Raw genomic sequence first — 57,671 nt, 5'->3', positions numbered from 1 at the left:
ATTTTTCGAAAGGAAAATGATTTTCAATAAAATTAATTCTGATTTTTTTTCAAAACCGATAAAGCTTCGGGCATATGCCTCTTCGCATTCATGCTATTGAATTTATGAAGTAGCTTGCCTTCCTTATCAAAAATAAAGGTTTCTCTACCTGGCAAAAGGCCTAGCAAATTAGGCTTTACACCGAATGCCTCTCGTGCTTTTTTATTTATATCTGAGAGAAAGATATATGGCAGATTGTATCTCTTTACAAATTTAGCATGGGATTTTGGTGAATCGGCACTTATGCCAATCACTTCAGCCCCCAGATCTTTAAATTCTTCATAGCTATCACGAAAACTACATGCCTCTTTGGTACAACCCGGGGTGAAATCCTTAGGATAAAAGTAAACGATAAATGGTTTATGTCCTTTTAAATCCTCAAACCTGAATTCTTCACCATTCTGATCCTTTAATTCCAGGTTTGGAACAGTATCTCCAATTTTCATATTACTCTCCTTTGTAGCTCACAAAATTTCTTGGAGTCTCGTATAAAGTAACTTCAAGGTCATGATCTTCCTGAATTTTAGTACGTAACTTATTCCAGATAACTACCGCAATATTTTCTGCAGTAGGAATTAGTTCTTTAAATTCAGGTACTTCAACATTCAGGTTCTTATGATCAAAGGCTTCTTCAACTTCATCATAAATAAGTTCCTTTAGAATTTTAAGGTCCATTACAAAACCAGTTTCAAGATTTGGCTCGCCGGTAACCGACACTATTAGTTCATAGTTGTGGCCATGATAATGGGGATTACTACATTTTCCGAAGACTTCAAAGTTGCGATCATCATCCCAGTCTTTTCTATAAAGACGGTGTGCAGCATTAAAATGAGCCTTTCTATGTACCGTTATTCTCATTGTTTTATACTTGAGTAATATTTATCGAAGATGATCTTAAACCATTCGGTATAAATATGCGGATTTTTCTTCATGTCTACCTTAAGATCATCTAAAGAAACCCATTTCCATGCAGCTACCTCATCTGGATTGAGATCTGGCTGACCTTCAAAATCACCTACCAGAATATGATCAAATTCATGTTCGGTCAGGCCATTATCAAAAGGAGCCTTATAGATAAAAGAAATTGTGTCTTTAAGGTTAGTCGTAAAACCCATTTCTTCCTGCAACCTTCTTTTACCAGCAGCAATATTAGATTCTCCCTCTCTTTGATGACTGCAGCAGGTATTTGTCCAGAGTCCAGGAGAATGGTATTTTGAAAGGGCTCTCTGCTGGATCATCAACTCATTTTTATCATTGAAAACGAATACCGAAAATGCACGGTGTAGCAAAGCTTTTTCATGGGCTTCAATTTTCTCCATCAGCCCAATCTGCTCATCCTTTTCGTTCACTAAAATTACTTTTTCTTCTGCCATTTTTTTTATTGAAGCCCAAATGTACAAAAACGGCTATTTTTATCATAAGGAAGCTGATTAAGCAATTCCTAAAGTTTTAGGTTGCCTGTATAAATATCGCAGTTAATGGAAAGAATAAATTCAGATCTCCGGTTCTTTTCATGAGATGCTTCAGAACAAGGTATCCCATTTCTACAATTATTAACGAGTTCGGTTTCCCCGTAACCCCTTCCTGAAATTCTATCTTCGCTTACCCCCATATTTACCAGATATTCCCTGGTTACCTGTACCCTGTTTTGGGATAGTTTGACATTATAAGTATCATCTGCCCTGCTATCTGTATGAGACCTAATATCTATAAGCAACTCTGGATATTCTATCATATAAGCTGCAATTTCGTCAAGTTGTTTCGCTGCCTGTGGTTTAATTTCGGCTTTATCCAGATCAAATATAATAGGATCAAGTTTCAGCATTTTAGCAAGATCATCCCCTACTCTTGCCGCAAAGATCTTATCACCTCCAGAATTTTGAAATTGAATAATGTTTTCTTCACGCTTAACTTCCGTAGCATAGAAACTCCAGTTAAAAAAAGCTCTGATTGCCGCGATATTTTCTGGAGAATCACCAGAAAAGTCATGAGAAGCCTGATACATTACCAGACCATTTTTTTCATTCCCGAAGCCATTCCCATATAGCATCACACTTCCAGGACCGTTGGATAATGAAGGAACATCTGGAGCGGTAGGATCAATAATTATCATCTTAGAACTTGCGCGCCACACATTGGCTTTTTTAGGATAGAAAATTCTTTCAGAACCATTGATCAATGCCTTATCACTTCTACCTAAATATTGAGAAACAGGATCTGAGGGTAATTGATGTTGGTAAGGGGGAGTAGCAAATCTATGCTCATAAAAAGGAATTAATCCTGTAGTTCGTGCTCCCGCAGCTCCTTCAGACAGAAAATTCAGCTGGATCATGGTAGTATCCTTTTCTTGAATTACATTTCCGTAAAGATTTTCTAACTGACTCCCGGCATGACAACCGGCCCAGATGGCTCCCTTGAAATTTTTATTCCAGAAATAAAGATTCTTATGAGTATCAAATTTTGGTTCTGCATGAGGCATTACAAAAATGTCATCGCAAACCCCTAATTCTTCAGGAGTTTTCCAATTATCAGGATTGTAACCGCCATGAGCACTACCAGGAATTCCTGCAGCTCTAAAGTAAGTCAAAGCGATATTTCCATTTTGTTTGTCGAGTGTCCATTTAGGGGCGACCGAAAGATCTGTAAAAACTGGTAATGCTTTTTCCTTATCCAGGTAATTACCTACCATTCCCTTTTCCTCCCAGCTTTTAATTTCACTTCTAATATCTTCAGATATATAAGAAACAGGGATCACAAAAGACCCAGACCGGAAGTCTTCCTCTTCAAGCCCGAAATCGACTCCGTCTTTTTCCTTTTCAGGATTTATCACCCATTTAATTACCACGGGATATTCGGCTAGTAGCTTATAGATAAAACCATACGGCTTTAAAGCATTTGAATTGGTTTGCGGAGTAATTCCAAGATTAATAGCATAAGAGTCTTTCGCTATAATTTCAGTTCTGGTTTGAGAATGGACAGAGAAGCTGAAAAGTGCGTTTACAGCAAAAAGGATTAATATCAACCTTAGGCCCTGTAGGGTGAAAACCATAATCTCAGATAGGTTTAGTTAAAGGTCGTATAAAAAGACGAAAAAGTCAATGATATCATTCCATCTAATGATTTTAAAACCGGCTTAGTGAAAACGACGTATGTATCTTCAAGTAATAATCCGGGGATTATTGCTATGAAAAAGCAGGTGAGATGATGGGGCATCTCACCTTTTTTTATCTACCAACCAATCAGGTTTATAAATAATGTGCAAAGGCTGAAATGCAATATAGAGATTCGTGAAAATAATAGTATTTTTGCCGCTCCAATATCAGCATCATGAAGCACTATCAGAAAGAGATAAATAAAAGAAGGACATTTGGGATCATATCTCACCCCGATGCCGGTAAAACTACGTTAACCGAGAAGCTTTTACTTTTTGGTGGAGCTATCCAAGAAGCCGGTGCAGTGAAATCTAATAAAATAAAAAAGGGTGCGACCAGTGACTTTATGGAGATAGAACGCCAGAGAGGAATCTCTGTTGCTACCTCTGTACTTGCTTTTGAATATCGTGATATTAAGATCAATATTCTGGATACTCCGGGGCACAAGGATTTTGCTGAAGATACTTTTAGAACTCTTACTGCTGTAGATAGTGTTATTGTGGTGATAGATGTCGCCAAGGGTGTAGAGGAACAAACCGAAAAGCTGGTTGAAGTTTGTAGAATGCGTAACATTCCCATGATCGTATTCATTAACAAACTTGACCGTGAAGGTAAGGATGCTTTTGAGCTGCTGGATGAAATAGAACAAAAATTAAATCTTACTGTTACTCCTTTGAGCTTCCCGATCGGGATGGGCTATGATTTCAAAGGAATTTATAATATCTGGGAAAAGAATGTAAACCTTTTCACCGGTGATCCACGAAAAGATATAGAGGAGACCGTAGAGATCAGTGATCTAAAATCTGAAGAGCTTGACGAACTAATTGGTGATACCGCTGCAGATACATTAAGAGAAGAACTTGAACTTGCTCAGGGTGTTTATCCGGAATTCGACAGAGAGGCTTATCTCGAAGGAAGATTACAACCGGTATTCTTTGGTTCTGCTTTGAATAATTTTGGAGTTCGTGAATTGTTAGATTGCTTTATCAAGATCGCTCCACCTCCAAGGCCAAAAGAAAGTGATACCAGGCTTGTAAAGCCAGATGAAAAAGATTTCACAGGTTTTGTTTTCAAGATCCATGCGAATATGGATCCTAAACACCGTGACAGACTTGCTTTTATTAAGATCGTCTCTGGTAAGTTCGAAAGAAACAAGAATTACCTGCATGTTAGAAATAACAAGAATATGAAGTTCTCTTCTCCAAATGCCTTTTTTGCTGAAAAGAAAGAGATCGTGGATGTTTCTTACCCTGGAGATATTGTTGGTCTGCACGATACTGGTAATTTCAAAATTGGAGATACACTTACTGAAGGTGAAAACCTTATGTATAAAGGGATTCCAAGTTTCTCTCCAGAACACTTCAGATACATCAATAATGCAGATCCTATGAAATCCAAGCAACTGGAAAAAGGGATCGATCAGTTAATGGATGAAGGTGTTGCCCAGTTATTCACCCTGGATATGAACGGAAGAAAGATCATAGGTACGGTAGGGGCACTTCAGTTTGAAGTAATTCAATATAGATTGGAGCATGAATACGGTGCTAAATGTACTTACGAGAATCTCAATGTACACAAGGCTACCTGGATCGAACCTGAAAATGAAAAAAGCGATGAATTCAAAGAATTCAAAAGGGTGAAATCTAAATACCTGGCTAAAGATAAATCAGGACAAATGGTGTTTCTGGCAGATTCCCAGTTTTCATTACAAATGACCCAGCAAAAATACCCTTCTATTAAATTCCATTATACTTCTGAGTTTTAAGACGCCGTCACCCTGAACTTGTTTCAGGCTCTTTAATAAGATGCTGAAACAAGTTTAGCATGACGAGATTATTTATTGAAGTTTGAAAAGAGGATTTTAAAAAGATAGATACACCCACAAATTTTACTATTTTCGGGTCAAAGTATATCTATGACCCAAATTGATCAGTTTATCTCAGATTTTGCCTCATTCGTTTGGGGAATTCCATTAGTGATCCTTTTAATTGGTGGTGGTATATTCCTCCTGATATATTCCCGATTTTTACCATTTAGGTACTTAGGACATTCTATTGAAGTTCTACGTGGAAAATACAATAATCCCAATGATCCAGGGGACATTAATCACTTCCAGGCACTTTCAACAGCATTATCTTCTACAGTTGGAATGGGAAATATTGCTGGTGTTGCTGTTGCGATCGCCTTAGGGGGACCCGGAGCAATTTTCTGGTTATGGGTTAGTGCTGTCGTTGGAATGGCAACGAAATTCTTTACAAATAGTCTCGCGGTGATGTACCGTGGAAAAGACACTGAAGGTAAAATACAGGGTGGGGTGATGTATTTTATCGTAGAAGGACTTGGAAAAAAGTGGAAACCATTAGCTGTGTTTTTTGCTGTAGCCGGCCTAGTTGGGGCTCTACCCGTATTCAATGTAAACCAGCTTACCCAGGCCATTAATTATATACTCCTTGAACCTAATAATATTGAAACTGGTTTTACCACTAGTCTAATTATAGGGATTATTCTAACGTTAATTACTACTGTCGTAATAATTGGAGGTTTAGATCGTATAAGTAAAACAGTTTCGAAACTTGTACCGGCAATGGTGGCCTTATACTTCGTTTCTGTTTTAATTATTTTATTCGTCAATTATGATGTGGTTTTTCATTACTTCGGAATGATCTTCACAGATGCTTTCGCTGCCAATAACTATAAAGGCGATCCACTTCTGGGTGGAGTTTTAGGCGGTCTAATTCTCCTTGGGATACGTCGTGGTGCATTTTCTAACGAAGCAGGTATCGGAACAGCAACAATGGCCCATGGAGCCAGCAAAACCTCTGAGCCAATTCGTGAAGGTTTAATTGCAATGCTTGGTCCTGCAATAGATACCCTGGTAGTTTGTACCTTAACCGCAATGGCAATTCTAGTTACCGATGTATGGCAGACTGAGGATGTAAATGGAGTTAGCCTTACCGCTGCTGCTTTTGAACAGGCGATTCCGTATGTTGGAAATTATCTTCTATTGCTTTGTATCCTAGCTTTTAGTATCTCTTCTCTCTTTAGTTACTCTTACTACGGAACTAAATGTTTATCATTCCTTTTAGGAGCAAAGAATAAGAAATATTATAATTATGTATACATCTTAAGTATTATTGTTGGAGCAACAACATCCTTAAGCTTTATTCTCAACCTTATCGATGGCTTCTTCGCTTTAATGGCAATTCCAACTATGATATCAACTCTTATTATGGCTCCAAGAGTAATGAAAGCTGCTAAGATCTATTTTAAGAAGTACACAACCTGAGAATTGAGAATTGAGAATTGAGAATTGAATTTCAAAAATTACGCTGAAATAAGAAAGAGATTTCTCAGTCGCTTCTCTCCTTCGAAATGACAAATTCTTGAGAATGTCATTTCGAGCTAAGCGAGAAATCTCTTTTTAATTATTCTGTATCAATAGCCTACTAACGGCAAAATTAATTAAGCCTGTCCGGTAGGGCCAAAATTTAATGGTAATGGAGCTTTATCATAGTCTCTGATCTCTCCGTGGGCCTGTTCAAATTTATTGATGTTATCACCGAGCGCCTTCAACAACCTCTTTGCATGTTGAGGCGTAAGAATAATTCTTGACTTTACTTTACTCTTCGGTCTTCCCGGCATGATATTCACGAAGTCTACCACAAATTCTGAAACAGAATGATTTATAATTGCAAGGTTAGAATAGGTTCCTTCAGCAACTGCTTCATCAAGCTCTATATTGATCTTCCCTTTCTGGTTTTTATTTTTTTTCTCTTCGTCCATGATTTAAATTTTCTTCAATTTAATATTTATTTTCAAACTCGCTATTTATCAAGTTTGTAATATACAAAGTCTGATACTATTGGATCTATCCCCTGTTTCCTGAATTCGGTAGCTATCTGCCCGCGGTGATATGTAGAGTGGTTGATCACATGAAAGATAATATCCCGAACAGAATTCTGATAGCTTTCACCCCTGGAATTTCTGAACTCCACTATTCTATCAAGATCTTCCTTTTCTAATACCCCGATAGTTTCTTCGAAATTTGCATTTTCAGCATGCTCCATTTCATCCACTTCAACATTTCCCCAGACATCTACTTTATCTTCTTCTCCTGCCAGTCTATTATTCCAGATCTTCTGTGCATTAAGAGTATGAGAAAGAAGCAATATAGCTCTCTCTGGAATCATAAATTCTAAATCCCCATCTTGAAATTTCTTAATGATCTCAAGATTATAATAATGGGAATATTCCATTAACTGCTTAAAGTAATCCTTCATATTTCAAATATCGTTATAAATAAAAAAAGGCCCCGCTTGAGCAGGGCCTTTTTTCTAATTAATATCAGGATCTAGTTATAATTAACTTCCTGTTTTTTCTCAAGCATCTCGTCGAATTCTTCTTTAGAACCAACAATAATGCTATCGTATTTTCTCATACCTGTACCTGCAGGAATTCTATGTCCTACAATTACATTTTCCTTCAATCCTTCAAGCTGATCGATTTTACCGCTTACTGCAGCTTCGTTCAACACCTTAGTGGTTTCCTGGAAGGAAGCAGCCGAGATGAACGACTTAGTCTGTAGCGATGCTCTCGTAATACCCTGAAGTACTGGATTAGCAGTTGCCGTGATAACGTCTCTAGCTGTAGCAAGATTCTTATCTTCTCTTCTAAGAATAGAGTTCTCGTCTCTAAGATCTCTAGGAGTGATAATTTGTCCTGGTTTCAGATTTTCAGAATCACCTGCATCTTCGATCACTTTCATTCCGAATAACTTGTTGTTCTCTTCGATGAAATCATCTTTATGTACTAGTTGATTCTCTAAGAAAATAGTATCACCCGGATCAACGATTCTTACCTTACGCATCATCTGTCTTACAACAACCTCGAAATGCTTATCGTTAATCTTCACACCCTGTAAACGGTATACTTCCTGAACTTCGTTCACAAGATACTGCTGTACAGCGTTTGGTCCTTTGATATTCAGGATATCCTCTGGAGTGATAGAACCATCTGAAAGTGGCATACCAGCTCTCACATAATCATTCTCCTGAACAAGGATCTGGTTAGATAACTTAACTAAGTATTTCTTAACCTCTCCAAGTTTAGACTCTACGATGATCTCACGGTTACCTCTTTTGATCTTACCAAAAGAAACAACACCATCAATCTCAGATACAACAGCCGGGTTAGACGGGTTACGTGCTTCGAAAAGCTCTGTTACCCTTGGAAGACCACCTGTAATATCCCCTGCTTTAGAAGATTTACGAGGAATCTTAACCAAAATCTTACCAACACCGATCTTCTCTGAATTATCCACCATAAGGTGAGCTCCCACCGGAAGGTTATAAGAACGAATTACTTCGTCTTTCTTACCTAGAATATGAAGTGTCGGGATCAACTTTTTGTTACGAGATTCAGAAATACCTTTTTCCTGGAATCCTGTCTGCTCATCGATCTCAACCTGATAAGTAACACCCTGTTCAACGTTCTCGTACTTGATCTTCCCGGCGAATTCAGAAATAATTACACCGTTATATGGATCCCAGGTACAAATCACGTCTCCCTTGCTTACTTTCGCTCCATCATTAATATTGATCTGAGCACCGTAAGGAATGTTGTTGTTACTTAAAACAACCCCTGTTTTCTTATCTTTTATCTTAAGTTCAGCAGTACGAGAGATCACGATGTCTGCAGTTCCACCGTCAGGGGCTTCACCTTTAACAACTTTAAGATCTTCGATCTCAGCAATACCGTCAAACCTTGCTTCAAGCTTGTTATCCTCAGAAATGTTACCAGCAATACCACCCACGTGGAACGTACGTAGTGTAAGCTGTGTACCAGGCTCTCCAATAGACTGTGCAGCAACAACACCAACAGCTTCACCTGTTTGAACGATCTTGTTAGTTGCAAGGTTTCTACCGTAACACTTGATACAGATCCCTTTCTTCGCCTCACAGGTAAGTGGTGAACGTACTTCAACACTTTCTATTGGCGCAGCCTCGATCTTAGCAACAATTTCTTCGGTTATTTCTTCGTTACCAGCAACAATTAATTCATCTGTTGATGGATTTATAACATTATTAAGAGCAATACGTCCAAGTATTCTTTCTCCTAATGATTCTACTATTTCTTCGTTTTTCTTAAGTGGCTTAACTTCTACACCTCTTAATGTTCCACAGTCATCTTCATTTACAATAACATCCTGAGAAACATCTACCAGACGACGGGTTAAATAACCAGCATCGGCCGTTTTAAGTGCTGTATCGGCAAGACCTTTACGAGCACCGTGAGTAGAGATAAAGTATTCAAGAATCGAAAGACCTTCCTTAAAGTTAGAAAGAATTGGGTTTTCAATAATTTCACCTCCACCAGAGTTAGATTTCTTCGGCTTAGCCATAAGACCACGCATACCAGTAAGCTGACGAATCTGCTCTTTCGAACCACGCGCACCAGAATCAAGCATCATATATACAGAGTTGAATCCTTGCTTGTCTTCGCGAATTCGCTTCATAGCCAATTCAGTAAGACCTGCGTTAGTTGAAGTCCAGATATCAATTACCTGGTTGTAACGTTCGTTATTGGTAATAAGACCCATGTTATAGTTACCAATAATACCTTCAACCTGCTCGTTAGCTTCATCGATCATGGCTTGCTTTTCTTCAGGGATGATAATATCACCTAAACTGAAGGAAAGTCCACCACGGAATGCGAATCCGTAACCAAGTTCCTTAATCTGATCAAGGAATTCAGAAGTTTCTGGTACACTAGTAATTTTAAGGATCTTACCAATGATCTCACGAAGTGATTTCTTAGTAAGTACTTCGTTAATATAACCTGCCTTCTCTGGCACAGCTTCATTAAACAATACTCTACCTACCGTGGTATCCTTGATCATATAAACCAATTCACCTTCTTCGTTGTAATCTTTAGTTCTGATCTTGATTCCCGCGTTAAGATCTACTCTCTTCTGGTTATAAGCTATAACAAGCTCTTCAGCAGAATAGAAAGTAAGTCCTTCACCAATCACTTTCTCTTCATCAGTAGATTTCTTGTGCTTGGTCATATAGTAAAGACCAAGTACCATATCCTGAGAAGGTACTGTAATTGGAGAACCGTTTGCAGGGTTCAGAATATTATGAGAAGCAAGCATTAATAACTGTGCTTCTAGAATAGCTTCAGGCCCAAGTGGTAAGTGAACTGCCATCTGGTCACCATCGAAATCGGCGTTGAATGCAGTACACGCAAGTGGGTGAAGCTGAATTGCTTTTCCTTCAATAAGTTTAGGCTGGAAAGCCTGGATTCCCAGACGGTGAAGCGTAGGAGCACGGTTTAATAATACCGGATGCCCTTTAAGAACGTTCTCCAATATATCCCAAACTACAGGTTCTTTTTTATCGATAATCTTCTTAGCAGACTTCACTGTTTTTACGATACCTCTCTCGATCAGTTTTCTGATGATGAAAGGCTTGTAAAGTTCAGCTGCCATATTCTTTGGAAGACCACATTCGAACATCTTCAATTCTGGTCCTACAACGATTACCGAACGTGCTGAATAATCCACACGTTTACCAAGTAAGTTCTGACGGAAACGTCCCTGCTTACCTTTCAATGAATCTGAAAGTGATTTAAGCGGACGGTTTGAGTCAGTTTTTACTGCTGATGATTTTCTTGTATTATCGAATAATGAATCTACAGATTCCTGAAGCATACGTTTTTCATTACGTAGGATCACTTCAGGAGCTTTGATCTCCATTAATCTTTTCAGACGGTTGTTACGAATAATTACACGACGGTAAAGATCGTTCAAATCTGAAGTTGCGAAACGACCACCATCTAGAGGAACAAGAGGTCTAAGTTCCGGTGGAATAACCGGTACCACCTTCATGATCATCCATTCTGGATTGTTTTCACGATTCTTGTTTGCATCACGAAGTGCTTCCACAACCTGAAGTCTCTTAAGAGCCTCAGTTTTACGTTGCTTAGAAGTTTCGTTGTTTGCTTTGTGTCTTAATTCATAAGAAAGTTCATCAAGATCTATTCTCTTAAGAATTTCGATAAGACATTCAGCCCCCATTTTAGCGATAAACTTATTTGGGTCGCTGTCTTCTAAATATTGATTTTCCTGAGGAAGTTCATCTAAAATATTCAGATACTCTTCTTCAGTTAAGAAATCCATTTTCTTTAATGGTTCTCCTTCTTCATTCTTCGCGTTACCTGGCTGGATCACTACATATCTTTCGTAGTAGATGATCATGTCAAGTTTCTTTGAAGGAAGTCCTAGCAAATAACCAATTTTGTTAGGCAAAGAACGGAAATACCAGATATGAGCTACAGGTACAACAAGGTTAATGTGACCAACACGATCTCTACGCACCTTCTTCTCGGTAACTTCTACACCACAACGATCACAAACGATCCCTTTGTAACGAATTCTCTTATATTTTCCGCAGGCACACTCATAATCCTTTACAGGACCAAAAATACGCTCACAGAACAATCCGTCACGCTCTGGTTTGTGCGTACGGTAATTGATCGTTTCAGGTTTAAGGACTTCACCACGAGATTCCGCGAGGATAGACTCTGGAGAAGCTAAACCTATAGAGATCTGGTTGAACCTCTGTACTGTATTTTTATCATTATTTCTAGCCATAATAAATGCTGCTAATTATTGTGAATATTCCGTTTAATTGGGGCCGAATATACAGCCCCGATCAACAGAATGTTATTCTTCAAGTTTTATATCCAATCCAAGACCTTTCAATTCGTGCATAAGTACGTTGAAAGATTCCGGTAATCCTGGTTCTGGCATTGGCTCTCCTTTTACAATAGCTTCGTAAGTCTTAGCTCTACCGATAACGTCATCTGACTTCACCGTTAGAATTTCTCTAAGAGTACTAGAAGCACCGTAAGCTTCAAGAGCCCAAACCTCCATCTCTCCAAATCTCTGACCACCAAATTGTGCCTTACCACCAAGCGGCTGCTGAGTAATAAGTGAGTATGGTCCAATAGATCTAGCGTGCATCTTATCGTCAATCATGTGACCAAGCTTAAGCATGTAGATCACACCAACTGTTGCACGTTGGTCAAATCTCATTCCCGTTCCACCATCATACAGGTAAGTATGACCGTATCTTGGAATACCAGCTTTATCTGTAAGATCATTGATCTCATCTATCGTTGCACCGTCGAAAATTGGAGTCGCATATTTGGTTCCGTTTTTCTGTCCAGCCCAACCAAGCACAGTTTCGTAGATCTGACCGATGTTCATACGTGATGGTACCCCAAGTGGGTTCAACACGATATCAACCGGAGTTCCGTCTTCAAGGAATGGCATATCTTCCTGACGAACGATTCTTGCAACAATACCTTTGTTACCGTGACGTCCTGCCATCTTATCTCCAACCTTCAGTTTACGTTTCTTAGCGATGTAAACTTTAGCCAGTTTAAGAATTCCTGATGGAAGTTCATCTCCAACAGAAATGGTGAATTTCTCTCTTCTTAGGTTACCCTGAAGATCGTTTTCCTTGATTTTATAATTATGTATAAGATCTGCAACAAGTTCATTAAGGTGATCGTCTGTAGTCCATGTACCACTAGTTAAGTGAGTATAATCGTCTACAGCGTTCAACATCTTAAGAGTGTACTTCTTACCTTTTGGCATTACTTCTTCACCAAGGTCATTCATCACTCCCTGAGCAGTTTTTCCACCTATGATAGCGAATAATTTCTCAACAAGTTCAGCCTTTAGATTAGCGAATTTAGCATCGTACTTTTTCTCTAATGCTGCAACATCTTCTTTATCCTGAGCTCTCTTACGCTTGTCTTTAATTGCTCTTGCGAACAACTTCTTATTGATAACAACACCACTTAATGATGGAGAAGCTTTTAAAGAAGCATCTTTAACATCACCGGCTTTGTCACCAAAGATCGCACGTAGAAGTTTTTCTTCCGGAGTTGGATCGCTTTCTCCTTTAGGAGTGATCTTACCGATAAGGATATCACCAGGCTTCACTTCAGCACCAACTCTAATCATTCCGTGCTCATCAAGGTCTTTAGTAGCCTCTTCTGAAACGTTTGGAATATCATTAGTCAATTCTTCGTTACCTAGTTTTGTATCTCTAACTTCAAGAGAGTACTCATCTATATGAATAGAGGTGAAAATATCATCTCTAACCACTTTTTCTGAAATTACAATCGCATCCTCAAAGTTGTAACCTTTCCAAGGCATGAAGGCAACCTTCATGTTTCTACCCAGAGCAAGTTCCCCAGCTTCGGTAGCATAACCCTGGCAAAGTACCTGTCCTTTAGTAACTCTGTCACCTACACTTACGATTGGCTTCAGGTTGATACAGGTTCCCTGGTTAGTCTTACGGAATTTAATAAGGTTGTAAGATTTTGAATCATCATCAAAACTTACCATTCTTTCCTCATCTGTACGATCGTACTTAATTACAATCTTATTAGCGTCTACATATTCTACTTCTCCCTCTCCTTCTGCATTAATCAATACTCGGGAATCTGTAGCTACCTGTCTTTCAAGACCAGTTCCAACGATAGGAGAATCTGTTCTTAAAAGTGGTACTGCCTGACGCATCATGTTTGATCCCATTAGTGCACGGTTGGCATCATCATGTTCCAGAAATGGAATTAATGAAGCCGAAATAGATGAGATCTGGTTGGGAGCAACATCGGTATAATGAACCTCTTTAGGATCAACAACCGGGAAGTCACCTTCCATTCTTGCAATTACACGATCTGTATCTATTGTACCATCCTCTTTTAATGGAATATTGGCCTGAGCGATCTTTTTACCTTCCTCTTCTTCAGCACTTAAATAAATAGGCTCTTCAGAAATATTAATTTTTCCTTCAGAAACGCTACGATAAGGAGTTTCAATGAATCCCATTCCGTTTACTTTAGCGTAAACAGAAAGTGAAGAAATAAGACCAATATTCGGACCTTCAGGAGTTTCAATAGGACAAAGTCTTCCGTAGTGAGTATAGTGAACATCACGTACCTCGAACCCTGCTCTTTCTCTTGACAGACCACCTGGTCCTAATGCCGAAAGTCTACGCTTGTGCGTAATCTCTGCAAGAGGGTTAGTCTGGTCCATGAACTGAGATAACTGGTTTGTTCCGAAGAAAGAGTTGATCACAGAAGACAATGTCTTCGCGTTGATCAAGTCGATTGGAGTAAACACTTCGTTATCACGAACATTCATTCTCTCACGGATCGTTCTTGCCATACGTGCAAGACCAACACCGAACTGCTGAGATAACTGTTCACCTACAGTTCTAACACGACGGTTAGATAAGTGATCAATATCATCAATCTCAGCTTTAGAGTTGATAAGCTCAATTAAATATTTAACGATGGTAATGATATCGATCTTGGTAAGCACCTGCTTATCCATCTCAACATCAAGACCAAGTTTTTTATTCATTCTATATCTACCAACTTCACCAAGGCTGTAACGCTGATCTGAGAAGAAAAGCTTGTCGATAATTCCACGAGCAGTTTCCTCATCTGGCGGTTCAGCATTACGAAGCTGACGATAGATATGTTCTACCGCTTCTTTTTCAGAGTTGGTAGGATCTTTTTGTAGTGTATTATGAATAATCGCATAGTCACCGGTTTGGTTATCCTCTTTATGAAGAAGAATAGTCTTACTTCCGGTTTCAAGAATTTCTTCTATGTGATCTTTTTCAAGTTCTGTATCACGATCAAGAACGATCTCGTTACGCTCGATAGAAACAACTTCACCAGTATCTTCATCTACGAAATCTTCATACCATGTATTAAGTACCCTTGCCGCAAGTTTACGACCAAGATATTTTTTAAGTCCTGTCTTAGAAACTTTAACCTCTTCTGCAAGGTCAAATATCTCCAGGATATCCTTATCACGCTCAAATCCGATAGCACGGAAAAGAGTAGTAACAGGTAATTTTTTCTTACGATCGATATAAGCGTACATAACGCTGTTGATATCGGTAGCAAATTCAATCCATGATCCTTTAAAAGGAATTACACGGGCTGAATATAATTTAGTTCCATTTGCATGGAAAGACTGTCCAAAGAAAACCCCAGGTGAACGGTGTAGCTGAGATACTACTACTCGCTCGGCACCGTTGATGCAGAAAGTTCCGCTAGGTGTCATATATGGGATAGTACCCAAGTATACGTCCTGTACGATGGTTTCAAAATCTTCGTGTTCAGGGTCGGTACAGTATAACTTAAGTCTAGCTTTAAGAGGTACACTGTAGGTCAATCCACGTTCGATACATTCCTGGATGGAGTATCTTGGTGGGTCCACAAAATAATCTAAGAATTCTAGTACAAATTGATTACGGGTGTCCGTAATGGGGAAGTTTTCTAGGAAGGTGTTGTAAAGACCTTCATTTCCCCGCTCTTCTGATTTTGTCTCTAATTGAAAGAAGTCCTGAAAAGACTTAATCTGCAGATCCAGAAAGTCCGGATAAGCAGGCTTGTTCTTAACAGAAGAGAAACTCAATCTTTCAGTTTGCTTTGCTAACATCAATGGACGGGATTATAATTTATATAAAAAAAACTGCGCTTTTAAACCATTAAGTTTTATATACGCAAAATGGTTTAGACCTCCAGGAGTGAATCCTGAGGTCTAAACCTAAATAATATTGCTTGTGTTAAGCTTATTTAAGCTCAACCTCAGCTCCTGCTTCTTCTAATTGTGCTTTAAGAGCTTCTGCTTCGTCTTTAGCTACTCCTTCTTTTACTGCTTTTGGAGCACCATCTACTAATTCTTTAGCATCCTTAAGACCTAATCCTGTAAGTTCTTTTACAAGTTTAACTACAGCTAATTTAGATCCACCTGGAGCAGTAAGAATTACGTCGAATTCAGTTTGCTCTTCAGCTTCTTCACCACCAGCAGCACCGCCACCAGCAACAGCTACTGCAGCAGCAGCAGGCTCGATACCATATTCTTCTTTTAAAATATCTGCTAACTCATTTACTTCTTTTACAGTAAGGTTAACTAGTTGTTCTGCGAAATCTTTTAAATCTGCCATTTTCTATCGTTTTTAAAAAGTTCTTTAATTTATAATTGTTAAAAAGTGCGTACTATTTTAATCCTCTTTTTCTGAAAGAGTCTTAAGGATTCCTGCGATCTTTCCGCCACCTGATTTAAGGGCAGAAACAACGTTTTTAGCAGGAGATTGAAGCAATCCAATGATATCCCCGATAACTTCTTCTTTAGACTTGATATTAACAAGTGTGTCAAGATAGTCATCACCTACATAAATAGCTTCTTCTACAAAAGCTCCTTTAAGTAAAGGTTTCTCAGATTTCTTTCTAAATTCCTTAATAACTTTCGCCGGAGCATTTCCGGTTTCAGAAAGCATTATTGAGGTATTGCCTTTTAAAACTGTTGGAAGGTCACCGAAATCTTTATCAGCTGCTTCCATAGCTTTTGCAAGCAATGTGTTCTTAACTACCGATAACGTTACGTCTGCTTTAAAACAAGCTCTACGTAAGTTAGAAGTACTTCCAGCATCCAGGCCAGAAATGTCAGCCAAATAGATAGTTGGGTTTTCGGCTAACTGGGCAGTTAAAGCTTCTATAACTTGTGCTTTTTCTTCTCTTGTCATAATCTTAAATTATTGCTCAGTAAACCTTTTAGTATCTATTGCTACACTCGGGCTCATAGTAGTGGTCATATAAATACTCTTTATATAAACACCCTTAGCTGCCTGAGGTTTCAATTTTACCAGCGTAGTTAATAATTCTTTCGCGTTACCTGCAATTTTCTCAGCATCAAAAGATGCTTTTCCAACTGCTGCATGCACGATACCAGTTTTGTCAACTTTGAAGTCGATCTTACCAGCTTTCACATCTGAAACCGCTTTAGCGATATCCATAGTTACAGTACCGGTCTTTGGGTTAGGCATTAAACCTCTTGGTCCTAGAACACGTCCTAGTGGTCCAAGTTTACCCATAACGCTTGGCATAGTGATGATAACATCAACATCTGTCCAACCGCCTTTGATCTTATCAAGGTATTCATCCAATCCAACGTAGTCGGCACCAGCTTCTTTAGCTTCTTCTTCCTTATCTGGAGTTACAAGAGCCAAAACCTTAACGTCTTTACCAGTTCCATGAGGAAGTGTTACAACACCTCTTACCATCTGGTTTGCTTTACGTGGATCTACGTTCAAACGAACTGCAAGATCTACAGAAGCGTCAAAGTTCTCGTTGGAAACTTCTTTTATCAAAGCTGAAGCTTCGGCAACTGTATAAGTCTTGCCGTTCTCAATCTTAGACTGAGCTTCTTTTTGCTTTTTAGTTAATTTTGCCATTTTCTAATTTCTTTTTGGATTAAAACGGTGCATCACCTTTTACAGTTATTCCCATCGAACGAGCTGTTCCGGCAACCATTTTCATTGCAGATTCTACAGTAAATGCATTAAGATCCTGCATCTTGTCTTCTGCAATCGCTTTAACCTGATCCCAAGAAACACTAGCTACTTTTTTTCTGTTCGGCTCACCAGAACCTTTTTTAGTCTTAGCAGCTTCCATCAATTGTACTGCAGCCGGAGGAGTTTTGATCACAAAATCAAAAGACTTATCCTTATAAACAGTAATTGCAACTGGAAGTACCTTTCCTTGCTTATCCTGAGTACGACCATTGAATTGCTTACAGAATTCCATGATGTTTACTCCGGCAGCACCTAAAGCAGGTCCAACTGGTGGTGATGGGTTAGCAGCACCTCCGCGAACTTGTAGTTTTACAACTTTACTTACTTCTTTTGCCATTTTTCAAATTTTTAAATGATCGTTTATTGAGTGGAAGCTTAAAAAACAATCAAAAAATATATGTAACAGTTATTTTATACTTTTTCAACCTGCATATAACTTAACTCTAATGGTGTCTTTCTTCCGAAGATCTTAACCATTACCTCAAGTTTACGCTTCTCTTCATTAATCTTTTCTACTGTACCATTAAAACCATTGAACGGTCCGTCAATTACTTTAATAGTCTCTCCTATAGTAAATGGTATGGCAACATTATCAGCTTTTACTGAAAGCTCATCAACCTTACCTAACATTCTATTCACTTCAGATTTCCTAAGCGGCACAGGATCTCCTCCTTTTGTTTCGCCTAAAAATCCAATAACGCCATTTATACCTTTGATAATGTGAGGAATCTCACCTGCGATATTAGCCTGAATCATTACATAACCAGGAAAGTAAACACGTTCTTTATTTACTTTCTTACCGTTACGAATTTGTATAACCTTCTCGGTAGGAACCAGAACCTGATCTATCGCATCCTGAAGCCCCAGGTATTCGATCTCTTTTTCAATATAATCTTTAACCTTATTCTCCTGTCCGCTAACGGCACGAACCACATACCATTTTTTTTCCTTTGCTTCTGCCATCGCTATCTAAATTATGATTTAACCCATTCGAAGTACTGCTCAATCGCTCCACTAAAAAGCGTATCAACACCCCAAATAGCTAATGAAAAAATAATCGAGAACACAGCTACAAGCACTGTAAGCCTTTGCGCTTCAGTCCAACTTGTCCAGGTAACGTGGTTTCTTAACTCGTTATATGATTCTGATATGTAATTAACAATTCCTGCCATTTTTCAAAAAAAATATTTGCACGGGTTGAGAGGCTCGAACTCCCGACACCTGGTTTTGGAGACCAGTGCTCTACCAACTGAGCTAAACCCGTAAATATAAGTGAAGGTATCCCGCTCTTCACGGGATACCTTTTTATATTAGAATAATTCTTAGTCTAGAATTTCAGTTACCTGTCCAGCACCTACAGTTCTACCACCTTCACGGATAGCGAAACGTAGACCAACGTTCATTGCAATTGGCTGAATAAGGTCAACATGGATAGTCAAGTTATCACCTGGCATTACCATTTCTACACCATCAGGAAGGTTAATTGTTCCTGTTACATCAGTTGTACGTACGTAGAACTGTGGACGGTAGTTGTTATGGAATGGAGTGTGACGTCCACCTTCTTCTTTCTTAAGGATATAAACCTCAGCTTTAAATTTAGCGTGTGGAGTTACAGATCCAGGCTTAGTAATTACCATACCTCTAGAGATCTGAGTTTTCTCGATACCTCTTAATAGGATACCTACGTTATCTCCAGCTTCACCTCTATCAAGGATCTTACGGAACATCTCAACTCCAGTAATAGTAGAAGTAAGTTTTCCAGCACCCATACCAATGATCTCTACAGGATCTCCAGTGTTAGCAACACCAGTCTCGATACGACCAGTTGCAACAGTACCACGACCTGTAATAGAGAATACATCTTCGATAGGCATCAAGAATGGCTTATCTACATCACGTTCTGGAAGTTCAATCCAGCTATCTACAGCTTCCATAAGATCAAGAACAGTCTTAGACCATTTCTCATCTCCTTCTAAAGCTCCAAGTGCAGAACCTGAAATTACAGGACCATTATCACCATCATATTCGTAGAAAGAAAGAAGATCTCTAACTTCCATCTCAACTAGCTCAAGAAGCTCCTCATCATCAACAAGGTCAACTTTATTTAAGAATACAACGATTCTTGGAATACCTACCTGGCGTCCAAGAAGGATGTGCTCACGAGTTTGAGGCATTGGACCATCAGTCGCAGCCACAACAAGAATAGCACCGTCCATTTGAGCAGCACCAGTTACCATGTTCTTTACGTAATCGGCGTGACCAGGACAGTCAACGTGAGCGTAGTGACGGTTTGCAGTTGAATACTCAACGTGAGAAGAGTTAATTGTAATACCTCTTTCCTTTTCTTCCGGAGCGTTATCAATTTGATCAAACGCACTAGCTTCTGAAAATCCAGCATCAGCCATTACTTTAGTAATAGCTGCAGTTAATGTAGTTTTTCCGTGATCTACGTGTCCAATTGTACCAATATTTAGGTGCGGTTTGGAACGATCATAAGTTTCCTTTGCCATAATTAATACTTATTTAATCTTAGTTATATATTAGTGTTCAATTTTATACAAAACTAGAGCCAACGACGGGAATTGAACCCGTGACCTCTTCCTTACCAAGGAAACGCTCTACCCCTGAGCTACGTCGGCCAGACAATTGACTGTTTTAAACAGCGATATCCATAAACCTAATTAGGGTTTATGGAAAAGATCAGGATTGAGGTAACAAGGCCGATATAACCCACTCAATGGATAATCTAACGAATAGCTTTGAAACACGAAAGGCAGGAAAACCTTTAAATTTCACCTATTCACGACCGGGGAATATCCTGATTCAATTTATTTAGAGCGGGAGACCGGGTTCGAACCGGCGACATTCAGCTTGGAAGGCTGACGCTCTACCAACTGAGCTACTCCCGCATTACCATTTCAGACTTTCATCTTTAGGATTATCTCGCTTTGCTCGATGATCCTGTTCGGGTGGCCCCGAACATATATTTTAAATTCTCTGTTTTAGAAAAGCAAGCTTTTAACAACAGCTTCATTTAAAATCTTTGTGGGGAGAGCAGGATTCGAACCTGCGAAGACGTAGTCAGCAGATTTACAGTCTGCCCTCGTTGGCCGCTTGAGTATCTCCCCAATTTAATTACCACTATTTCATAGAACCGTAGCCGAAACAGCTAAGCTTCTGATGGTTTTTAAAACGGCTGCAAATTAAAGCAAATTTGAAGCACCATCCAAAGCATTTTTTAAAATTTCTGAATATTCTTTTTTAAGTGGTTAAATCTGAATGATTTATTCTTAAAAAAAATTCCGAAACTTCGGTATTTTCAGTATTTCAAGAGCCGATGGAGGGACTCGAACCCACGACCTGCTGATTACAAATCAGCTGCTCTAGCCAGCTGAGCTACATCGGCATTTATGCTTGCTTTTTCAGCATAAAAAAGTCCGCTATTTCTAACGGACTGCAAATGTATATAAATTATTCCTTTATCAAAAAATAATTTGAAAAAAAATCACTTAAACATGCGCGCTCATTTTTTCCTTCTTTTTAATTAGCTGTCTTTGCAATGAACTAACACATTCATCTACACAGGCTTCAAACTTACTACAAGTCTTCTTCACCATTAAATCCCCTCCTGGAATACTTATTAAAATTTCAGTTATTTTATTTTCCTTACCACTAGTGTTCTGCACTTTGAAAAATACATCAGCATGAATAATCTTATCAAAGTAGTTTTCTAATTTATCAAGTTTTTTTTGAGTGAAATCAATCAGTTTTTGATCGGCATTGAAGTTAACGGACTGCAGATTCATTTTCATATCCAGTAGAATTTAATTAAACAAAATGATTAAATTATTCTTTATTGTTCCGGGGATGAGCTTTTTGGTGAACTTTACTCAATTCGGCAATACTATTGTGAGTGTAGACTTGAGTCGCTGCAAGACTGGAGTGACCCAATAATTCTTTTACCGCATTTAGATTAGCTCCCTGGTTCAATAAATGAGTGGCGAACGAATGCCGCAGGATATGCGGACTCTTTTTTAATTTGCCAGACACTCTACTAAAATAATTATTTATAATTCTATAAACAAAACTTTCATAGGTTTTATCTCCTTTGGAAGTCAAAAAAAGATGATCATTTTCTAACAATCCTTCGGTATCCTTTCTATACTCGAGATAAACACGTCCCGTCGCAATCACAGATTTAATCAACGGGATAAACCTCTCCTTATTTCTTTTTCCCAGAACCTTTAAAACACCAGTATCCAGATCCAGGTCCTGCAACTTTATATTTATCAACTCTATCCTTCTAATTCCTGTGGAATAAAACAATTCAACTATAAAGCGATCCCGAACTCCTTCATAAGTAGAATTATCTATATTTTCAATCACCTGCACGATCTCATCTTCTGAAAAAGGGATCTGAACCTTTCTGGGAGTTTTTAAGGCTTTATGCTTCACCATTGGGGAAGCCTCAATTTGATTTGTCTTCAAAAGAAATCTATAAAAGGATTTTAAGGAGGATAATTTCCGGTTAATTGTTCTATTGGAAATTCCTGATTCAGAAAGCTCAACAATCCAGCTACGTACCTGGGAATAATTGACCTCATCTACCCTATCCTGATCATAGGTATGTGATATGAATTCCTGAAAATCCCGCAGATCTGCAGCATATGCAGTTATAGTATGTGTAGAGTATTTTTTTTCAAGCTGAAGATAATCGAGGAAGTGAGAAAAGGGCATAAAAAAACTGTTGATACACAAAGTTAACAAACTTTAGAGTACCAACAGTTCTTTATATTGTCGACTGTTTTACAATCGCCTAATATCTATTTACTAGATATCTTCTGCGTCTCTCAAATGCTGGATGTATTCAGCTTTTTGAATCTGAGCTCTACGCTCTACAGATGGCTTTGTAAAATGCTGACGATCTCTTAGCTGACGCATAGTTCCTGTCTTATCGAACTTTCGCTTAAAACGCTTAAGAGCTCTATCTATATTTTCTCCGTCTTTAACTGGTATAATTAACATAGTGTCATAACCTCCTCTCTTTTGGAATCGGCTGCAAAGATAATGTATTTATATAAATCGCCAATAGATTTATTATTTATTTGCTATCCCTCAATTAATTATCAAAAATTAAGTTCCGGGTATTCTGTAAATTACAGAATAAATAATTCTACTGCAATGAGAAATTCTATAAAAACCCTGTTAGCGTTCCTTTTAATTAATCACTCACTTTTTGCATTTCAGGACATGTCTGAAGTTGAAATTGAAATTATTCCTGTGAACGAAAATGTTTTTATGCTTAAAGGTGCCGGGGGAAACATTGGAGTTTTAACCGGAGAAGATGGTGTATTTATGATTGATGACCAGTTTGCGGCATTAAGCACAAAAATTAAGGCAAAATTAAAAACCATTGATGATCAACCAATAAAATACCTGGTTAATACTCACCATCACGGAGACCATACCGGCGGAAATTCAAATTTTAAGAAAGATGGAACTCTAATCTTTGCTCATGAAAATGTTAGAAAAAGACTGAGAGCAGATTCAACAAAAGTCAATGGATTACCAATTATAACCTTCAATGAAAAAATAAACCTTTATATAAATGGTAATGATATTGTGGCCACTCATGTACATAATGCCCATACAGATGGCGACGTTTTGATCTATTTTCCGCAGAGTAATGTATTACATACTGGAGACACTTTCTTCAACGGAATGTTTCCTTACATAGATCTTAAAAGCGGAGGAAGTGTAGATGGCGATATAGCTGCCGCCAGGAAGGGGCTTTCATTAATTAATGACAACACGAAAATAATTCCCGGACATGGTAAAATAGCCACAAAATCAGATTACCAGGATTATTTAAAAATGCTTGAAACTATCAGGGATAAAATTAACGCCGCCATTAAAGAAGGAAGAACTGAAACTGAAGTGGTAGAAAATGAATCTATTACTAATGAATTCTATTCTGACGAGAAGGCAAAAGATTTCTTCATTAACGGTCAGAAAATAAGAAAGACGTTCTATGATAGTTTAAAAAAATAACCCCGGGTAAAAACCCAGGGTTATTTGAAATATAATTTAAGAACAGCCTTTACTTTGCAGCTGGCTTGTATTCTTTCTGGTCGATCACCATTTTGGCAATGATCTCTTTTAAGATTTCCGAAGTACCACCTCCAATAGGACCTAATCTACTATCTCTAAGCATTCTTGCTAAAGGATAGTCTTCCATATATCCATAACCTCCAAGGAACTGCAAACATTTATACATCACCTCATCCGCGATCTTTGTCGCAAGCAACTTAGACATACTTGCCTCTTTAACTACATAATCACCATCATTCAGTCTTTTAGCGGTAGCGTAATTGAACTCTTTTATAACTTCAACTTCACTAACCATTTCAGCAATAGAATGTCTTAGCGCCTGGAACTTATCTAAAGTCTTCCCGAAAGCTTCACGCTCTTTCATATACCCCATAGTGTACTCCAGGGCAAATTCAGACCGCGCATGTGCATTTATACCCATGATCAAACGTTCCATAGCGAAATGCTGCATAATATAACTAAAGCCTTTTCCTTCTTCTCCCATCAGGTATTCAGAAGGCACTTCCACATTATCAAATGCAAGTTCAGCAGTATCTGAGGCCCTCCACCCTAACTTATTAAGTTTTGTAGCAGATATACCTTTAAACTCTTTATCTACAAGGAAAATACTCATTCCTTTATTTCCTTTGTCCGGATCTGTCTTCGCAGCAACCACATAAAAATCGGCATAAACACCATTAGTAATAAAGGTCTTTGAACCGTTAATTACATATTTATCCCCTTTCTTTACAGCTGTAGTTTTCATCCCTGCAACATCTGACCCTCCAAACGGCTCAGAAACACAAAGACAGCCTATCTTCTCCCCATCAATAGCCGGAGTAAGATATTTTACCTTTAGTTCGTGGCTTGCCTCAACTTTTACGTGAGTCATTGCCAAATAAGCATGTGCCCACATTGCGGCAGCAAAACCACCTGAATTTACTTTTTGTAATTCTTCCAGAAAAATAACAGTGTAAAAAAGGTCAAGTCCCATTCCGCCATATTCCTCTGGTTGATTTAAACCAAAATATCCCATCTCTCCGAACTTCTTCCATATAAATCTTTCAATGGTTCCGGTCTCTTCCCACTTATCTATATGAGGCACTACTTCTTTCTGCAAAAATTCCTGAAAACTTTTCCTGAATAGTTCGTGTTCCTCGCTAAAATATCTACTCATCTATCAATTATATTTTATGGATCTTTCGAAAAAGATCAATTTCCCTGATTATGTAATTATTAATTTGAGTGGTGTTTTATTTCGAATTTCACTCTATGGCCAAATATAATTTAATTCTATCGATTTTATCGGAAGGAAATCGGTTGATTTTTGCTAATTCTTCAAAAGAGCTTATACCTTCATTTAAATTTCGATAGCTAATTATATCCCTGGCCAGAACTTCATTAATATATGGTATTTCAGCTAATTCTAAAGCAGTTATGGAATTGATATTCCTGATAGTTACATCAGGTTTTGTGAGAATCTTGAATTTAAGGTTTATCCTATCTATCACTTCAGGAGATAGTCCATAAACGTCATTAAGCTGAATAGGGTTTAAAAAACCTCCTATACTTAACCTGTACTTCACGATTCTTTCAGACAGCACCTCTCCTACTCCATTGATACTTATTAAATCGTTAGCTGAAGCAGAGTTAAGATCCAGAATGATCATTTCTGAAGGTTTAGATTCAACTGCGGTAATAGTAGAATTTCGCGTTTTAGTCCATTCGGGAAAACGGAAGGAAGGACTGATCTTATTAAGTAAGCTATCGGAAATTCCCGTCACCTTTTGAAAATCATTTGAAGAATTCACCCATTTATTCTGAGCACGGTAAGCCAGTAGTTTATCTATTTCTTCCAAGCTCATCCCAAGCTGATATCCTTTGAAGTCGGTAATGTAATTTGGATTGAAAGGGTATACTGTATCCTTTTTATTTACAGATATTCGATTAATTGAATCAAGTTGGTTCTGGAAAGCCTGTACTTCGGTTTTTTGGATATCGGAGTGATCTTCAGAATCTGAAAAGTCAATAAATAAGATCACCTGAAATATAATAATGAGTACTACCAATACAAAAATCCCATTTTGCTGACTTCTAGAAAGTGCAAAATGGGATTTTAGAAATTTCATCTTATATAGACCTAAGAGGTCGCTTTTGCTTTTTTCTTTTCGGTTTTGTGAAATAATTCACCAGCTTTTAGTCTATGAGTATACTCTTTAAGGTCATCACTAACCTCACCGATCATAAAGTACAGACCAATAATATTAGGGAACGACATTGCAAGAATCATCATATCTGAAAAGTCTAATACCGCACCTAAACTTACAGATGCTCCTATTACCACAAATACAAGGAAAAGAAATTTATATACCATTTCGTTCTTCTTACTCTTACCAAATAAGTATGTCCAGGCTCTCATCCCATAGTAGGACCATGAGATCATAGTTGAAAATGCGAATAAGAAAACCGCAGTTGCCAGTACATATGGGAACCATGAGATAACACTTCCAAATGCAGTAGAATTAAGTTCTACTCCACCAATACCTTCAACTTCGTGCATTCCTGTAAAAATAAGTACAAGTGCTGTTAGAGTACAAACCACAACCGTATCAATAAATGGCTCTAAAAGAGCTACAAATCCTTCAGAAGGCGGATGGTTAGTTTTAGCTGCAGAGTGAGCAATCGCTGCGGAACCTACCCCGGCTTCATTCGAGAAGGCTGCTCGTTGGAAACCAACGATCAGAACCCCTATGACTCCACCTTTAAGCGCACTTGGACTGAATGCTCCATCCCAGATCGCCGCAAAAGCAGGCCCAATATTTTCAAAATTAACCCCAATAACTACAAAGGCTCCTATAACATAAACAGCTGCCATGATCGGGACGATCTTTCCGGTAACCTTGGCAATACTACTAATACCTCCAATAATAACAATTCCAACAAGAACAGCTACTACGATACCAAACCAGAATCCGTTTCCTACTAGCACTGGGAATTCTCCCGCCAAAATAGAAAAGGATTGGTTCGCCTGGAACATGTTACCTCCACCAAAGGAAGCTCCAATTGCCAGAATTGCAAAGAAAGCGGCAAGGAACTTACCTAAGCCTCTTTTATTTCTTTTCTCAAGACCATATCTAAGGTAGTTCATTGGCCCACCAAATACACGACCTTCAGAATTGATAAATCTATATTTAACCCCAAGAGTACATTCAACAAATTTAGAAGACATCCCAAGTAAACCCGCGAGTATCATCCACATAGTTGCTCCTGCACCACCTAAGGATATTGCTACAGCAACACCTGCAATATTACCAAGACCTACGGTACCAGATACGGCAGTAGCTAATGCCTGGAAGTGGGTTACCTGTCCTGGTGCATTGGGATCATCAAACTTACCTCTGGCAAGTTGAAGTGCATGTTTAAAACCTCTAATATTTATAAACCCTAAACGAATTGTGAAGAATAAAGCTCCAAGAACCAACCACACCACGATAAAAGGAATATTCTTTTGTTGAGGATCTCCGTTTGGATGAACTAGAGCTATAGGCTCATCGTATGATATAGACGCGAAATATTGAGCTCCCTGCTCAATTACATCTTCCTGATTATTTGAATCGTAAATTACTTCACCTTCTTCCAGAAAATGCTGCAGGACACCATCTGCATTCGCATAGCTATTAATGTTCTGACCATTTTTAGATACTACTGCAACTAGATCCCCTTCTTCTACATGTTTTCCTTCTTCAACTTTCCATTCCTCAAGAATGAATTTCGCATCTTCATTAGCATCCCATTCCGGAGCCTCTACTCTCTTGCGGTCTGCGTAAACTACAGGGTCATATATTCCAATAGCAGAAAATGGATCCCAGAATAGCACACTTCCCATACTTGCAACTATAGGAGCGAAAGTTCCGTTAAAATGTTCTGTTATCGCTTCTGCATCTACAGTGTAGGATTTTTCAACCGATTTTCCTTTACTATCTGTCACCACAACATCATAGGGAATCCCTTCAGTCAATTCTTCAGCTCTGTTAGATTCCAGACTAGTAGACTGGTTAGACCATTTGTACTCATAAGGAGGGGTTCCTCCTGTTACCTCCAACTCGATAAACCCATTATTAATAACATTAGAGGGATTACCAACTTTGGCCTTTACGTCTAGTTCTTGTGCAGACAATCCAAAAATTGAAAATAAAAAGAACATTGAAAGTAAGTACTTTCTCATATAGATTTTCGTTTGTTATATAAAGTTAAATTTTCAGCCGGTGAATATGCTAAAAAAATAGGCTAAATCAAATTTTTGGGAGTTAAATTGTGAAAATACTGTTAAATAAAAATTTATTCCTTAAATCACTATTGAGAGGCGTTCTGGCCTAAACCGAATAGTATTTTTTCAGACTTTCTATCTGATCTGGTCTACCAATCATTATAAGTTTGGACTCCTTTTCAAGCTTTAGTGAGGGTTCAGGATTAACAACATAGGAACCCGAAGGAGATTTGTAACCAATAATAGAACAACCTGTTTTTTTCCTAATATCGGTCTCGGCTATGGTCTTTTCAAGTCCATCTGAACATACCTTCGAGAAAGGAATTTGCTCTACATTGATACTGTCATGCCTTCCTGAAACTGAAAGATTATCAAGAAATTCTACCAGATCTGGCACCACTACTAATGAGGCCATATGGCTTCCACCAATTCTATCTGGCATAATCACATTATCTGCGCCAGCAAGTTTCAATTTTTTATAGCTATTCTCCTCTGTCGCCCGACTAATGATCTTTAGATCATTTTTTAATTGCCTTGCCGAAAGAACAATAAATAAATTATCGGCATCTCGAGGTAAGGCACATATCAAAGTAGAAGCCCTCTCTATGCCTGCAGTTATTAAGACTTCATCTTCAGTCGCATTACCTACTATATAATTTAACTGATCATCTTCTATCCCATGCAAAATTTCTTCATTTCGATCTATTATTACGAAATCCTTACGATAATCTATAAGTTTCTGTACGGCTTCTTTTCCATTCTGCCCATAACCACAAACAATAACATGATCCTTAAAAGAATCTATTTTCTTTTTCATTTTATTACGTTTAAGATTACCAATATTGTTCTTATTCAGAATATGTTCTGTGATAGTAGATAGACCAAATCCGAAGATAAAAAGTCCTGAAATTATAAATACTGAAGTAAAGATCTTACCATAAGCCCCCATGGGCTGAACCTCTCCATACCCCACAGTACTCACAGTAATTATGGTCATGTAAAGTGCATCTACCCAGGTATAATCATATAGAAAATGAAAACCTACAACTCCGGTTATAAAAACCATAATAATAAGTACTATGGCCAGTTTTAAATTAGAATCTATCAGTTTTCTCATAGATCGAATACCGAGGTTCGTTTTGTATAAATTAGATCTTTAAGCTTTAGCCAGAAGGCAAGAGTGAGATAAACTATAAAACCAACTCCCATTGTGAAGAATGAAGCATAAATAAAGAACAGCCTTACATTCTTTGCGCGCATCCCCAATTTATCTGCCATTCGGCTGGAAACATAGAATCCGTGTTTTTCCAGATAATATCTAATATTAGATACAAAAGTTGTCATGTCACAAATTTAAATGTATTTGGGAGATTTTTTCAACAAAGAAGCACCCAATTCACACTGCAAACATTTATTTAAATCACAATATTCGTTTTTTAATTGCAATAAGGCCTGAGAGTCCATAGCATTATTTGCAGTTTTTGGCCTTAGCTCGTTGAAGATTTGAATTATGGAATTCTTTTCTAATTTAATACCAGATATTAATTCCTGAATATATTGCTCATTTTCCTCCCCTATAAAACCTGAATAACAATGATTAATAGGGATAATACAGTTTATTAATAGTAGATCGATAAAATTAGAGGAGAGCTTTTTATTTCTTCTGGTATGCGTTTTCCCGAAGTTGTAATGGGTTCTCCAGTATTCAGAAATTTCCAGATCAAATAAGTTTTTCAAATCCCTGACAGTATTCGCTTCTATCAGGTCATAAAATATACTTTTCTTTTTTCCATACAAAGCAGCTAGTTGAGCCAGCCTTATAGTTGGAAAATTATCTGGTCTTAACCTGAAAAATTGCGGAGATTCTAAATACTTATTATCTAAAGAATATTTATTCCTTAGAAATTCATATTCTTTCATTAGTTCTAACGAGTATTTATCTTCGTGCTTTATAAGCCCGGCCTGCCCTAATAAAAGCGCTTCCATTGAGAATTGACTGTTACTTATTTTCTGAATGATCTTAAAATCTATGCTTCGTGCAATATTCAGAAAAGATTCAGAATTAACATTTAACCCAAAGCTTTTGAACAGGATTGCGAACAATACTGCTTCCCAATTATTTCCTGTTTCGGCAAGTAACTGAAGAATTAGTTTCGATTTCTCTTCCAACCGCTCAAAGTAAAGTCTCTCCAGCCAGTGTTCAACTTGAAAATCTGAAAAGTTCCTGAAATCATTTTCACAGTTTATTTTTAAATGATCCTTAAGAAGTAGCTTTTCATAAGCTTCCAGAATGCCTTTCTCAATCCTGTCCTTGAGTTCCAGGGTTGGTATTATAGAATCATTTTTTCTGAAGATTTCTACATCATGATCCCAAACCACATGCAGAATTACATTATCATAATTGGGATTCTCCTCATGTCTATGAAAGTACCAGTCTGAAGATCTTAAATGCATCTCTACATTTCCGGCCCATAACTGCTCCCCTATTTGTATTTTAGCATTAAAGAAATCTGGACCAGACAACTCATTCTGAAAGCCCGGATGAACAATATTTATTGTATCACCTGCAGACGTAATAAGCCCTTCAGAATTAAACTTCTGATACTTCCAGATATGATATAAAAAATCTTCTCTCACCTCTCAAATGTATCAAAATAAACAATTGAAAATGAGAGTGATAATTAATTATTCCGGAAGTTTTTCAGCTACCATATTTACAAACTGATTTACCCAATACTCATACATTAAACCACTAGGATGTAATCCATCACTGGCTACTAGCTCAGGATTTTCTTCAGCATCCCTGGAGATTGGAGTAATATTATAAAAAGGCACATTAAATTCAGCCGCAACTCTTTTGAAGATAGCATTAAACCTATCTATCTCAGCACTTATCTCTTCCTGCCTGGCAGAACCAAATGGAGTGTATCCATAATCTGGAATACTTACGGCAAACACCCCCTGCTCCCTGGTTTTAGAATGATTAATTGCTTTACGGAAAATTGTTCGCAGATCTTCTTCATATTCGGTGATCAATTTCCCCTGGTATTGATTATTTACTCCTATTAGAATAGACACCAGATCAAAATCTCTTTGAACACCTAATTCATTCTCCATCCCTTTTAATAGATCTTCTGTAGTCCACCCAGTTTTAGCTATGATCTTAGGTGGTGCCATTTTATAATTACGATCTCTAAGTTGTTCTGCAAGTTGAACGGGCCATCCTTCAGTTTCTACCACACTTTCTCCAATAGTATAGGAATCACCAAGAGCGAGATAAGTATAATCTGGATTTTCTGGTTCCTGATTATTTTTAACATCTAAAGTAGAATTGCAGGAAAGCAGAATTAAGCTTAAAAATAAAAAGTAGATCTTCTTCATAATAAATTTTTACGCCCTGAAAATAGGGCATTTGAAAATAATTAAAAATAATCCAGAGCGGTTTAGCCTTTTCTTAGCATAAAAAAACCCCGCTGAAAAAAGCGAGGTTTTAATATATCTATTTTCAAACTAATTTTATGCTGCCTTCTTGAACTTAGGATTTATAAATAGTTCCCCATTTTTCAATTTATTCCAGTAGATTTCCATATCTCCTCTTACTTCTGAAGACATGATGTAAAGACCTATAATATTAGGAAATGACATGGCGAGGATCATCATATCTGAAAAACTTAAAACCGCTCCCAGGCTTACTGATGCCCCAACTACAACAAATAATAAAAATAGAACCTTGTAAATAATTTCAGATTTCTTGCTCTGCCCAAATAGGTAGGTCCAGGATCTCATTCCGTAGTAAGACCAGGAAACCATCGTGGAAAAGGCAAAAAGAAATACTGCCAGAGCTAACACTGCAGGAAACCAGGAAATAACACTTCCAAAAGCATCTGCAGTTAATTCAACACCTTGCATCCCACCGTCAACTTCGTGCATTCCAGTGAAAATAAGAACTAAGGCCGTCATAGTACAAACAACCATAGTATCTATAAAAGGTTCCACCAATGAGGTGAATCCGTCTGCTATAGGATTTTCAGTTTTGGTAGCACTATGGGCGATCGCTGCAGAACCAACTCCGGCCTCACTCGAGAACGCAGCCCGCTGAAGACCAATGATAAGTACCCCAATAAATCCACCTTTCATTGCACTAGCTGATAATGCACCATTATAGATCGCGGAAAAAGCGCCTCCAATATTTTCAATATTAACTCCAATTACCACTGCGCATCCCAGGATATATATAATTGCCATTACGGGTACTACTTTTCCGGTTACCCGGGCAATACTGTTAATACCTCCCAGAATTACAGCTCCTACAAGTAGAGCGAATACGATACCGAACCAAAAACCTTGACCCTGTAAAAACGGGATCTGCTCAGATACAATTTTAAAAGCCTGATTAGACTGAATCATATTTCCGCCGCCGAAAGAAGCTCCAATACCAAGTACGGCAAAAAGACCGGCAAGAAATTTCCCCAGACCTTTCATATTTCTTTTCTCCAGACCATATCTAAGGTAATTCATGGGTCCTCCAAAAATTCTTCCGTCTTCATTTATATTACGATACTTAACACCAAGTGTACATTCTGTAAATTTCAAAGACATGGCGAAAAACCCAGCAGTGAACATCCAGAATGTTGCTCCAGCACCTCCTAGAGAGATCGCAACGGCCACCCCGGCAATATTCCCAAGACCCACGGTAGCAGATACTGCGGTAGCCATAGCCTGAAAATGAGTGATTGTTCCGGGCGCATCAGGATTATCAAATTTTCCTCTGGCCAGCTGAATAGAATGTCTGAATCCACGAATATTCACAAATCCAAGTCGCAGGGTAAAAAATATACTCCCCAGAATTAACCAGATAACTATAAATGGAATCGCATTTTTCCTTATATCTCCATTAGGATGATGTAATGGTTGCGGATCGTCATATTGTACCTGAGCGATCATATGAGCATTCTGCTCTATTACATCTCCCTTATCATTAGGATTAAATATTTCTCCTCCTTCCTGAACCAGGTAACTAACTTTCCCCGAGGCATCGGAATAAACATCAATTTCTTCTCCTGAATCACTCGTTACTATGGCAATTTTATCACCTTCAGTTACCTTAACTCCCGCCTTTACAAGCCATTTTGAAAGTGAATATGTATTGCTGGTTGTAGCATCCCAATTTGGGATTGGTATTTCCTTTTCATCTGTATAAACTACAGGATCATAGATCCCAATAGTTGCAAAAGGATCCCAGAATAGTATGCCTCCCAGAAAGTCTACGGCCGGTTGTACTTTACTATTAAATACTTCGGTAATTGAATTAGCTGGTATATTAAAATCCTTTTTAACCTTTCTACCCTCTGAATCTGTAACGGTAACTGAATAATCAAGTCCTTCACTTAATCCCTGAGCTTTTTTAGAATCTAGAGCAACACTTTGCTTGCTCCATTTAAACTGGTATGGTGGCACACCTCCCTCAACCTCTAAACGGGTCTCGCCGTCATTTATTTCCTGGGTGGGATTGATGAGTTTTAAAGAAACTTCTAAATCTGAAGGTTTCTTTTCCTCATTTTGTGCATTTACAGTTAGTGTTAAAAATAGAAATAGACTGGTTACCAACCACGAATTCTTTACCATATAAAAATTTTTCATTAAAACTTAGTGAGGCTTTTATCTAGAAATCAATCCAGATACCCCATCTTTCTCATCCAATCATCATTGTACATTTTCCCGACATACCTGCTTCCATGGTCGTGGAATAAAACAACCACTACATCATCTTTCGTGAAATGCTCCTTTAACTGCAGCAAACCTTTTGCGGCCGCTCCAGCACTATTTCCAAGGAAGAAACCTTCTTCTTTAGAGAGTTTCTGAGTATAAACCGCTGCGTCCTTATCGGTTACTTTAGTAAAACCATCAATTACGTCAAAATCTACATTCTTAGGCAATATATCTTCCCCGATTCCTTCAGTAACATAGGGATAGATCTCCTTTTCATCAAATTCTCCTGTTTCATGATACTTTTTGAATACGGAGCCGTAAGTATCTATTCCCCAAACTTTAATATTAGGGTTTTGCTCTTTTAAGTATTTTCCAACCCCAGAAATAGTCCCGCCTGTTCCTACTCCAACCACAAAATGGGTCACTTTTCCATCTGTCTGTCTCCAGATCTCAGGTCCTGTAGTTTCGTAATGCGCCTCGCGATTGGCAAGGTTATCATATTGATTTACATACCAGGAATTCGGAGTTTCCTCGGCAAGCCTTTTAGAAGTTGAATAATATGAACGTGGGTCATCTGGCTCAACATCTGTTGGACACACTATAACTTCGCTGCCAACAGCTCTAAGAATGTCCATTTTCTCCTTGCTTTGTTTATCACTTAACACACAGATCATTTTATAACCTTTCACGATCGCAACCAAAGCAAGTCCCATTCCTGTATTTCCTGAAGTCCCTTCAATGATAGTTCCGCCAGGCTTTAAAAGTCCTTTCTTTTCAGCATCCTCAACCATTTTCACTGCCATACGATCCTTTACAGAATTTCCAGGATTAAAGGTTTCATATTTAGCAAGTACCAGGGCATCGATCTCCTCAGTGATCTTATTCATTTTCACCAAAGGAGTATTCCCTATAGTACCTAATATATTTTCAGCGTATTCCATTTTCAATTTTTAAGATTGCAAATGTAAAAAATCCTACGGCCTTAATCCAAGGAATCCAGCTGCTTATATTCTGGCAAGAAATTTTACTCGAATTTAATCGCTTTTACCGGTGATATTTTAGAGATAATAACAGAAGGAATCAAAAGCATTAACATACACAATATTAATGTACCAAAATTAACAGCTAGTATGTAATCCCAGTTAAGATAGATAGGAACTTCAGTCACATAATAGGTTCTTGGATCTAGAGGCACCAGTTTGAAATATTTCTGAAGGGCCAGAATTCCAATTCCAATAAGATTCCCCCAGAAAAGCCCAAGGATAATAAGATATCCGGCATTATAAAGAAAGATTTTCCTGATACTCCAATCTCCGGCTCCCAGTCCTTTAAGGATCCCGATCATTTGTGTACGTTCCAGGATCAATACCAGTAAGGCGGTGATCATATTTATCCCGGCAACCAGGATCATAATCCCTATGATAAGAGCAATATTAAAATCAAATAAAGACAACCATTCGAAAATAGAATAGTACTTCTGACTAATTGTTTGTGTATCCAGAAATGAACCTGTATTCTCATAAACTTCATTCCCTTTTTGATCAAGTTCATTAAAATTTTCAACGAAAACCTCGAAATTTCCAACCTGGTCATCTTCCCATTTATTAATACGCTGGATATGCCTTATATCGGCCAGTAAATATAACTCATCAAATTCCTGAAATCCTGATTCGTAGATCCCGGTGATCTCAAATCCTCTTGCCAGGGGGCGCTCACTATCTTCCCTTAAAAAATAAGTAGGAACTTTATCCCCTACTTTTAATTGCAGCCTGTTTGCAAGGTATTGCGAGATCAAGATCTCATCATTCAAATTACTAGAAAAATCAGGGAGTTTGCCGTCAATTAAAAACTCATCAAAATATTCCCAGCTATAATCATCTCCAACCCCTTTCACTATGATGCCTTCAAAATCTTCTTCGGTTCTTATCACCGCGAATTTAGTCGCGACCGCCTGTATATGTTTTATCCCATCTACAGTATTAAATTCAGGATAGAAATCCTGGTTTTTTGAAACCGGAATAAGAGAAACCTTGGAACTATTATTGTCGTAACTGGAAATATTAATGTGGCCATTGAAAGCCGAGATCTTATCCCTTATTTTCTCCTGTAAACCAAGACCGGTAGCAAAAGAAACAAGCATCATGATAACACCAATGGCAATCGCTGTGATCGCTATTTTTATTATAGGCGCAGAAATACTACTTTTATACTTTTTAGCGCTGATTAGGCGCTTTACAACGAAATACTCGAAATTCAATATCCTATGATTAAGAGATTGCTCAAAAGTACATTTTTATTCTTTCTTATCGGAAATCTTTCCTGCGGAAACACGAACAACCAAACAGGTCATCTTTCAAATGACGAAAAACAGATCCAAAAAACAGATTCCATTAATCAGGAAATAATTACTGGTGCAAACAGAACCGATGATTATTTGGATTACCTAAAAAATAAGAAAATAGCAATTGTGGGAAATCAAACCTCCACAATTAAAACTGAAAAGGGTGATCATATCCACCTGGTAGATTCTTTACTGAGCCTGGATATTAAAATAAGTAAAGTTTTTGCTCCTGAGCATGGATTCAGAGGGACTGCAGATGCAGGAGAAGTTGTGAAAAATGGCCTGGATACCAGGACAGGTCTACCTGTATTTTCACTTTATGGAGATAGTAAGAAACCTTCCTCAGAATCTTTAAAGGATATTGACCTATTGATCTTCGATATTCAAGATGTGGGAGCCAGGTTTTACACATATATCTCAACCCTGCATTATATCATGGAAGCCAGTGCAGAAAATAATATTCCTTTATTAATCCTGGACAGGCCTAACCCTAATGGGCGTTATGTAGACGGCCCTGTTTTGGAACCAGAACACAGTAGTTTTGTAGGGATGCATCCTATACCGGTAGTTCATGGAATGACGATTGGAGAATATGCGCAAATGATCAATGGTGAGAAATGGCTGAAAAATGAAGTTCAGTGTGAATTAAAGATCGTTAAAATGGAAAATTATGATCATTCAAAATCTTATTCATTACCGGTTAAGCCATCGCCAAACCTTCCTAATGATAAGTCAATAAACCTATATCCAAGCCTTTGCTTTTTCGAAGGTACCAATGTAAACGCTGGCCGTGGAACTAAGGATCAGTTTCAGGTATTTGGTTCTCCTTATCTTGATAAAGAGCACTATGAATATTCCTATATTCCTGAGCCAATGGCCGGAGCTAAACATCCCAAACACTCAGGTGAAAAATGCTATGGGAAAAATTTACAGGATATAGCAGAATTAAATTCTCTAAACCTTGAATGGCTCATTGAAGCTTATAATCAAACCGAAAATAAAAAGGAGTTTTTTAATTCATTTTTCACTAAACTGGCTGGCACCCAACAACTGCAGCAACAAATTGAATCTGGGATGGCTGTTCAGGAAATAAAGGAAAGCTGGAAAAGTGGTCTGGTAGAATTCAAAGCAATGCGTTCAAAGTACCTGATCTATCAGTAATAAATTGATCTATGGAATCTATAGCTTTTTTTTCGCTTTTAGTATTGAGTGCAATCTTCGTAATAATAATGATCAAAGATCTTATTGAGAATGAAATCAGTTTATTAGCCAAAATAATATGGCTCCTGGTAATTCTTTCTATTCCCTTGTTGGGGGCTACTCTTTATTATATTACTGAAAAGAAACCTCATTAGCACTGAATTTTCACCTCGCCAATCTCCTTTTCATTTCCTCCACGATATTATAAGCTGCCGGACACACTGCCGTATTTCGTATGGTTATATTGGAGATTTTATGAAAATCCTTTCGGTCTGTATGCGGATATTCCCGGCAGGCCTTTGGCCTTTTTTCATAGATGGAACAATAATTATCTGCTCCAAGAAAAGGACATGGAACCTTTTGCAAAACAAAATCATTTTCTTCGTCAAGTCTTAAATAGGTATCGATGAATTCACCAGGCTTCATCCTGAAATGTTTTGCTATCCTTTCAATATCTTTCTGAGTGAATAATGGCCCGGTAGTTTTGCAGCAATTCGCACAGGTAAGACAATCGGTTCTGGAGAATTCATCTTCATGAAGTTCCACCATAAGTGAATCGAGATCTTTTGGGGGTCTTTTCTTTAGCTTCGAAAAGAACTTCCTATTCTCCTTCTTCTTATCTTTGGCCTTTTCAGGTAACCTTTTAAGAATTTCTTCCATTGGACAAAAATAAGGATATATTCGGCACGGCCATTAAGGCATTTTATAAAGAAAATGACCCCACAGATATCATAGTTCATTCGCCAGACTTTGATGATGACATCATTCCTATAGACTATTTATTCAGAGCGTTTGAGGATATGCCCGGAGTTGAAAAAAAAGCCCTGGATCTTTGCAGAGGTAAAGTTCTGGATGTTGGTTGTGGCGCCGGTAGTCATGCATTATTTCTTCAGAATGAAAGAAATCTAGATATTAAGGCTATAGATACTTCGCCTGGCGCAATTGAAATTGCTGAAATAAGGGGAGTGAAAGAAACTGTTTGTCAGAATTTTTACGAGATCGAAAATGAGAAATTCGACACTATTTTAATGTTAATGAATGGTAGCGGTATCATAGGCAAACTAAAAAATCTAAATCTCTTTTTTGAACATTCCAGAACATTATTAAATGAAGGAGGCCAGATATTAATGGATTCTTCAGATCTTATTTATTTATTCGAGGACGAGAAACCAGATCTTGAAAAATATTATGGTGAATTGGAATACAAACTGAGTTATAAAAATGCTGAATCTGATTATTTCGACTGGCTTTATATTGATGCCAGGCTATTAGAAGAAAAAGCGAAAGAGCACAATTTTAGATGTGAAATAATACAGAAAGGAGAGCATTTTGACTACCTCGCTATATTAAATCCGCTCTAACACAGTATTTTTCATATTTTTGAACAATCGATAAATGACATCATGATTAAATTCAGGAAACTACTCTTAGCAGTAACCACCTTAGTATTTGTTTTTTCTTGTACTACCGAAAACCCAAATGAAGCTGACCCAGGAAAATCAGCCAACCTAAAAACATTGGGGTCATCGGCAGGCGATTTGCTAACCGATAGCAAATTCACTTCGATGAATATTGAAATTGTATATGTGGATGGTAACCGACCAACGGATGAAGCAATTAGCAGTTTCAAAAATTTCTTAACTAAAAGAACCTATAAACCAGACGGGATAGACATTAACTTAAGATCTGTTGCTTCTTCTGGCAAAGCACCTTTTGATATTGAGGAAATTGCAGAGATTGAAAGAAATGAAAGGACTGCCTATAATGTTGGCGACGAAATAGCAATCTGGATCTATTTTGCCGATGGTAATAATGAGAAAGATACCAATGAGAAGTTTGTATTAGGATCTGCATTTAGGAACACCTCTATGGTGATTTACGAAAAGACTATTAAAGATTTTGCAAATAGAACTGGAGCTCCAAGTAGGGCAATTATAGAAGCTTCCACCTTAAACCATGAATTTGGTCATTTATTTGGCCTGGTAAATCTGGGAATAGAAATGGTGTCTGAACATGAATACACAGATGGCGATGGGAAAGGTGCACACTGCACAACGCAAGGTTGCTTAATGAATGCTTCTATTGAATTTGGTAGTGGCGTGGTTGACCTTGTAAATGGAACTGGAGTTCCTGAACTGGACCAGTTGTGTATTGATGATCTGCAGTTTGCCGGCGGAAAATAAATTGACAGTCTATAAAATAAAAAACCCGGAGAGTTTCTCCGGGTTTTTTATTTAGTGGTAATTATTATTATTCAAAAATATCTGCATCCAAATAATCTGGTACTCCATCTTCATTCTTATCTCCTAACTCCTCTTTTGTAAGTTTACCATCACCATCATCATCTGCATCAGAAAAATTCGGTATTCCGTCGCCATCAGTGTCGTCATTAAATAGATTTCCATCTCCATCAAGATCTTCCATGAATGACGAAATCCCGTCTCTATCGTGATCTGCCTCATTCACTTTAAACATATTTACCGCAAATATAAGTGGTGAATAAGCCGGTATTTCTCTCTGTGGTGAATTGAAATAACCCAAACCTGACGGCATAAAAATAGCACCAATTCCGTAGTCATTATTCCATGTAATCGTATTGTCAGAATTGGTTACAAATCCTGAAGCTGCAGCAAATTCTTGCAATCCTTCTGCAAATCCTTCAACCGGCCCTGGAACTAATGAAGTACCAGCAGCTGTAGATTGATAGTATGAAGGTAAACTAAACCATGTAGGTGATTTCAACCTGCTATCAAAAACATTACTATTTAGCAACTCACCTTCATAACCTACGAAAGTTGAATCTGCGAAGGTTGGCTTTTCACCTTCACCTTCCCTAACAACCAAAACATATAATTGCTGATCTACTCCCTGATAGTTAACTGTTTTCGTAATTAGCTTCTCAGATTCTATAATTGGAGTCTTATCCTGATTCTCTCCTGCAATCGTATCTAACTCTAATACATAATCGAAATCTTCTGCCGGGTTCTCAAACTCCTCATAATTGTAAAAATGAGTTGTAAGATATTCAATTAAGGCTTGATCATCTTCAATCGCCTGTTCGCCTCTATCTCTAGGAGGTGTTGGTTCAGGACCATCATCATCTTTATCACATGAAAAAACAAGAAATGCTGTTACGCAAATCATGATTATTTTGTTTAATCTCATCAGAATTTTATTTTGGTGCCGCAAGATACAATAATCTTGTATTTTTGCTTCATTATGAACGCTGATTTAGAGGTCAAATTATGAGAGTTGATAAGTTTTTATGGTGTGTTCGTTATTTTAAGACCCGTAGTATAGCAACTAACGCTTGCAAACAAGGAAAAGTTAGACTGGGTGATGAGATCTTAAAACCTTCAAAAGAAGTATTTCCTGGCGACAAACTACGGGTAAGAAAGAACCAGATAAATTATGAAATCGAAGTACTGGACACTCCCAAGAGTCGTGTAGGAGCTAAACTGGTAAACCTTTACATTCATGATATTACCCCTAAAGAAGCTTTTGAAAAACTTGATCTACTAAAATACTCTAAAGACTATTATCGTAAAAAAGGGACGGGCAGGCCTACAAAAAAAGATAGGAGAGATATTGACGATTGGTTTGAAAATGCTGCAGACGAAATCAAAAAACCAAAAGAAAAAGAAGATGAATAATGATTTTTGGTCTCACCGATACAAAGAACAAAACACCGGATGGGATATTGGCTACGCCTCTACTCCTATCAAAGAATACATAGATCAGCTTAAAAATAAAGAACTTAAGATCCTTATTCCCGGAGCAGGAAATTCTTATGAGGCGGAGTATCTATTCAAAAAAGGATTTCAGAATATAAGCGTCTGCGATATCGCCCAGGAACCTTTAGATAATTTAAAAAACAGACTGCCTGACTTTCCAGAAGAGAAAATTCTGAATAAAGATTTTTTTCAATTAGAGGAAACATACGATCTCATCCTTGAACAAACTTTCTTTTGCGCTATTCCCGTAGCGAAAAGACAGAATTACGCTGAAAAATCCCGGGAGCTACTGAATGAAAATGGGAGGATCGCTGGTTTATTTTTTGACTTTGAACTTAAAGAGGATGGGCCGCCATTTGGAGGCAGCAAAGAAGAATATTTAACGTATTTTAGCCCGTATTTCAATATCGATATTTTAGAGAGATGTTACAATTCTATCCCTCCAAGACAGGGTAATGAGTTGTTTTTTAAATTCAGAAAAAAATAAAAGATGAAGAATCCTCATCCAATTTTAAATCAGGAAGAAATCAAACATAAAATACGTCGTATTGCTTATCAAATCTATGAAAGCAGTATGGAGGAAAATGAAATAATAATTGCTGGAATTGCCAGAAACGGATTTATTCTAGCACAAAAGCTGGATAAGGAATTAAAGGATATTTCTCCTCTAAAGACTACACTTTGTGAAGTAAAAATAGACAAGAAGAATCCTTTAGGTGAGATAAAAACTTCTCTTGCTCCTGAAACCTATGAAAACAAGGCCATAATCCTTGTAGACGATGTACTGAACTCCGGGACGACTTTGATCTATGGAGTTAGACATTTTCTCAAAGTACCTTTAAAACATTTTAAAACAGCTGTGCTTGTAGACCGAAACCATAAAAAGTATCCGGTTAAAGCAGATTTTAAAGGGATCTCCCTTTCTACTTCACTAAGTGAAACTGTAAAGGTTATTTTTGAAGAAAATAATGAAAGAGTAGAGTTATACTAACTTACCCGAAATCTCATCGATTATCTGCTGTGCAGACTTATTTTCGCAGTTCATAATATGATCACTCTGATTATAGTAAAATCCTCTTTCAAACAGATGCTTTCTTATAAATTCTTCAAGTTTCTCCCTGTTTTCCAGATGACTTATCATGGGCCTGTGATCCTTTTCAAGAGATAAACGTTCGGTAAGACTCTCAATATTCCATTTTAAATAAAAGGAAACGATATCCTTATCATTTTTAATTAGCTCCATATTGGTTCCATAGCAAGGTGTGCCTCCGCCAAGGGAGATAACTGCCGGTTTTTTACTATTTACCAACTCTTCAAGAACTTTCCTTTCCAGTTTCCTGAAATATATTTCACCTCTCTTTTCAAAAATTTCAGAAATACTGGAACCTTCTCTATTTTCAATAACTTCATCCATATCCAGAAATTCCCGACCTGTTTTTTCAGAAAGTTGCTTTCCAAGGTAAGATTTGCCCGAACCCATATATCCTAATAGAAAAATTTTCATGTGTTAATCTGCTTAAAATGAGTGAAAGGCAAAACTATGATAAAATTATAGCAAATAAGGCTTGAAAAATAAATTAATGAATGTATATTTGCACCCGCATTCGCAAAACGACGGATGTTTTTTATTGATCTGGTAGCTCAGTTGGTAGAGCATCTCCCTTTTAAGGAGAGGGTCCTGGGTTCGAGCCCCAGCCAGATCACTAAATAAGTTCAAAATTAGATTTTGTTCTAGATCTGGTAGCTCAGTTGGTAGAGCATCTCCCTTTTAAGGAGAGGGTCCTGGGTTCGAGCCCCAGCCAGATCACTAAAACTGTTTTGATTTTGTTGGGCGAGAAGTTTATCCTGAGCGCAGCCGAAGGAAGCCCCAGCCATATCACTACTAAGTTCTAAACCGGAATAATTCTGGTTTTTTATTACCAGCCTATGGATTTGTTTAATTCATAATCTTTTACCCGGGTGCTGGAATTGGTAGACAGGCATGGTTGAGGGCCATGTGTCCATTAGGGCGTGCGGGTTCAAGTCCCGCTCCGGGTACTACTTTCAAAAATCATCTTTTCATATACTGGCTTTACAAGCCTTTTTTTATGTCTAAATTTATTTTGTTTAAACAATTCTATATTTTTTTAAACATTTTAACATTTCAATAATGAGGTTGCTGATTAATATTGTTTAGATTTGTTTAATCCCTACAATAAAATATGGAACACATTAAGCAAAACTTCAGTATTAAAGACCTTGAGCACCTAAGCGGAATAAAGGCGCATACCATTAGAATCTGGGAAAAAAGATATGATATTCTAAATCCTGAAAGGACAGACACGAATATTAGAACTTATAATGGTGAAAATTTACAAAAGCTTCTAAATATAGCTTTCCTTAATAGTCACGGCTACAAGATCTCCCGAATCTCTAAAATGGAAGAAGAAGAGATCAATAATCTGGTGAAACGTATTTCTGCTTCATCGAGCGAGGAGAATAGAGCTAAAAACTCTTTTAAACTAGCTATGATGAATTTTGATGATCGGCTGTTCCAGAGAACTTATAATAAACTTAGGGAGAAAAGAAGTTTTAGAGAAGTCTTCCATGATGTTTTTCTACCTTTACTTGAGGAAATTGGTTTGCTTTGGCAGACAGATACTATTAAACCTATCCATGAACATTACATTGTAGAACTGATCAAACAAAAGATCTACCTGAATATAGCAGATCTACGTGCTGAAGTTCCAGAAGAAGATGACCCAAAACTTTATGTCCTGTTCTTACCAGAAAATGAAATCCATGACGTAGGTATACTTTACTTAAATTACGAATTGCTTAATGCAGGTAAAAACGCGATCTATTTAGGGCCCAGTCTTCCGTTAGATAACATGGATTATCTAATGAAGCTACATGAGAACCTGGTTTTTGTTAGCTACCTTACAATTACGCCAGTAAACACAAATGTCCACGAATTTATTTCAGATTTTCAGGATAAGATTTGCCAGGAGAAGAACCATGAATTACTTCTTTTTGGTCAGCGTACCAAGGAAGTTCAGAGGAATGATCTATCTGAAAATGTAAAAGTACATTCTTCTATTCTGGATTTTATAAATACCCTATAACCCCGCACAATGTCCCAAAAAATTAAAATAATCGGTTCCGGTTTTTCAGCACTGGCTGCTTCATGTTATCTGGCTAAAGCTGGTTATGAAGTAGAGGTTTACGAGAAGAACGCTACCGTAGGTGGTCGCGCAAGGCAATTAAAAAAAGATGGATTCACCTTTGATATTGGCCCTACCTGGTACTGGATGCCAGATGTTTTTGAAAGATTCTTCGCTGATTTCAATAAAAAACCTTCAGATTACTATCAACTTGAAAAATTAGACCCGGCCTATAAGGTATTTTTCGATCAGAATGATTCTGTAATCATCCCAGGCCGTCTCGATGAGATCTATGAAAATTTCGAAAAAGAAGAACCTGGCAGTTCAGTAAAGCTAGAGAAATTTATTAGCAAAGCCCGGGATAATTATGACATCGCAATTAAAGACCTTGTTTACCGACCTGGAGTCTCTCCATTGGAATTAGTCTCCCCACAAACAGCTACAAGGCTGGGTAGGTTTTTTACAAATATCAGCAGCGAGGTTAGAAAAGAGTTTTCTAATAAAAAACTGAGACAGATCCTGGAATTTCCAGTTTTATTTCTGGGTGCAAAAGCAAGCGACACTCCTGCATTTTACAGTTTCATGAATTATGCAGATTTTGGACTGGGAACCTGGCACCCGAAAGGCGGAATGTATAAAGTTATTGAAGGGATAAAAGATCTGGCAGAATCACTCGGAGTAATTTTCCACCTGAATTCACCGGTAGAAAAAATTATCACCGAAAAAGGTAAAGCCAAAGGTTTAATGATCAATGGCCAGGAACATTATGCCGATATTGTCCTTAGCGGAGCAGATTATCACCATTCTGAACAATTATTACCAGAAAAATTGCGACAGTATTCACCAGATTACTGGCAGAAAAAAACATTCGCCCCTTCTTCACTTTTATTCTATGTAGGCTTCGATAAGAAATTAAAAAATGTCACCCATCATACTCTATTTTTCGATAGTAATTTTGAAGCGCACGCTAAAGACATATATGATGCCCCAAAATGGCCAGAAGATCCATTATTCTATGCTAGTTTTCCTTCTGTGACAGATGATACCTGCGCACCAGGCGGTAAAGAAGCTGGAATATTCCTTATTCCACTGGCACCAGATCTTGAAGACACGCCAGAGTTGAGAGAGCGCTATTTTAATATTATACTAGACCGTTTCGAAAGAATTACCGGACAGGAAATCAAAAACAATATTATATTTAAAGAATCCTTTTGTGTAAATGACTTTAAAGAAGAGTATAATTCATATAAAGGCAACGCATACGGAATGGCGAATACGCTCTTCCAGACTGCTTTTTTAAGGCCAAAAATTCGGAGTAAAAAAGTTGAACACCTCTATTTTACGGGACAACTAACCGTTCCCGGACCCGGAGTCCCACCTTCCTTAATTTCTGGTAAGCTAGCGGCAGGTCTAATTGAAAAAAATGAAAGAAAATAATATGAAAGCCATTTTTGACATCGTATCAAGGTCGTGCAGCCGAACAGTGACTAACTCGTACAGCACTTCTTTCTCCCTTGCCACTAAAATGCTCGCTCCTTCCATTAGGCAGGATATATATAATATTTACGGATTTGTAAGATTTGCAGATGAAATTGTAGACACATTTCACGACTACAATAAAGAGGAGCTTTTTGAAGATTTTGAGAAAGACTTACATAAGGCAATAGAAGCCAGAATTTCATTAAATCCTATCTTAAACTCATTTCAGGAAACTGTTCACAAATATGGCATTCAAAAAGAACTATATAATGCCTTTATGAACAGTATGCGTTTAGATCTCCATAAATCTGAGTACCTAAGTATAGAAGAATATAAGCAGTATATTTACGGTAGCGCAGACGTAGTTGGCCTAATGTGTTTAAAAGTTTTTGTTCATGGTGACAATTCAAAATATGAGGCCCTTAAAAGAAGTGCAATGAGTTTAGGCTCGGCCTTTCAAAAAGTAAATTTCCTTAGAGATCTGAAAGCCGATTATGACGACCTTAGCAGAAGTTATTTCCCAAATGTAGATCTGTCACAATTGAACGAAGTTAATAAACAACATATAATAGACGAGATCGAAGAAGATTTTAAAAATGGCTTAAATGGTATTGCCCATTTACCTGTAGAGGCTAAATTTGGAGTTTATACCGCTTATATTTATTATAGAAAATTATTACAAAAATTAAAAAGTATTCCTTCTTTAGAAATAAGAAAGCGAAGAGTAAGAGTTCCTAACTACCAAAAGGCCGGGCTTCTTGCAAAATCTTATATTTCTTATAGATTGAATCTTATATAAATGAATACAGAAATGGATATTTTGTTGTGGATAGTTGTTTTTCTCGCCACCTTCATGATGATGGAAGGTATGGCCTGGTTTACGCATAAATATGTAATGCATGGCTTTCTATGGAAACTACACAAAGACCATCACAGAAAGGATCATAGTAGCTGGTGGGAAAGGAACGACCTTTTCTTCGTTTTTTATGCCCTGGTAAGTATTGGATGCTTTCTTCTATGGAGATATGAAGATGTATGGATAGGCCTGCCAATTGGCCTTGGTATCCTTGCATACGGGATCACCTATTTTACGGTACATGATATTTTCATACATCAGCGTTTTAAGATCTTTAGAAATGCTAGTAATAAATACGCCAAAGGAATAAGAAGAGCTCATAAAATGCACCATAAACACCTGGGAAAAGATGATGGTGAATGCTTCGGAATGCTTTTCGTTCCTTTTAAATACTTCAAAAAATAATATTAATTTTTCTATTAAATGAGAACGCCAGATTATTACTACGTCATTGTAGGGGGTGGTATGGCTGGCCTGCAATTAGCCTTAAGAATTAGTGAGGATCTTTTTTTTAAAGGAAAGAAAATCGCCATAGTAGAACCTGAAGCCAAAAAAGTTAATGATAAGACCTGGTGCTTCTGGGAAGAAAATTCTGGTAAATGGGATCATTTAGTTCATAAAAGCTGGAAAAATGGAAAATTCATTTCTTCTGAAATAGAAAAAGATCTTGAACTTTCTCCTTATAGCTACAAAATGCTTCGGTCTATAGACTTCTATAATTTTGCTAAGGCAAAACTTGAAACGAGCAAAGACATTTTTTTTATCCAGGATGAGATCGAAAGGATTGACCAGGTAACCCGCACTGCAATAGGAAAGGAAAAAGAATATACAGCAACTCATTTTTTTGACAGCCGCCCTCCTACCGATTATAAAGAATCTGAAAAGCACAATCTCATATATCAGCACTTTAAAGGCTGGTACATTCAGACCGAAAAAGAAGTTTTTGATCCAGAAAGCTTTACCATGATGGATTATCGCATTAAACATAAAGATTCTTCCAGTTTCACTTATGTTTTACCCATATCTGCCACGGAAGCACTGGTAGAATTCACTTTTTTCACGCCTTACCTTACTGAAGAATCCACCTATGATAATCTTCTTAATCGATATCTCAGGGAAATCTTAAAAATTGACTCGTATGAAGTCATAGAGGAAGAGTCTGGCATGATCCCGATGACAGACTACCCTTTTCACGAGAAAAGCTCTAAAAAACTAACTAAAATTGGAACTGCAGGCGGTTGGGTTAAGGCTTCTTCGGGTTATTCTTTTAAAAACACTGAAAAAAAAGTTGACCAGATTCTAGAGAATATTAAAAGTGGGTTTAAACCTTCTGAAGGTCTTGTGAGCAAAAAATATAGAAAATACGACTCTATTTTCCTTAATGTTCTTACCAACAGGAATGATCTAGGAGAATCATTGTTCACCAAATTCTACACAAAGAATTCTATTCAGGATATCTTCAGATTCCTAGATGAAGACACAAAACTTTCTGAAGATATAAAGATCATGCTTTCTATTTATCACCCTGAGTTCATCAAGGCTTTTTTCCGGACCCTGTAAGTTACTCCGCTATCAATTCGTCCAGTGTTTCACGAAAGCTCTCGCTATTCCAGTCTGCAGATCCAACTTTATCTATAACGATACTACCATCTTTAGATATCACGTAAGTTGTAGGCAGAGTTCGTCCATCCATAGGTTCTGGAGCCTTTGTTCGCATTTTATAAGAAGGTAAAGTAAACCTCTTTCGTTTCATGTAATTATCTACCGTTTCATGCTGTTCGCCTGAAACAAAAAGAAAAGTCACTTTATCCTGATAATCTACATACAACTCCTGGAAGCTTGGCATTTCTGCAATGCATGGAGGGCACCAGGTCGCCCAGAAATTTACGACGATCACTTCATTCTCGAATTCAGAAAATTCTACGCGCTTACCCCTTACATTTTCAAGCACCCAGTTATAATCTGCAATTTTCTCCCGGTCATCTTCGTCATTCACAGAAGGTGCAAAGGAGATAAGCTTATTTACAAATATCTGAATAGGTTTTCTGGTCTGCGGAATGACCATAGCCAGAATTATGACGATAATTATAATATTAGACCACTGGTTTTTAAACAATTTCATCTTTCTACTTCTTAGCAGTAAAGAAATAAAAAATAATCTCCAGTCTCAAGTCTTTTAGCTACTTCTTAGCCTCGGTTAAGGCATTAAGTTTTTGGTTCATATTGAAAAGTTCATTTTTCAGAACCTCAATGCTATCTTCAAGACTTTGCATTTTAGCTTTCCCTTCAATATTCTGATTGCTGATTAGAACATTACTTATCTTTCCTCTTATCATCAGCATATGTTTAATATCCTTCTTTTTTAGCTTTTCTCCCGTCCTATGTAAGTCACTATCATTTTCAGCAAGGAAATACTCTACATCTTCATGCTTTTTCAGTCTTTTAACCTTAACCCCATCAACAGTAATTATAACAACTGCTGAACCATCCAGAACTTTGTCATAATCGCTATGAACTTGACATATTAGAACATCTCCGGGAAAAATGGTAGGCGCCATACCTTCCCCTTCCACCTGAAACATGGTTTGATCCTTAGTGGGATCAAAACCAGGAACACGAAACCAGTCTTTTATATCAATAAGTTTTTCATTTTCAATAGAATCTAAAATCTTCTGATGGACGCTGGTACGAAATAGCGGTATAAAACCAGTATCCCTGCCTATTTTTATATAATTCTTTTCTCCTGTAAGTATAAAATCTGTAGAAACGTTATATAGCCTGCTTAATTTAATAATATGGTCTGAGACTATACCATTCTGGGAGTTCTCGATTAAAGAATAGGCGGCCTGGGAAATGAAAAGAATTTCAGCTATATGAGTCTGAGAGAAATTATTTTCTAATCGTAATTTCTTGATTCTTTTCCCTATGTCAACCCTGTTATTCATGCGGTATACACTTTTTATGATCAAAGAACGGACATCCCTTTATTTTGAGGACACTTTATAATTACAAATAATATTTACGGTTATACCTATAATTTTTAATCGTATTGAATCTTTTTAAACCGAATTTAATAAAGCTTATTTTTAAGTCTTGCCTAAATTTCATCTTATGGTAAACTCGTATTCTCTTATATCTCGTTTGTATCAGCTGAGCTGCTGTAACAAAAATATCATGAGTTTATATGAAGGTTTAAATCTCGATGATAATGATTACCGGAAGACAATTTGCGATGAAAGGATGGAAATGAGAAAAAAAATTAAAACCGAACTTAACAAAAGCATCTATAAGGTACGAAATGAAAACTACTCTGATGCAGAAAAACCGGTAATATATTTAATTTCAAACGCTATTTATGGCGGCTACTCTTTTATGCTGTTCTGTCAAAGAAAAGACTGGGATGGATTACGTAGCTGTGAATTACATAATCTCAATTCATACTATACGGCCCTGTATACTCCAGGAGCTCCAAAGTTGATCATTGATACCCTTTTAAAACAAAAGAATAAAATTGAAGATCATATAATGACAGAGGTATGATAGCTTATTACTAGACTTGCATACTTAATTCTAATAAGTATTATTGGCTATAGATTTTTGGGGGCATATGGCTAATAAAAGAAGCCTCAGGAAATAATCCTGAGGTTTTTTATTTGGCATAGAATCTTATGTATTCTAAGCTGCGTCTAAAAAACCCAAGGCTTCCAAATAATTCATAATTATACATCATCAACGGGCTTTGATCTATAATTTTTAATTATATTTAATCGAAAGTAGTTCCATCGGTATAGCGTTGTAGGGATAAACCGGTGCATTGGAAAGAATAATTCTCAAAAATAAAAATGAGTTCAGGCTTTGCAAAATGAGTTTCTGCTTTTTACTGGTTATTAATGAAAAATAAGCAGTAAAAAACCTCCAGATTCAGAAGAACCTGGAGGTTTTTATTTATTCAAAAATAAGCTAAGATTAATTAAGCCGCGTTTTGCTTCTTGATAAGATTAAGTGCAGATCCGTGCTTATACCACTCAATTTGAGGAGCATTGTACGTATGATTAGCCTTAATTGTATTCTTACTACCATCTGCATGAACGATCTCTATCGTTAATGGCGTATCTGGAGCAAAGTTTTCAAGATCTACAAAATTAAAGGTATCGTCTTCCTGGATTAGATCGTAATCACTTTCATTAGCGAAGGTAAGACCTAACATTCCCTGTTTCTTAAGGTTTGTTTCATGGATACGTGCAAAAGATTTCACCAATACCACCTTAACACCTAAATGTCTCGGCTCCATGGCGGCATGCTCTCTGGAAGAACCTTCACCGTAGTTGTGATCTCCCACTACTACTGTTGGAATTCCTTCTTTCTTGTATTCTCTCTGTACTGCCGGTACGCCATCGTACTCACCAGTAAGTTGATTCTTAACAAAATTCGATTTCTTATTGTAAGCGTTGATTGCTCCGATCAAACAGTTGTTCGAAATATTATCTAGGTGACCTCTGTAACGCAACCATGGTCCTGCCATAGAAATATGGTCTGTAGTACATTTACCCCATGCTTTGATCAATAACTTAGCACCGGTAAGATTCTTACCATCCCAAGGTTCGAAAGGCGTAAGCAATTGAAGTCTTTCACTATCTTCAGCCACTTTAACTTCTACACTACTTCCATCTTCATTTGGAGCAACATATCCAGCATCCTCAACAGCAAAACCTTTCGTAGGAAGTTCAATTCCCTGAGGTTCGTCTAGCATTACTTCTTCACCATCCTCGTTCATCAACTTATCACGGGTTGGATCGAAATCAAGTCTACCGGAAATTGCAATTGCAGCAACCATTTCAGGAGAACCTACAAAGGCGTGTGTATTTGGGTTTCCATCTGCACGCTTAGAGAAGTTACGGTTGAAAGAGTGAACGATCGTGTTCTTCTCTTCACCTTTTCTATCTGAACGATCCCACTGACCAATACATGGTCCACAAGCGTTTGTAAAGATAGTTGCATCAAGATCTTCAAAGATTTTAAGCAATCCATCTCTTTCAGCAGTAAATCTAATTTGCTCAGATCCCGGGTTGATCCCGAAGTCTGATTTAGCTTTTACTTTCTTATCTACCGCCTGTTTTGCGATAGAAGCCGCTCTGGTCAAATCTTCATAAGAAGAGTTCGTACAGGAACCAATTAGACCCCAATCAACATTGATTGGCCAGTCATGCTCCTTAGCTTTCGCTCCCATTTCAGAAATAGGAGTTGCAAGATCTGGAGTAAACGGTCCGTTTAAGTGAGGCTTCAATTCATCTAAATTGATCTCGATCAATTCATCAAAATACTGCTCTGGGTTTGCGTATACTTCATCATCACCAGTTAAGTGCTCACGTACTTCATTCGCTGCATCTGCAACATCTGCACGGTTCGTAGCTCTCAGGTAACGCTCCATAGAGTCATCGTAACCAAAAGTAGAAGTAGTCGCTCCAACTTCAGCACCCATATTACAGATAGTACCTTTACCTGTACATGATAGGTTACGTGCACCTTCACCAAAATATTCTATGATTGCTCCGGTACCACCTTTAACGGTAAGTATACCTGCAACTTTTAAGATCACATCTTTAGAAGAAGTCCATCCAGATAGTTTTCCGGTTAACTTCACTCCAATAAGTTTAGGGAATTTAAGTTCCCAAGGCATTCCTGCCATTACATCAACTGCATCTGCTCCACCTACTCCAATAGCAACCATTCCTAATCCACCGGCGTTCACCGTATGAGAATCGGTTCCAATCATCATTCCACCTGGAAATGCATAGTTTTCAAGAACAACCTGGTGAATAATACCTGCACCCGGTTTCCAGAAACCAATTCCGTATTTGTTTGATACTGATTCCAGAAAATCAAAAACCTCACTACTACTCTTGTTTGCAGATTGCAAATCTATCGCAGCTCCCATTTTCGCCTGGATAAGGTGATCACAATGCACAGTTGTAGGAACAGCTACCTGTTTCTTACCTGCCTGCATAAATTGTAATAATGCCATTTGCGCGGTCGCATCCTGACAAGCAATTCTATCCGGAGAAAATTCTACATAATCCTTACCTCTTTGGAATGCTTCTTTAGCACTCCCATCCCACAAGTGAGAATAAAGGATCTTTTCTGAAAGCGTCAAAGGTTTACCAACAACTTCACGCGCTGTATTCACACGTTCAGCCATGTGGCTATACACCTTCTTAATCATATCAATATCGTATGCCATATTCTGTTTAATTTATGTTCTAAAAAAGTCTTGCAAAAATAGGGATTTTAAAGGGATTTTGAAAATTCCAAGCAATACTCAGAATTTAGTATAAATAATTTCTGAAATTATAATTTAGACCACTAAAAATTCAGTAAAAAACAATTTAAGGGTGTAAAATTGAGAATTTGGTAATTTTATTTAAATCTGCGGCCAGATTTAAATTTATTATCCTCCAGGTGGATCAGGTTTTTTCTTCTGAAAATATAAACGACAGGAGCAAAAAACGGAAGTAATATCATAGACAAAATCCAGAAGGTTTTGTCACGAATTTTATTTCTGATCATATCCACTAAAATTATAAGCCAGAAAATAAATAGAATGATATTGGAGGTCCAGATCATTATCTCACTACCGGTTTCGCTTAAGTTCAAGACATTAGCGAAGAAAGAAGCACCCCAAAACAAATAAAAAACAACACTAATCAGGATTTTATAACGGAGAATAAATTGCATCAAATTAAAAAAGCTTTTTAATAAGCTCCTCTTCCGTAATGCCTTCGGCCTCTGCTTTGTAGTTTTTAATAATTCTGTGACGAAGTATCCCAAACGAAACCGCCTGAACATCTTCTATATCCGGAGAAAATTTCCCATTGACCGCAGCATGCGTTTTTGCAGCCATAATAAGGTTTTGAGAAGCTCGTGGTCCTGCGCCCCAATCAACATAATTCTTTATAAGATCTGGCGCTCCATTTAAAGGTCTGGTTTTACCAACTAATCTTACTGCGTATTCCACTACATTATCTGGAACCGGGATTCTGCGAATCACATGTTGAATATCTGATATTTCATTTGCTGTAAACAAAGGATTCACCGTTTGGAATTCATCTGAAGTCGTGGCTTTTACGACATCTACCTCCTCTTCAAAACTTGGATAGTCCAGTTTTATGGCAAACATAAACCGGTCTAACTGTGCTTCTGGTAAAGGATATGTTCCTTCCTGCTCTATAGGATTTTGAGTAGCCAGCACAAAGTAAGGTAGATCAAGCTTGTAGTGATGACCTGCAACTGTTACCGCTCTCTCTTGCATCGCTTCTAAAAGCGCAGCCTGAGTTTTAGGCGGTGTTCTATTGATCTCATCTGCCAGTAGAATATTTGTAAAAATAGGTCCCTTTATGAATTTGAATTTTCTATTCTCATCCAGGATCTCTGATCCAAGAATGTCACTGGGCATGAGATCTGGTGTAAACTGGATCCTTTTAAAATTTAAACCCAGGGCCTGGGCGATGGTATTTACCATTAAGGTCTTTGCCAACCCAGGCACCCCGATTAATAATGAATGACCACCTGAGAAAATAGAGAGCAGGATCTGGTTTACTACCTCATCCTGACCTACAATAACTTTTGCGATCTCTCTTTTAAGATCACGATGTTTATCTACTAATTTTTCAACAAGTGCTACATCAGACATTTTATATTTTAGTTTTTAACCCAGTCGCTCGTATACTCACAATCACGATATTTACCATTCACTTTAATATAAGTGTCGGCAATCTTCTCTTTCTGCCATTTTTCAATAGCATCTAATTGCTTGTCACGAAGGGCAAGTTCTTTTATTTTCTGAAAATCTGTAGCATAATCTGCTTCATGCTCAGCTATTTTCTTAGTCACTTTAATTATTTTGAACTGAGGTCTACCCGTTCTATCTTTTTGAGTTAATACTGGTGAAAGTTCTCCTTCATCAAGATCTTCTACCTGCTTGAATAATTCAGGGTCAATTTTTGTCAATTCGAACCTGGTATCTCCGGTACGGGGATTAATAAGCTTTCCACCATCATTTTTAGTTTCCTCTTCATCTGAAGCTTCTTTCGCCGCTTCAGCAAATTCGATATCCCCTTCAACTATTCTATTTCTGATGGTATCAATCTCTGCTCTTGCTTTTTCTACGGAAGCATTGGTAACATCAGGAATTAAAAGTATATGTCTTAATTCTACTGTTTGCCCGCGAATCTTATCAATTTGAATGATATGATATCCAAATTCGGTTTCGAAAGGTTCACTAATTTCAGTTTCCTGAAGGCTGAAAGCAACATCTTTAAATTCTTTTACAAAAGGATCTTTTCTAGTCAAAGTAACTCTACCTCCATCTGAAGCCGTTCCCGGATCCTGAGAATAAAGCACTGCTTTTGTAGAGAAGCTTGCTCCATTTTCCTCGATATCAGCCTTAAATTCATTCAGCCTGTCTATTATTTTTTTCTTTTCTGAGGCAGGGATTTCCGGCTCTATAACAATCTGGGAAAGTTCTACCTCTGTTCCAAACATTGGTTTTTCTTCCATCTTGTTATAATACTGTCTAACCTCTTCAGGAGTAATTTCTATCTCCTCGATGATCTTTTGCTGCATTCTTTGAGTCAACTGGCTTTGCTTGGTAAGATCGAAAATCTCCTGTCTAAGCTCAGCTTCACTTTCTTTATTATAGAATTCCAGGATCTTCTCCATAGAACCAGCCTGTTGAGTTAATCCCTGAAGTCTTTGATCTACGATCCCGTTGATCTGCGCATCAGGAATAATGATACTATCCTGGATGGCATGGTGAGCGTAAAGTTTGTTCTCCATTAAAGAACCTGCAAGATTACAATCTGTAACATCTCCAGTAGACATCCCCTGGCTCTGCATATCTTTGTACATAAGATCGATATCACTATCCAGAATGATATATTCCCCAATTACTGCTGCAATTCCATCTACTTTCTTACGCTGATTACCTTGCTGGCTTTTCTCTACTTTTTTAACTTCAGCATCCGGCTGAATGGCGGTACTATCTGTAACGATCACTTCCTGAGCATATCCAAAAGAGGAAAGCATAACACCGAAGCCTACTAAAACAGGTTTAATTGATAATTTCAAATTCATTATTCTTAATTGCATCTTTAGTAATATCTTTTTCTAATTCTTTAATTAACGCTTGCTTTCGCTTATTCAGCAAAATCTCGCGAATGGTTGCCGAAGCGTATTCTATAGGCGCCTGCTCATTTCGGCTTAGAACGTCATTTACGTACACAAGATACACATTTAGCGAATCCTGCAATTCCATAAAATTAGATTTCTTAAGCAAGCTTGCTCTGTCTTCCACAGATAGTGGACCAATTTTATCATATACAGATTTGGTTTTTACCCAAACCGAATCATTCATCGAATAATTCTTGAACTGAATAGCCATATTCAAAAGATCCTGTTGATCTTCATCATTGAACCTGATAATCTTTTTCTTAATATCATCCAGGTTATTACTATTCTTGGCCATGTTAATATACCTGAGTTTAACCAGGTCTTCGTTGAGAATAAAATTCTCCTTATTCTGTTCATAATATTGCTGAACGTCCTCACGATTTAAGGTAGTATCCAAATCCCTGGAAACTACAGCATCTGTATAGGCATTTGTATACAGCTCATTCCTGTAATTATTCACCAGTTCGTTAAACTCTATCTGCTGGGACTGCGGCAAATTCAACTCTGCGCGGTCTATTAACAATTGCTGGGTAGCCCATCGAGTGATATAATTTGAAACTATGATCGAGCTGTCTTCAGAAGAGGTGTTTTCATTGATCAAAGCCTGAATATCGCTTTCATATAAATAAGAATCATTCACCCTTACCACCACTTTACGATCATCAGATTGCTGAAAATATTCGCAGCTATAAAGGACCAGCGAAAAAAGAAATAAAATAAATCTGCTAAAATTTCTCTTCAAAATCAATTTTTTTAGCATCTCTCAATTTGAATGCCAGAAGAGATGTTACCTTATCATAAAATCTCTATCCGGGCAAAAATAAGAATTAGTTAAGGTTCTGCAAGCTAAAGGCATAACGAAAACTGCAGATTTAAATTATAAATTTCTAAAATATTTAATTCTACATTATCTTTAATAATCAACAAACCAATCGATTATGAAATATATACAGGAAATAACCATTAATAAACCTCGAAAAGAAGTGGTAGAAAAATATTCTAACCCCGATAATATGAAACACTGGCAGCGAGGATTTGTATTTATGAAACCTATAAATGGAAAAACGGGAGAAGAAGGATCGCAGAATCTATTGAAATATGACATGGGCAAACGTGAGATTGAAATGACAGAAACCATCATTAAAAATAATTTGCCAGATGAGTACAGTGCGACTTATGAGGCAAAGGGAGTTTATAATTATCAGATCAATAAATTTTCTCCTACCATGGAAAAAAACACCTTATGGGTCACAGATAATAAATTCAAGTTCAGTGGATTCATGAAATTATTTGGATGGTTCATGCCTGGTGCTTTTAAAAAGCAATCCAGAAAATACATGGAAGATTTTAAAGCTTTCGTCGAGGATGGGAAAAGTGTCCTGGACAGGTAGATTATTTTTTTGAAATAAAATCCTAGATATATTCTGCTCAGGCTGTTATATTTGCGAAAAAATATCACAAAATGAAACGATTAAGTTTAGCAATTTTAATGATGTTAGTCGCATTCTCATCAAATGCACAATCTAAGATCGGTACTATAGATGCCGAATATATTCTTTCCCAATTACCGGAATCGGCTGAGGTAAACAAAAGCCTTGAAACCTATAATGAAAAATTACAGGCAGATTTAAAATCAACTATTCAGGAATATGAAGGTCTTGTAAAAGACTACCAGGAATCTGTAGCAAGTCTTGAAGAGGAAGCAAAGAAAGAAAAAGAAAACAAGATCATCGACCTGGAAAATAATATTAAAGGTTTCCGTCAGAAAGCATCCGTAATGATGCAAATGAAGCGCAGCGAATTAAATGGTCCTTTGTACGACAAGATCGATGCTGCCATGCAAAAGGTAATTAAGGCAGATGGTTTTACTCAAATATTCCATAGCGGAGCAAGCGGACTGGCATATTCACGACCTGAAGATGACATTACAGAGAAAGTAATGAACCAGTTAGGCATTGAACCTCAACCTGCAGAGGATACCGC

56 protein-coding genes and 8 tRNA genes (1 of these 64 only partly in view) are annotated in these 57,671 nt (G+C 37.5%); 21 read left to right on the top strand and 43 right to left on the bottom strand.

The genetic code is table 11. The annotated features are described in order from the left end of the window. Positions 1 to 32 precede the first annotated feature (32 nt). The 4 genes from G530_RS0106955 to G530_RS0106940 all read right to left on the bottom strand — a co-directional run bounded on the left by G530_RS0106955 (position 33) and on the right by G530_RS0106940 (position 3,088). Positions 33 to 485 (bottom strand): peroxiredoxin, encoded by a 453-nt coding sequence (locus G530_RS0106955; protein ID WP_026933838.1) that lies wholly within the window; start codon positions 483 to 485, stop codon positions 33 to 35. A 1-nt stretch (position 486) separates the two neighbouring features. Next, positions 487 to 897 carry a 6-pyruvoyl trahydropterin synthase family protein gene (locus tag G530_RS0106950; RefSeq protein WP_026933837.1) on the bottom strand — a complete coding sequence of 137 codons (411 nt, stop codon included), beginning with the start codon at positions 895 to 897 and terminating at the stop codon, positions 487 to 489. Further along, the gene (idi, locus tag G530_RS0106945) at positions 894 to 1,412 is read right to left on the bottom strand and encodes an isopentenyl-diphosphate Delta-isomerase (RefSeq protein ID WP_026933836.1); all 519 of its coding nucleotides are present in this window, start codon (positions 1,410 to 1,412) and stop codon (positions 894 to 896) included. Before idi ends, G530_RS0106950 begins: the two co-directional genes overlap by 4 nt. A gap of 68 nt (positions 1,413 to 1,480) precedes the next feature. Continuing rightward, positions 1,481 to 3,088, bottom strand: a complete 1,608-nt coding sequence (locus tag G530_RS0106940; RefSeq protein ID WP_026933835.1) for an OmpA family protein — start codon at positions 3,086 to 3,088, stop codon at positions 1,481 to 1,483. A gap of 278 nt (positions 3,089 to 3,366) precedes the next feature. Here G530_RS0106940 and G530_RS0106935 point away from each other — a divergent pair, with 278 nt between their 5' ends. Together G530_RS0106935 and G530_RS0106930 are read left to right on the top strand one after the other, a co-directional pair. Further along, positions 3,367 to 4,956 (top strand): peptide chain release factor 3, encoded by a 1,590-nt coding sequence (locus G530_RS0106935; protein ID WP_026933834.1) that lies wholly within the window; start codon positions 3,367 to 3,369, stop codon positions 4,954 to 4,956. Positions 4,957 to 5,106: 150 nt separating this feature from the next. Further along, positions 5,107 to 6,477 (top strand): alanine/glycine:cation symporter family protein, encoded by a 1,371-nt coding sequence (locus G530_RS0106930; RefSeq protein WP_026933833.1) that lies wholly within the window; start codon positions 5,107 to 5,109, stop codon positions 6,475 to 6,477. A gap of 176 nt (positions 6,478 to 6,653) precedes the next feature. Here the strand turns inward: G530_RS0106930 and G530_RS0106925 are convergent, their stop codons facing one another. The 19 genes from G530_RS0106925 to rpsU form a co-directional block, all read right to left on the bottom strand. Then, positions 6,654 to 6,974, bottom strand: a complete 321-nt coding sequence (locus G530_RS0106925) for a DUF3467 domain-containing protein (RefSeq protein ID WP_026933832.1) — start codon at positions 6,972 to 6,974, stop codon at positions 6,654 to 6,656. A 41-nt stretch (positions 6,975 to 7,015) separates the two neighbouring features. Beyond that, positions 7,016 to 7,471: a DinB family protein gene (locus G530_RS0106920; protein ID WP_026933831.1), complete on the bottom strand. Its 456-nt coding sequence runs from the start codon at positions 7,469 to 7,471 to the stop codon at positions 7,016 to 7,018. A 71-nt stretch (positions 7,472 to 7,542) separates the two neighbouring features. Further along, on the bottom strand, positions 7,543 to 11,844 hold the full coding sequence (gene rpoC / locus G530_RS0106915; RefSeq protein ID WP_026933830.1) for a DNA-directed RNA polymerase subunit beta': 4,302 nt from the start codon (positions 11,842 to 11,844) through the stop codon (positions 7,543 to 7,545). A 72-nt stretch (positions 11,845 to 11,916) separates the two neighbouring features. Beyond that, positions 11,917 to 15,729, bottom strand: a complete 3,813-nt coding sequence (gene rpoB, locus G530_RS0106910) for a DNA-directed RNA polymerase subunit beta (RefSeq protein ID WP_026933829.1) — start codon at positions 15,727 to 15,729, stop codon at positions 11,917 to 11,919. Positions 15,730 to 15,862: 133 nt separating this feature from the next. After that, positions 15,863 to 16,237: a 50S ribosomal protein L7/L12 gene (gene rplL / locus G530_RS0106905; RefSeq protein WP_026933828.1), complete on the bottom strand. Its 375-nt coding sequence runs from the start codon at positions 16,235 to 16,237 to the stop codon at positions 15,863 to 15,865. Positions 16,238 to 16,294: 57 nt separating this feature from the next. Then, positions 16,295 to 16,816 carry a 50S ribosomal protein L10 gene (rplJ, locus tag G530_RS0106900; RefSeq protein WP_026933827.1) on the bottom strand — a complete coding sequence of 174 codons (522 nt, stop codon included), beginning with the start codon at positions 16,814 to 16,816 and terminating at the stop codon, positions 16,295 to 16,297. A gap of 9 nt (positions 16,817 to 16,825) precedes the next feature. Then, a complete protein-coding gene (gene rplA, locus G530_RS0106895) occupies positions 16,826 to 17,524 on the bottom strand; it encodes a 50S ribosomal protein L1 (RefSeq protein ID WP_026933826.1) in 699 nt (232 codons plus the stop codon). Positions 17,525 to 17,543: 19 nt separating this feature from the next. Next, positions 17,544 to 17,981, bottom strand: a complete 438-nt coding sequence (rplK, locus tag G530_RS0106890; RefSeq protein WP_011710241.1) for a 50S ribosomal protein L11 — start codon at positions 17,979 to 17,981, stop codon at positions 17,544 to 17,546. A gap of 74 nt (positions 17,982 to 18,055) precedes the next feature. Then, positions 18,056 to 18,607: a transcription termination/antitermination protein NusG gene (gene nusG / locus G530_RS0106885; protein ID WP_026933825.1), complete on the bottom strand. Its 552-nt coding sequence runs from the start codon at positions 18,605 to 18,607 to the stop codon at positions 18,056 to 18,058. Between the two features lie 11 nt (positions 18,608 to 18,618). Further along, positions 18,619 to 18,816, bottom strand: coding sequence for a preprotein translocase subunit SecE (secE, locus tag G530_RS0106880; protein ID WP_026933824.1), 198 nt, complete (start codon positions 18,814 to 18,816; stop codon positions 18,619 to 18,621). 19 nt (positions 18,817 to 18,835) lie between these two features. Continuing rightward, positions 18,836 to 18,908: transfer RNA gene (locus tag G530_RS0106875), tRNA-Trp, on the bottom strand. Positions 18,909 to 18,966: 58 nt separating this feature from the next. Beyond that, the gene (gene tuf / locus G530_RS0106870; RefSeq protein ID WP_026933823.1) at positions 18,967 to 20,154 is read right to left on the bottom strand and encodes an elongation factor Tu; all 1,188 of its coding nucleotides are present in this window, start codon (positions 20,152 to 20,154) and stop codon (positions 18,967 to 18,969) included. Between the two features lie 57 nt (positions 20,155 to 20,211). Continuing rightward, positions 20,212 to 20,283, bottom strand: a tRNA-Thr gene (locus G530_RS0106865). 197 nt (positions 20,284 to 20,480) lie between these two features. After that, a tRNA-Gly gene (locus tag G530_RS0106860) sits at positions 20,481 to 20,553 on the bottom strand. A 137-nt stretch (positions 20,554 to 20,690) separates the two neighbouring features. After that, positions 20,691 to 20,772, bottom strand: a tRNA-Tyr gene (locus tag G530_RS0106855). Between the two features lie 204 nt (positions 20,773 to 20,976). Beyond that, positions 20,977 to 21,050: transfer RNA gene (locus G530_RS0106850), tRNA-Thr, on the bottom strand. Between the two features lie 103 nt (positions 21,051 to 21,153). After that, on the bottom strand, positions 21,154 to 21,456 hold the full coding sequence (hpf, locus tag G530_RS0106845) for a ribosome hibernation-promoting factor, HPF/YfiA family (RefSeq protein WP_026933822.1): 303 nt from the start codon (positions 21,454 to 21,456) through the stop codon (positions 21,154 to 21,156). 34 nt (positions 21,457 to 21,490) lie between these two features. Then, a complete protein-coding gene (locus G530_RS0106840) occupies positions 21,491 to 22,381 on the bottom strand; it encodes a tyrosine-type recombinase/integrase (protein ID WP_026933821.1) in 891 nt (296 codons plus the stop codon). A 93-nt stretch (positions 22,382 to 22,474) separates the two neighbouring features. Continuing rightward, entirely contained in the window at positions 22,475 to 22,669 is a 195-nt protein-coding gene (gene rpsU, locus G530_RS0106835; protein ID WP_026933820.1) for a 30S ribosomal protein S21, read from the bottom strand. 156 nt (positions 22,670 to 22,825) lie between these two features. Between rpsU and G530_RS0106830 the strand changes: the two genes are divergently transcribed. Continuing rightward, a complete protein-coding gene (locus tag G530_RS0106830) occupies positions 22,826 to 23,695 on the top strand; it encodes an MBL fold metallo-hydrolase (RefSeq protein WP_026933819.1) in 870 nt (289 codons plus the stop codon). Positions 23,696 to 23,744: 49 nt separating this feature from the next. Here G530_RS0106830 and G530_RS0106825 read toward each other — a convergent pair whose 3' ends face one another. From G530_RS0106825 to G530_RS0106780, 10 genes are all read right to left on the bottom strand, one after another. After that, positions 23,745 to 24,911 carry an acyl-CoA dehydrogenase family protein gene (locus G530_RS0106825; RefSeq protein WP_026933818.1) on the bottom strand — a complete coding sequence of 389 codons (1,167 nt, stop codon included), beginning with the start codon at positions 24,909 to 24,911 and terminating at the stop codon, positions 23,745 to 23,747. 88 nt (positions 24,912 to 24,999) lie between these two features. Continuing rightward, positions 25,000 to 25,863, bottom strand: a complete 864-nt coding sequence (locus tag G530_RS0106820; RefSeq protein WP_026933817.1) for a ComEA family DNA-binding protein — start codon at positions 25,861 to 25,863, stop codon at positions 25,000 to 25,002. An 11-nt stretch (positions 25,864 to 25,874) separates the two neighbouring features. After that, a complete protein-coding gene (locus G530_RS0106815; RefSeq protein WP_026933816.1) occupies positions 25,875 to 27,959 on the bottom strand; it encodes an amino acid carrier protein in 2,085 nt (694 codons plus the stop codon). A gap of 148 nt (positions 27,960 to 28,107) precedes the next feature. Next, positions 28,108 to 29,118 (bottom strand): potassium channel family protein, encoded by a 1,011-nt coding sequence (locus G530_RS0106810; protein WP_026933815.1) that lies wholly within the window; start codon positions 29,116 to 29,118, stop codon positions 28,108 to 28,110. Further along, on the bottom strand, positions 29,115 to 29,345 hold the full coding sequence (locus G530_RS0106805) for a PspC family transcriptional regulator (protein ID WP_026933814.1): 231 nt from the start codon (positions 29,343 to 29,345) through the stop codon (positions 29,115 to 29,117). The genes G530_RS0106810 and G530_RS0106805 overlap by 4 nt, the downstream gene beginning before the upstream one ends. Positions 29,346 to 29,354: 9 nt before the next feature. Further along, a complete protein-coding gene (locus tag G530_RS0106800; protein WP_026933813.1) occupies positions 29,355 to 30,638 on the bottom strand; it encodes a DUF2851 family protein in 1,284 nt (427 codons plus the stop codon). Positions 30,639 to 30,686: 48 nt separating this feature from the next. Beyond that, positions 30,687 to 31,382 (bottom strand): SGNH/GDSL hydrolase family protein, encoded by a 696-nt coding sequence (locus G530_RS0106795; protein WP_026933812.1) that lies wholly within the window; start codon positions 31,380 to 31,382, stop codon positions 30,687 to 30,689. Positions 31,383 to 31,517: 135 nt separating this feature from the next. Then, positions 31,518 to 33,626, bottom strand: a complete 2,109-nt coding sequence (locus G530_RS0106790; RefSeq protein ID WP_026933811.1) for an amino acid carrier protein — start codon at positions 33,624 to 33,626, stop codon at positions 31,518 to 31,520. A 44-nt stretch (positions 33,627 to 33,670) separates the two neighbouring features. Beyond that, complete coding sequence (locus G530_RS0106785; protein ID WP_026933810.1) at positions 33,671 to 34,651, bottom strand: PLP-dependent cysteine synthase family protein; 981 nt, start codon at positions 34,649 to 34,651, stop codon at positions 33,671 to 33,673. Between the two features lie 83 nt (positions 34,652 to 34,734). Beyond that, complete coding sequence (locus G530_RS0106780) at positions 34,735 to 35,967, bottom strand: ABC transporter permease (protein ID WP_026933809.1); 1,233 nt, start codon at positions 35,965 to 35,967, stop codon at positions 34,735 to 34,737. A 6-nt stretch (positions 35,968 to 35,973) separates the two neighbouring features. Between G530_RS0106780 and G530_RS0106775 the strand changes: the two genes are divergently transcribed. Further along, entirely contained in the window at positions 35,974 to 37,212 is a 1,239-nt protein-coding gene (locus G530_RS0106775; protein ID WP_026933808.1) for an exo-beta-N-acetylmuramidase NamZ family protein, read from the top strand. Positions 37,213 to 37,223: 11 nt separating this feature from the next. After that, complete coding sequence (locus G530_RS17930) at positions 37,224 to 37,406, top strand: PLDc N-terminal domain-containing protein (RefSeq protein WP_026933807.1); 183 nt, start codon at positions 37,224 to 37,226, stop codon at positions 37,404 to 37,406. Between the two features lie 10 nt (positions 37,407 to 37,416). Here the strand turns inward: G530_RS17930 and G530_RS0106765 are convergent, their stop codons facing one another. Continuing rightward, complete coding sequence (locus G530_RS0106765; protein WP_026933806.1) at positions 37,417 to 37,911, bottom strand: YkgJ family cysteine cluster protein; 495 nt, start codon at positions 37,909 to 37,911, stop codon at positions 37,417 to 37,419. Here G530_RS0106765 and G530_RS0106760 point away from each other — a divergent pair. Both G530_RS0106760 and G530_RS0106755 read left to right on the top strand, forming a co-directional pair. Continuing rightward, positions 37,911 to 38,612 carry a class I SAM-dependent methyltransferase gene (locus G530_RS0106760; protein ID WP_026933805.1) on the top strand — a complete coding sequence of 234 codons (702 nt, stop codon included), beginning with the start codon at positions 37,911 to 37,913 and terminating at the stop codon, positions 38,610 to 38,612. The two genes, G530_RS0106765 and G530_RS0106760, sit on opposite strands and share 1 nt — an antisense overlap. A 204-nt stretch (positions 38,613 to 38,816) precedes the next feature. Beyond that, positions 38,817 to 39,434, top strand: a complete 618-nt coding sequence (locus G530_RS0106755) for a hypothetical protein (protein ID WP_240472133.1) — start codon at positions 38,817 to 38,819, stop codon at positions 39,432 to 39,434. A gap of 67 nt (positions 39,435 to 39,501) precedes the next feature. Here the strand turns inward: G530_RS0106755 and G530_RS16630 are convergent, their stop codons facing one another. Then, a complete protein-coding gene (locus G530_RS16630; RefSeq protein ID WP_035715978.1) occupies positions 39,502 to 40,416 on the bottom strand; it encodes an FKBP-type peptidyl-prolyl cis-trans isomerase in 915 nt (304 codons plus the stop codon). 80 nt (positions 40,417 to 40,496) lie between these two features. Here G530_RS16630 and G530_RS0106745 point away from each other — a divergent pair, with 80 nt between their 5' ends. From G530_RS0106745 to G530_RS0106735, 3 genes are read left to right on the top strand one after another with little or no spacing between them, the layout of a single operon-like run. Then, a complete protein-coding gene (locus G530_RS0106745; protein WP_026933803.1) occupies positions 40,497 to 40,904 on the top strand; it encodes an RNA-binding S4 domain-containing protein in 408 nt (135 codons plus the stop codon). After that, positions 40,897 to 41,472, top strand: coding sequence for a class I SAM-dependent methyltransferase (locus tag G530_RS0106740; RefSeq protein WP_026933802.1), 576 nt, complete (start codon positions 40,897 to 40,899; stop codon positions 41,470 to 41,472). The genes G530_RS0106745 and G530_RS0106740 overlap by 8 nt, the downstream gene beginning before the upstream one ends. 3 nt (positions 41,473 to 41,475) lie before the next feature. Continuing rightward, positions 41,476 to 41,976 (top strand): phosphoribosyltransferase family protein, encoded by a 501-nt coding sequence (locus G530_RS0106735; protein ID WP_026933801.1) that lies wholly within the window; start codon positions 41,476 to 41,478, stop codon positions 41,974 to 41,976. Here G530_RS0106735 and G530_RS0106730 read toward each other — a convergent pair. After that, positions 41,968 to 42,489 (bottom strand): shikimate kinase, encoded by a 522-nt coding sequence (locus G530_RS0106730; RefSeq protein WP_026933800.1) that lies wholly within the window; start codon positions 42,487 to 42,489, stop codon positions 41,968 to 41,970. The genes G530_RS0106735 and G530_RS0106730 overlap by 9 nt on opposite strands. Before the next feature lie 126 nt (positions 42,490 to 42,615). On the opposite strand from G530_RS0106730, the gene G530_RS0106725 reads away from it, so the two are divergent. The 8 genes from G530_RS0106725 (at position 42,616) to G530_RS0106690 (ending at position 48,023) form a co-directional block, all read left to right on the top strand. Beyond that, positions 42,616 to 42,688, top strand: a tRNA-Lys gene (locus G530_RS0106725). A 31-nt stretch (positions 42,689 to 42,719) separates the two neighbouring features. After that, positions 42,720 to 42,792 (top strand) — tRNA-Lys (locus G530_RS0106720). 146 nt (positions 42,793 to 42,938) lie between these two features. Beyond that, a tRNA-Leu gene (locus G530_RS0106715) sits at positions 42,939 to 43,022 on the top strand. 164 nt (positions 43,023 to 43,186) lie between these two features. Then, positions 43,187 to 44,089: a MerR family transcriptional regulator gene (locus G530_RS0106710; protein WP_026933799.1), complete on the top strand. Its 903-nt coding sequence runs from the start codon at positions 43,187 to 43,189 to the stop codon at positions 44,087 to 44,089. A gap of 9 nt (positions 44,090 to 44,098) precedes the next feature. After that, positions 44,099 to 45,565, top strand: a complete 1,467-nt coding sequence (locus G530_RS0106705) for a phytoene desaturase family protein (protein ID WP_026933798.1) — start codon at positions 44,099 to 44,101, stop codon at positions 45,563 to 45,565. A gap of 1 nt (position 45,566) precedes the next feature. Then, positions 45,567 to 46,406, top strand: coding sequence for a phytoene/squalene synthase family protein (locus G530_RS0106700; protein WP_026933797.1), 840 nt, complete (start codon positions 45,567 to 45,569; stop codon positions 46,404 to 46,406). Positions 46,407 to 46,418: 12 nt separating this feature from the next. Further along, positions 46,419 to 46,868: a sterol desaturase family protein gene (locus G530_RS0106695; protein ID WP_026933796.1), complete on the top strand. Its 450-nt coding sequence runs from the start codon at positions 46,419 to 46,421 to the stop codon at positions 46,866 to 46,868. 18 nt (positions 46,869 to 46,886) lie between these two features. Further along, on the top strand, positions 46,887 to 48,023 hold the full coding sequence (locus G530_RS0106690) for a lycopene cyclase family protein (RefSeq protein ID WP_026933795.1): 1,137 nt from the start codon (positions 46,887 to 46,889) through the stop codon (positions 48,021 to 48,023). 1 nt (position 48,024) lies between these two features. On the opposite strand, the gene G530_RS0106685 is transcribed toward G530_RS0106690, so the two are convergent. Next, a complete protein-coding gene (locus G530_RS0106685; RefSeq protein WP_026933794.1) occupies positions 48,025 to 48,585 on the bottom strand; it encodes a TlpA family protein disulfide reductase in 561 nt (186 codons plus the stop codon). 58 nt (positions 48,586 to 48,643) lie between these two features. Then, complete coding sequence (locus G530_RS17280; RefSeq protein ID WP_051199725.1) at positions 48,644 to 49,408, bottom strand: XRE family transcriptional regulator; 765 nt, start codon at positions 49,406 to 49,408, stop codon at positions 48,644 to 48,646. Positions 49,409 to 49,637: 229 nt separating this feature from the next. On the opposite strand from G530_RS17280, the gene G530_RS0106675 reads away from it, so the two are divergent. Next, positions 49,638 to 50,003: a hypothetical protein gene (locus tag G530_RS0106675; protein ID WP_026933793.1), complete on the top strand. Its 366-nt coding sequence runs from the start codon at positions 49,638 to 49,640 to the stop codon at positions 50,001 to 50,003. 430 nt (positions 50,004 to 50,433) lie between these two features. Here G530_RS0106675 and G530_RS0106670 read toward each other — a convergent pair whose 3' ends face one another. The 5 genes from G530_RS0106670 to G530_RS0106650 form a co-directional block, all read right to left on the bottom strand. Further along, positions 50,434 to 52,701 carry an aconitate hydratase gene (locus G530_RS0106670; RefSeq protein WP_026933792.1) on the bottom strand — a complete coding sequence of 756 codons (2,268 nt, stop codon included), beginning with the start codon at positions 52,699 to 52,701 and terminating at the stop codon, positions 50,434 to 50,436. Between the two features lie 176 nt (positions 52,702 to 52,877). Continuing rightward, complete coding sequence (locus G530_RS17955; RefSeq protein ID WP_479690730.1) at positions 52,878 to 53,084, bottom strand: PLDc N-terminal domain-containing protein; 207 nt, start codon at positions 53,082 to 53,084, stop codon at positions 52,878 to 52,880. A gap of 115 nt (positions 53,085 to 53,199) precedes the next feature. Next, complete coding sequence (locus G530_RS0106660) at positions 53,200 to 54,150, bottom strand: AAA family ATPase (protein WP_026933791.1); 951 nt, start codon at positions 54,148 to 54,150, stop codon at positions 53,200 to 53,202. Between the two features lie 8 nt (positions 54,151 to 54,158). After that, positions 54,159 to 55,607: a peptidylprolyl isomerase gene (locus G530_RS0106655; RefSeq protein WP_026933790.1), complete on the bottom strand. Its 1,449-nt coding sequence runs from the start codon at positions 55,605 to 55,607 to the stop codon at positions 54,159 to 54,161. Continuing rightward, complete coding sequence (locus G530_RS0106650; protein WP_026933789.1) at positions 55,570 to 56,430, bottom strand: hypothetical protein; 861 nt, start codon at positions 56,428 to 56,430, stop codon at positions 55,570 to 55,572. The genes G530_RS0106655 and G530_RS0106650 overlap by 38 nt, the downstream gene beginning before the upstream one ends. Before the next feature lie 196 nt (positions 56,431 to 56,626). Here G530_RS0106650 and G530_RS0106645 point away from each other — a divergent pair, with 196 nt between their 5' ends. Both G530_RS0106645 and G530_RS16615 read left to right on the top strand, forming a co-directional pair. Further along, on the top strand, positions 56,627 to 57,079 hold the full coding sequence (locus G530_RS0106645; protein ID WP_026933788.1) for an SRPBCC family protein: 453 nt from the start codon (positions 56,627 to 56,629) through the stop codon (positions 57,077 to 57,079). Between the two features lie 71 nt (positions 57,080 to 57,150). Next, a protein-coding gene (locus tag G530_RS16615) for an OmpH/Skp family outer membrane protein (protein WP_035715976.1) crosses the window boundary here: on the top strand, positions 57,151 to 57,671 show its 5' portion. 13 nt of this gene lie beyond the right edge of the window; 521 of the gene's 534 nt are visible here — the first part of the coding sequence; its start codon is at positions 57,151 to 57,153; the stop codon falls past the right edge of the window.

It is taken from the genome of Christiangramia echinicola DSM 19838 (assembly GCF_000423065.1).
Classification (GTDB): domain Bacteria; phylum Bacteroidota; class Bacteroidia; order Flavobacteriales; family Flavobacteriaceae; genus Christiangramia; species Christiangramia echinicola.
Note: the sequence above shows the minus strand (reverse complement) of the source record. Positions and strands in the feature narration are given on the sequence as shown.

What these genes read in the sequence shown, in the direction of transcription:
- G530_RS0106820 (WP_026933817.1), bottom strand. Translation starts at nt 25,863, where the DNA reads ATGAAATTTCTAAAATCCCATTTTGCACTTTCTAGAAGTCAGCAAAAT.
- G530_RS0106705 (WP_026933798.1), top strand. Translation starts at nt 44,099, where the DNA reads ATGTCCCAAAAAATTAAAATAATCGGTTCCGGTTTTTCAGCACTGGCT.
- G530_RS0106795 (WP_026933812.1), bottom strand. Translation starts at nt 31,382, where the DNA reads ATGAAGAAGATCTACTTTTTATTTTTAAGCTTAATTCTGCTTTCCTGC.
- G530_RS0106730 (WP_026933800.1), bottom strand. Translation starts at nt 42,489, where the DNA reads ATGAAAATTTTTCTATTAGGATATATGGGTTCGGGCAAATCTTACCTT.
- G530_RS0106930 (WP_026933833.1), top strand. Translation starts at nt 5,107, where the DNA reads ATGACCCAAATTGATCAGTTTATCTCAGATTTTGCCTCATTCGTTTGG.
- G530_RS0106955 (WP_026933838.1), bottom strand. Translation starts at nt 485, where the DNA reads ATGAAAATTGGAGATACTGTTCCAAACCTGGAATTAAAGGATCAGAAT.
- G530_RS0106935 (WP_026933834.1), top strand. Translation starts at nt 3,367, where the DNA reads ATGAAGCACTATCAGAAAGAGATAAATAAAAGAAGGACATTTGGGATC.
- G530_RS0106710 (WP_026933799.1), top strand. Translation starts at nt 43,187, where the DNA reads ATGGAACACATTAAGCAAAACTTCAGTATTAAAGACCTTGAGCACCTA.
- G530_RS0106755 (WP_240472133.1), top strand. Translation starts at nt 38,817, where the DNA reads ATGAATATTGAAATTGTATATGTGGATGGTAACCGACCAACGGATGAA.
- G530_RS0106830 (WP_026933819.1), top strand. Translation starts at nt 22,826, where the DNA reads ATGAGAAATTCTATAAAAACCCTGTTAGCGTTCCTTTTAATTAATCAC.
- rplK (WP_011710241.1), bottom strand. Translation starts at nt 17,981, where the DNA reads ATGGCAAAAGAAGTAAGTAAAGTTGTAAAACTACAAGTTCGCGGAGGT.
- G530_RS0106655 (WP_026933790.1), bottom strand. Translation starts at nt 55,607, where the DNA reads ATGCAATTAAGAATAATGAATTTGAAATTATCAATTAAACCTGTTTTA.
- rpsU (WP_026933820.1), bottom strand. Translation starts at nt 22,669, where the DNA reads ATGTTAATTATACCAGTTAAAGACGGAGAAAATATAGATAGAGCTCTT.
- G530_RS0106950 (WP_026933837.1), bottom strand. Translation starts at nt 897, where the DNA reads ATGAGAATAACGGTACATAGAAAGGCTCATTTTAATGCTGCACACCGT.
- idi (WP_026933836.1), bottom strand. Translation starts at nt 1,412, where the DNA reads ATGGCAGAAGAAAAAGTAATTTTAGTGAACGAAAAGGATGAGCAGATT.
- G530_RS0106660 (WP_026933791.1), bottom strand. Translation starts at nt 54,150, where the DNA reads ATGTCTGATGTAGCACTTGTTGAAAAATTAGTAGATAAACATCGTGAT.
- G530_RS0106740 (WP_026933802.1), top strand. Translation starts at nt 40,897, where the DNA reads ATGAATAATGATTTTTGGTCTCACCGATACAAAGAACAAAACACCGGA.
- G530_RS17955 (WP_479690730.1), bottom strand. Translation starts at nt 53,084, where the DNA reads ATGATCTGGACCTCCAATATCATTCTATTTATTTTCTGGCTTATAATT.
- G530_RS0106735 (WP_026933801.1), top strand. Translation starts at nt 41,476, where the DNA reads ATGAAGAATCCTCATCCAATTTTAAATCAGGAAGAAATCAAACATAAA.
- rpoC (WP_026933830.1), bottom strand. Translation starts at nt 11,844, where the DNA reads ATGGCTAGAAATAATGATAAAAATACAGTACAGAGGTTCAACCAGATC.
- G530_RS0106690 (WP_026933795.1), top strand. Translation starts at nt 46,887, where the DNA reads ATGAGAACGCCAGATTATTACTACGTCATTGTAGGGGGTGGTATGGCT.
- G530_RS0106810 (WP_026933815.1), bottom strand. Translation starts at nt 29,118, where the DNA reads ATGAGAAAACTGATAGATTCTAATTTAAAACTGGCCATAGTACTTATT.
- G530_RS0106925 (WP_026933832.1), bottom strand. Translation starts at nt 6,974, where the DNA reads ATGGACGAAGAGAAAAAAAATAAAAACCAGAAAGGGAAGATCAATATA.
- G530_RS0106825 (WP_026933818.1), bottom strand. Translation starts at nt 24,911, where the DNA reads ATGAGTAGATATTTTAGCGAGGAACACGAACTATTCAGGAAAAGTTTT.
- G530_RS0106695 (WP_026933796.1), top strand. Translation starts at nt 46,419, where the DNA reads ATGGATATTTTGTTGTGGATAGTTGTTTTTCTCGCCACCTTCATGATG.
- G530_RS0106775 (WP_026933808.1), top strand. Translation starts at nt 35,974, where the DNA reads ATGATTAAGAGATTGCTCAAAAGTACATTTTTATTCTTTCTTATCGGA.
- secE (WP_026933824.1), bottom strand. Translation starts at nt 18,816, where the DNA reads ATGGCAGGAATTGTTAATTACATATCAGAATCATATAACGAGTTAAGA.
- G530_RS0106685 (WP_026933794.1), bottom strand. Translation starts at nt 48,585, where the DNA reads ATGAAATTGTTTAAAAACCAGTGGTCTAATATTATAATTATCGTCATA.
- tuf (WP_026933823.1), bottom strand. Translation starts at nt 20,154, where the DNA reads ATGGCAAAGGAAACTTATGATCGTTCCAAACCGCACCTAAATATTGGT.
- G530_RS0106675 (WP_026933793.1), top strand. Translation starts at nt 49,638, where the DNA reads ATGAGTTTATATGAAGGTTTAAATCTCGATGATAATGATTACCGGAAG.
- nusG (WP_026933825.1), bottom strand. Translation starts at nt 18,607, where the DNA reads ATGGCAGAAGCAAAGGAAAAAAAATGGTATGTGGTTCGTGCCGTTAGC.
- G530_RS0106815 (WP_026933816.1), bottom strand. Translation starts at nt 27,959, where the DNA reads ATGAGAAAGTACTTACTTTCAATGTTCTTTTTATTTTCAATTTTTGGA.
- G530_RS0106785 (WP_026933810.1), bottom strand. Translation starts at nt 34,651, where the DNA reads ATGGAATACGCTGAAAATATATTAGGTACTATAGGGAATACTCCTTTG.
- rplL (WP_026933828.1), bottom strand. Translation starts at nt 16,237, where the DNA reads ATGGCAGATTTAAAAGATTTCGCAGAACAACTAGTTAACCTTACTGTA.
- G530_RS0106790 (WP_026933811.1), bottom strand. Translation starts at nt 33,626, where the DNA reads ATGGTAAAGAATTCGTGGTTGGTAACCAGTCTATTTCTATTTTTAACA.
- G530_RS0106700 (WP_026933797.1), top strand. Translation starts at nt 45,567, where the DNA reads ATGAAAGCCATTTTTGACATCGTATCAAGGTCGTGCAGCCGAACAGTG.
- G530_RS0106840 (WP_026933821.1), bottom strand. Translation starts at nt 22,381, where the DNA reads ATGCCCTTTTCTCACTTCCTCGATTATCTTCAGCTTGAAAAAAAATAC.
- rpoB (WP_026933829.1), bottom strand. Translation starts at nt 15,729, where the DNA reads ATGTTAGCAAAGCAAACTGAAAGATTGAGTTTCTCTTCTGTTAAGAAC.
- G530_RS0106670 (WP_026933792.1), bottom strand. Translation starts at nt 52,701, where the DNA reads ATGGCATACGATATTGATATGATTAAGAAGGTGTATAGCCACATGGCT.
- G530_RS0106920 (WP_026933831.1), bottom strand. Translation starts at nt 7,471, where the DNA reads ATGAAGGATTACTTTAAGCAGTTAATGGAATATTCCCATTATTATAAT.
- G530_RS16630 (WP_035715978.1), bottom strand. Translation starts at nt 40,416, where the DNA reads ATGAGATTAAACAAAATAATCATGATTTGCGTAACAGCATTTCTTGTT.
- rplJ (WP_026933827.1), bottom strand. Translation starts at nt 16,816, where the DNA reads ATGACAAGAGAAGAAAAAGCACAAGTTATAGAAGCTTTAACTGCCCAG.
- G530_RS0106805 (WP_026933814.1), bottom strand. Translation starts at nt 29,345, where the DNA reads ATGACAACTTTTGTATCTAATATTAGATATTATCTGGAAAAACACGGA.
- G530_RS0106940 (WP_026933835.1), bottom strand. Translation starts at nt 3,088, where the DNA reads ATGGTTTTCACCCTACAGGGCCTAAGGTTGATATTAATCCTTTTTGCT.
- G530_RS0106645 (WP_026933788.1), top strand. Translation starts at nt 56,627, where the DNA reads ATGAAATATATACAGGAAATAACCATTAATAAACCTCGAAAAGAAGTG.
- rplA (WP_026933826.1), bottom strand. Translation starts at nt 17,524, where the DNA reads ATGGCAAAATTAACTAAAAAGCAAAAAGAAGCTCAGTCTAAGATTGAG.
- G530_RS17280 (WP_051199725.1), bottom strand. Translation starts at nt 49,408, where the DNA reads ATGAATAACAGGGTTGACATAGGGAAAAGAATCAAGAAATTACGATTA.
- G530_RS0106745 (WP_026933803.1), top strand. Translation starts at nt 40,497, where the DNA reads ATGAGAGTTGATAAGTTTTTATGGTGTGTTCGTTATTTTAAGACCCGT.
- hpf (WP_026933822.1), bottom strand. Translation starts at nt 21,456, where the DNA reads ATGAAAATGAATCTGCAGTCCGTTAACTTCAATGCCGATCAAAAACTG.
- G530_RS17930 (WP_026933807.1), top strand. Translation starts at nt 37,224, where the DNA reads ATGGAATCTATAGCTTTTTTTTCGCTTTTAGTATTGAGTGCAATCTTC.
- G530_RS0106765 (WP_026933806.1), bottom strand. Translation starts at nt 37,911, where the DNA reads ATGGAAGAAATTCTTAAAAGGTTACCTGAAAAGGCCAAAGATAAGAAG.